The 40,427-nt window shown below is 68.2% G+C and carries 41 protein-coding genes; 23 read left to right on the top strand and 18 right to left on the bottom strand.

Annotated features, from left to right (window positions below; translation table 11 throughout):
• Positions 1–160 precede the first annotated feature (160 nt).
• Genes ACZ7KI_RS36820 through ACZ7KI_RS36795 form a run of 6 tightly spaced genes read right to left on the bottom strand, consistent with a single transcriptional unit; the run spans position 161 to position 4,562 of the window.
• On the bottom strand, positions 161–865 hold the full coding sequence (locus ACZ7KI_RS36820; protein ID WP_470277629.1) for an urease accessory protein UreD: 705 nt from the start codon (positions 863–865) through the stop codon (positions 161–163).
• Positions 862–1,569 (bottom strand): urease accessory protein UreG, encoded by a 708-nt coding sequence (ureG, locus tag ACZ7KI_RS36815; RefSeq protein ID WP_181771962.1) that lies wholly within the window; start codon positions 1,567–1,569, stop codon positions 862–864. Before ureG ends, ACZ7KI_RS36820 begins: the two co-directional genes overlap by 4 nt.
• On the bottom strand, positions 1,559–2,233 hold the full coding sequence (locus ACZ7KI_RS36810; RefSeq protein ID WP_470277628.1) for an urease accessory protein UreF: 675 nt from the start codon (positions 2,231–2,233) through the stop codon (positions 1,559–1,561). The genes ureG and ACZ7KI_RS36810 overlap by 11 nt, the downstream gene beginning before the upstream one ends.
• On the bottom strand, positions 2,233–3,954 hold the full coding sequence (locus ACZ7KI_RS36805; protein ID WP_470277627.1) for an urease subunit alpha: 1,722 nt from the start codon (positions 3,952–3,954) through the stop codon (positions 2,233–2,235). The genes ACZ7KI_RS36810 and ACZ7KI_RS36805 overlap by 1 nt, the downstream gene beginning before the upstream one ends.
• Positions 3,954–4,247, bottom strand: coding sequence for an urease subunit beta (locus ACZ7KI_RS36800; RefSeq protein WP_470277626.1), 294 nt, complete (start codon positions 4,245–4,247; stop codon positions 3,954–3,956). The genes ACZ7KI_RS36805 and ACZ7KI_RS36800 overlap by 1 nt, the downstream gene beginning before the upstream one ends.
• A 12-nt stretch (positions 4,248–4,259) precedes the next feature.
• Positions 4,260–4,562 carry an urease subunit gamma gene (locus ACZ7KI_RS36795; RefSeq protein WP_037317886.1) on the bottom strand — a complete coding sequence of 101 codons (303 nt, stop codon included), beginning with the start codon at positions 4,560–4,562 and terminating at the stop codon, positions 4,260–4,262.
• A 291-nt stretch (positions 4,563–4,853) separates the two neighbouring features.
• Between ACZ7KI_RS36795 and ACZ7KI_RS36790 the strand changes: the two genes are divergently transcribed.
• Complete coding sequence (locus tag ACZ7KI_RS36790) at positions 4,854–6,005, top strand: citrate synthase 2 (RefSeq protein ID WP_470277625.1); 1,152 nt, start codon at positions 4,854–4,856, stop codon at positions 6,003–6,005.
• 51 nt (positions 6,006–6,056) lie between these two features.
• On the opposite strand, the gene ACZ7KI_RS36785 is transcribed toward ACZ7KI_RS36790, so the two are convergent.
• From ACZ7KI_RS36785 to ACZ7KI_RS36775, 3 genes are read right to left on the bottom strand one after another with little or no spacing between them, the layout of a single operon-like run.
• On the bottom strand, positions 6,057–6,647 hold the full coding sequence (locus tag ACZ7KI_RS36785) for a TetR/AcrR family transcriptional regulator (RefSeq protein WP_470277624.1): 591 nt from the start codon (positions 6,645–6,647) through the stop codon (positions 6,057–6,059).
• 23 nt (positions 6,648–6,670) lie between these two features.
• Positions 6,671–8,362: an SDR family oxidoreductase gene (locus ACZ7KI_RS36780; protein WP_470277656.1), complete on the bottom strand. Its 1,692-nt coding sequence runs from the start codon at positions 8,360–8,362 to the stop codon at positions 6,671–6,673.
• A 36-nt stretch (positions 8,363–8,398) separates the two neighbouring features.
• Complete coding sequence (locus ACZ7KI_RS36775) at positions 8,399–9,898, bottom strand: MFS transporter (RefSeq protein ID WP_470277623.1); 1,500 nt, start codon at positions 9,896–9,898, stop codon at positions 8,399–8,401.
• Between the two features lie 78 nt (positions 9,899–9,976).
• Between ACZ7KI_RS36775 and ACZ7KI_RS36770 the strand changes: the two genes are divergently transcribed.
• The 8 genes from ACZ7KI_RS36770 to ACZ7KI_RS36735 all read left to right on the top strand — a co-directional run bounded on the left by ACZ7KI_RS36770 (position 9,977) and on the right by ACZ7KI_RS36735 (position 17,187).
• Positions 9,977–10,564, top strand: a complete 588-nt coding sequence (locus ACZ7KI_RS36770; protein WP_470277622.1) for a TetR/AcrR family transcriptional regulator — start codon at positions 9,977–9,979, stop codon at positions 10,562–10,564.
• Between the two features lie 48 nt (positions 10,565–10,612).
• On the top strand, positions 10,613–11,305 hold the full coding sequence (locus tag ACZ7KI_RS36765) for a type IV toxin-antitoxin system AbiEi family antitoxin domain-containing protein (protein WP_470277621.1): 693 nt from the start codon (positions 10,613–10,615) through the stop codon (positions 11,303–11,305).
• 73 nt (positions 11,306–11,378) lie between these two features.
• Positions 11,379–12,308 (top strand): nucleotidyl transferase AbiEii/AbiGii toxin family protein, encoded by a 930-nt coding sequence (locus ACZ7KI_RS36760; protein WP_470277620.1) that lies wholly within the window; start codon positions 11,379–11,381, stop codon positions 12,306–12,308.
• A gap of 83 nt (positions 12,309–12,391) precedes the next feature.
• Positions 12,392–13,231, top strand: a complete 840-nt coding sequence (locus tag ACZ7KI_RS36755; protein WP_470277619.1) for an ABC transporter ATP-binding protein — start codon at positions 12,392–12,394, stop codon at positions 13,229–13,231.
• A complete protein-coding gene (locus tag ACZ7KI_RS36750) occupies positions 13,228–14,052 on the top strand; it encodes an ABC transporter permease (RefSeq protein ID WP_470277618.1) in 825 nt (274 codons plus the stop codon). The genes ACZ7KI_RS36755 and ACZ7KI_RS36750 overlap by 4 nt, the downstream gene beginning before the upstream one ends.
• On the top strand, positions 14,049–15,209 hold the full coding sequence (locus ACZ7KI_RS36745; RefSeq protein ID WP_470277617.1) for a sensor histidine kinase: 1,161 nt from the start codon (positions 14,049–14,051) through the stop codon (positions 15,207–15,209). Before ACZ7KI_RS36750 ends, ACZ7KI_RS36745 begins: the two co-directional genes overlap by 4 nt.
• On the top strand, positions 15,206–15,826 hold the full coding sequence (locus ACZ7KI_RS36740) for a response regulator (protein ID WP_470277616.1): 621 nt from the start codon (positions 15,206–15,208) through the stop codon (positions 15,824–15,826). Before ACZ7KI_RS36745 ends, ACZ7KI_RS36740 begins: the two co-directional genes overlap by 4 nt.
• A 14-nt stretch (positions 15,827–15,840) precedes the next feature.
• Positions 15,841–17,187 carry a serine hydrolase domain-containing protein gene (locus tag ACZ7KI_RS36735; protein WP_470277615.1) on the top strand — a complete coding sequence of 449 codons (1,347 nt, stop codon included), beginning with the start codon at positions 15,841–15,843 and terminating at the stop codon, positions 17,185–17,187.
• Here the strand turns inward: ACZ7KI_RS36735 and ACZ7KI_RS36730 are convergent.
• The gene (locus ACZ7KI_RS36730) at positions 17,184–17,693 is read right to left on the bottom strand and encodes a hypothetical protein (protein WP_470277614.1); all 510 of its coding nucleotides are present in this window, start codon (positions 17,691–17,693) and stop codon (positions 17,184–17,186) included. The genes ACZ7KI_RS36735 and ACZ7KI_RS36730 overlap by 4 nt on opposite strands.
• Entirely contained in the window at positions 17,693–18,010 is a 318-nt protein-coding gene (locus tag ACZ7KI_RS36725) for a hypothetical protein (protein ID WP_470277613.1), read from the bottom strand. The genes ACZ7KI_RS36730 and ACZ7KI_RS36725 overlap by 1 nt, the downstream gene beginning before the upstream one ends.
• 115 nt (positions 18,011–18,125) lie before the next feature.
• Here ACZ7KI_RS36725 and serC point away from each other — a divergent pair, with 115 nt between their 5' ends.
• Entirely contained in the window at positions 18,126–19,259 is a 1,134-nt protein-coding gene (serC, locus tag ACZ7KI_RS36720) for a phosphoserine transaminase (RefSeq protein WP_470277612.1), read from the top strand.
• Here serC and ACZ7KI_RS36715 read toward each other — a convergent pair.
• The 5 genes from ACZ7KI_RS36715 to ACZ7KI_RS36695 form a co-directional block, all read right to left on the bottom strand.
• Positions 19,256–20,455, bottom strand: a complete 1,200-nt coding sequence (locus ACZ7KI_RS36715) for a glycosyltransferase 87 family protein (RefSeq protein ID WP_470277611.1) — start codon at positions 20,453–20,455, stop codon at positions 19,256–19,258. The genes serC and ACZ7KI_RS36715 overlap by 4 nt on opposite strands.
• Positions 20,456–20,547: 92 nt before the next feature.
• A complete protein-coding gene (locus ACZ7KI_RS36710) occupies positions 20,548–21,762 on the bottom strand; it encodes an ABC transporter permease (RefSeq protein ID WP_470277610.1) in 1,215 nt (404 codons plus the stop codon).
• Positions 21,759–22,445, bottom strand: a complete 687-nt coding sequence (locus ACZ7KI_RS36705; RefSeq protein ID WP_470277609.1) for an ABC transporter ATP-binding protein — start codon at positions 22,443–22,445, stop codon at positions 21,759–21,761. Before ACZ7KI_RS36705 ends, ACZ7KI_RS36710 begins: the two co-directional genes overlap by 4 nt.
• Positions 22,442–23,542: a peptidoglycan-binding protein gene (locus ACZ7KI_RS36700; RefSeq protein ID WP_470277608.1), complete on the bottom strand. Its 1,101-nt coding sequence runs from the start codon at positions 23,540–23,542 to the stop codon at positions 22,442–22,444. Before ACZ7KI_RS36700 ends, ACZ7KI_RS36705 begins: the two co-directional genes overlap by 4 nt.
• The gene (locus tag ACZ7KI_RS36695) at positions 23,539–24,090 is read right to left on the bottom strand and encodes a hypothetical protein (protein ID WP_470277607.1); all 552 of its coding nucleotides are present in this window, start codon (positions 24,088–24,090) and stop codon (positions 23,539–23,541) included. Before ACZ7KI_RS36695 ends, ACZ7KI_RS36700 begins: the two co-directional genes overlap by 4 nt.
• A 230-nt stretch (positions 24,091–24,320) precedes the next feature.
• Here ACZ7KI_RS36695 and ACZ7KI_RS36690 point away from each other — a divergent pair, with 230 nt between their 5' ends.
• The 6 genes from ACZ7KI_RS36690 to ACZ7KI_RS36665 all read left to right on the top strand — a co-directional run bounded on the left by ACZ7KI_RS36690 (position 24,321) and on the right by ACZ7KI_RS36665 (position 31,396).
• Entirely contained in the window at positions 24,321–26,138 is a 1,818-nt protein-coding gene (locus tag ACZ7KI_RS36690) for an alpha-L-fucosidase (protein WP_470277606.1), read from the top strand.
• A gap of 46 nt (positions 26,139–26,184) precedes the next feature.
• Positions 26,185–26,844: a response regulator gene (locus tag ACZ7KI_RS36685; RefSeq protein WP_184896218.1), complete on the top strand. Its 660-nt coding sequence runs from the start codon at positions 26,185–26,187 to the stop codon at positions 26,842–26,844.
• Complete coding sequence (locus tag ACZ7KI_RS36680; protein WP_470277605.1) at positions 26,841–27,998, top strand: ATP-binding protein; 1,158 nt, start codon at positions 26,841–26,843, stop codon at positions 27,996–27,998. The genes ACZ7KI_RS36685 and ACZ7KI_RS36680 overlap by 4 nt, the downstream gene beginning before the upstream one ends.
• A gap of 189 nt (positions 27,999–28,187) precedes the next feature.
• The gene (gene sepH, locus ACZ7KI_RS36675) at positions 28,188–29,033 is read left to right on the top strand and encodes a septation protein SepH (RefSeq protein WP_465463923.1); all 846 of its coding nucleotides are present in this window, start codon (positions 28,188–28,190) and stop codon (positions 29,031–29,033) included.
• Positions 29,034–29,204: 171 nt separating this feature from the next.
• The gene (locus ACZ7KI_RS36670; RefSeq protein ID WP_470277604.1) at positions 29,205–30,026 is read left to right on the top strand and encodes a hypothetical protein; all 822 of its coding nucleotides are present in this window, start codon (positions 29,205–29,207) and stop codon (positions 30,024–30,026) included.
• Positions 30,027–30,139: 113 nt separating this feature from the next.
• Positions 30,140–31,396 (top strand): HNH endonuclease signature motif containing protein, encoded by a 1,257-nt coding sequence (locus ACZ7KI_RS36665; protein ID WP_470277603.1) that lies wholly within the window; start codon positions 30,140–30,142, stop codon positions 31,394–31,396.
• A 300-nt stretch (positions 31,397–31,696) separates the two neighbouring features.
• On the opposite strand, the gene ACZ7KI_RS36660 is transcribed toward ACZ7KI_RS36665, so the two are convergent.
• Both ACZ7KI_RS36660 and ACZ7KI_RS36655 read right to left on the bottom strand, forming a co-directional pair.
• Complete coding sequence (locus ACZ7KI_RS36660) at positions 31,697–32,317, bottom strand: DUF2537 domain-containing protein (RefSeq protein WP_470277602.1); 621 nt, start codon at positions 32,315–32,317, stop codon at positions 31,697–31,699.
• 26 nt (positions 32,318–32,343) lie between these two features.
• Entirely contained in the window at positions 32,344–33,159 is an 816-nt protein-coding gene (locus ACZ7KI_RS36655) for a TrmH family RNA methyltransferase (protein ID WP_470277601.1), read from the bottom strand.
• Between the two features lie 217 nt (positions 33,160–33,376).
• Between ACZ7KI_RS36655 and ACZ7KI_RS36650 the strand changes: the two genes are divergently transcribed.
• The 7 genes from ACZ7KI_RS36650 (at position 33,377) to ACZ7KI_RS36620 (ending at position 40,069) form a co-directional block, all read left to right on the top strand.
• On the top strand, positions 33,377–34,876 hold the full coding sequence (locus ACZ7KI_RS36650) for a glutamate-cysteine ligase family protein (RefSeq protein ID WP_470277600.1): 1,500 nt from the start codon (positions 33,377–33,379) through the stop codon (positions 34,874–34,876).
• 35 nt (positions 34,877–34,911) lie between these two features.
• Positions 34,912–35,514, top strand: a complete 603-nt coding sequence (locus tag ACZ7KI_RS36645) for a TetR/AcrR family transcriptional regulator (protein ID WP_470277599.1) — start codon at positions 34,912–34,914, stop codon at positions 35,512–35,514.
• A 73-nt stretch (positions 35,515–35,587) separates the two neighbouring features.
• Positions 35,588–36,256, top strand: a complete 669-nt coding sequence (locus ACZ7KI_RS36640) for a biliverdin-producing heme oxygenase (RefSeq protein ID WP_470277598.1) — start codon at positions 35,588–35,590, stop codon at positions 36,254–36,256.
• Positions 36,257–36,481: 225 nt separating this feature from the next.
• Positions 36,482–37,105 (top strand): superoxide dismutase, encoded by a 624-nt coding sequence (locus tag ACZ7KI_RS36635; protein WP_061984929.1) that lies wholly within the window; start codon positions 36,482–36,484, stop codon positions 37,103–37,105.
• 103 nt (positions 37,106–37,208) lie between these two features.
• Entirely contained in the window at positions 37,209–37,967 is a 759-nt protein-coding gene (locus ACZ7KI_RS36630) for an arylamine N-acetyltransferase family protein (RefSeq protein WP_470277597.1), read from the top strand.
• A 216-nt stretch (positions 37,968–38,183) separates the two neighbouring features.
• Positions 38,184–39,023 carry an SDR family NAD(P)-dependent oxidoreductase gene (locus tag ACZ7KI_RS36625; protein WP_470277596.1) on the top strand — a complete coding sequence of 280 codons (840 nt, stop codon included), beginning with the start codon at positions 38,184–38,186 and terminating at the stop codon, positions 39,021–39,023.
• A gap of 44 nt (positions 39,024–39,067) precedes the next feature.
• A complete protein-coding gene (locus ACZ7KI_RS36620) occupies positions 39,068–40,069 on the top strand; it encodes a hypothetical protein (RefSeq protein WP_470277595.1) in 1,002 nt (333 codons plus the stop codon).
• Positions 40,070–40,427 lie beyond the last annotated feature (358 nt).

Genomic DNA, 40,427 nt, shown 5'->3' with positions numbered 1-40,427 from the left:
CGAGTGTGGAGGATTTGGGACGTTCAACGTCCCAAATCCTCCACACTCGAGGTGCACCGGCTTCAGGGGCATGCCCCTGAAGCTCTGTTGATCAAGCTTCGCAACCGGGTGCGACCCCGACTTTGCCGGGACCCTGACCTTCAAGGTAGGGAAGGGGCCTTCACGGACTTTCGAACACTTTGAGCGCGGTGACGGCGTCCGGGGCCAGTGACGTCGTGAGGGTGCCGCCCCCGGCGAGCGGGGTCCGCGACCACCAGTCGCCGGAAGCCGCGGGCAGCTCCGGCCCACCGACGACCAGATCGGTCGCCAGCACCCTCCGCCCGGCGAGATGCGCGAGACTGGAGTCCAAAGTGGAATCCCCGATCTCCAGTGTCTGCCGCAACACCGGGACTTCGCCCCGCGTCACGTGTTGCGTGGTCACCAGCGAACCCGGCCGCTCCCCCGCCCTGCCGAGGACGAGCACCTCCCGCGTGTGCAGATGAGCACCGGCGGCCAAGGACGCGGTGAGCACCGCGGAATGCCGGGCCCTGGCGGTGACGACAGTCGGCTCCGCCAGGTACTCCAGCGAACCGCCTTCGTCCACCTCGACGTCCACAAGGGACGAACTCCCCTCGCCGTGCAGCCCAGGGAGCGCGATCGTCGCGGCCACCCCGGAGATCCGCAACGAGGCGCCCGGCCCGACCCGGACGGTCAGCTTCAGTTCGTCGCCGCCCAAGGGAGACGTCGCCGAGTTGACCAGATGCACGATCGCCGTCGCGCCGGTGCCCCGTTTGGGAAGGAGCGTGAGCGGCGCCATCGAGCGCAGCTCACGCAGGACGGTCCGGCCACCCTCACAGCGGGCGACCAGCCGTGCGTGCGCCTTCACCCCGCGCGGACCGGGAGCAGCGAACGGACCCAGGCGGCGACGTCGGGCGCGTTCGGGGTGTCCACAAGGGACTGCGTGATCACCGGCAGCTCGCCGCGCATCCGGTGCGCGTCCGAGGTCATCACGTCCATGTCCGCACCGACCAGATGCGCGATGTCGATCTTGTTGATGACGAGCAGGTCCGCCGTGGTGACCCCCGGCCCACCCTTGCGCGGCACCTTGTCGCCACCCGCGACGTCGACCACGAAGACCTGGCTGTCGGCGAGCCCGCGACTGAACACCGCCGTCAGGTTGTCTCCGCCGCTTTCGATGATCACCAGGTCCAGCCCGGGGAAACGCTCCTCCAGCCGCTCGACGGCGTCGAGGTTCGCGGTGATGTCGTCGCGGATCGCGGTATGCGGGCACGCGCCGGTCTGCACGGCCTCGATCCGCTCCGGGTCGAGCACACCCGCCTTGCGCAGGAAGTCCGCGTCCTCGGTGGTGTAGATGTCATTGGTGACGACGGCGAGGTTCACCTCGTCGCCGAGCGCCCGGCACAGCGCCGCGGTGAGCGCGGTCTTCCCGCTGCCCACCGGCCCGCCGATGCCGATCCGGTACGCGCGGCCCGCGGTCGGCGCCTGCTCGTAGTGATCGGGTTCCGCGGCCGTGGGGTCGAAGTTGACCGGGTGGACGTGACCGTGTCCGTGGCCATGCTCAGCTGGCAAAGAGACGCACCTCTTCCTTGTGATGCCGGGCGTGTGCCTCGGCGAACAGATCGAGCGCCGGGGACCCGGGCGCCGGGAGATCGGCCGGATCGCTCCCCGCGACCTCGGCGGCCTGCCGGGAAACCTCCCGGACTTCAGCGGAAAGCCTTGCCACGACGGCGTTGACGGCGAAGGGATCGAGGCCGAGCAGCCGGACAGCCGCGCTCGCCGGTCCGCTGATCGCGAGATAGGCCACCGCCATCGCCGCGTCGAACGGCACCCCGACCAGCGCACCGACGATCACCGGATGATGCGGCCGCGGAGTTTCCTTCAGCAGCCGAGAAAGCACCGGAGACGGCCACGCCGCTTTACCCGCCCGCGCCGTCCCCCGCCCTTGCGCACGGGACGCCTCCCGCTGCGCGAGCGACGGGGTCCGGGCGTCGAGTTCGAGATCGAGCCGCCGCCAGTGTCCACTGGGGACATTTCGGGCGGCAGCGTGCGCGGAGGCCGCGGCGAACACGGCGGCCAGCGAACCCGCCGTCCGCAACCGGCCGGAGAGGAATCCGGGCAGGTCGCGTTCCTGCGTGATCAGCTTGCGGGCGACGGCTTCTTCGAGGCCGCCGGAATGGACGTGGCCGCCCCCGGGAAACCGGGAGTCGGCGAGGATGAGCGCAGAGAGGTCCATCAGAACAGGAAGTACCTTTGCGCCATCGGCAGTTCCGTCACCGGCTGGGGTTCGATCAGCTCGCCGTCGACGTGCACGGCGAAACTGTCCGGCTCCACCCGGATGTCCGGCGTCGCGTCGTTGAGCACCATGTCGGCCTTGCCGCGGGAGCGGGTGTTCGAGATCGGCACCAGCTTCCGCGTGATGCCGAACCGTTCGGCGACCCCGTTTTCCAGAGCTTCCGGTGCCACGAAATGGAAACTGCTCGCGGCGGCGACCGAAGGCGCCGCGCCGAACATCGGCCGCGCGAGTACCGGCTGCGGTGTCGGGATGGACGCGTTCGCGTCACCCATCGCCGCCCAGGCCGGGAACCCGCCCTTGAGCACGACATGCGGCCGGACGCCGAAAAACTTCGGTTCCCACAGCACGAGATCGGCGAGTTTCCCGATCTCCACCGAGCCGATCTCGCGGTCCATCCCGTGCGCGATCGCGGGGTTGATCGTGTATTTGGCGACATAGCGACGAGCGCGCAGATTGTCGGCCGCGCCGTCGCCCGGCAGTGCTCCGCGCCGTCGCTTCATCACGTGCGCGGTCTGCCAGGTCCGGATGATCACCTCGCCGATGCGGCCCATCGCCTGCGAATCCGAACTCATCATGGAGATCGCGCCGAGGTCGTGCAGGACGTCCTCGGCCGCGATGGTCGTCGGCCGGATCCGGCTTTCGGCGAACGCCAGATCCTCGGGCACGGACGGGTTCAGGTGGTGACAGACGACGAGCATGTCGAGATGCTCGTCGAGGGTGTTGGCGGTGTGCGGACGCGTCGGGTTCGTCGACGACGGCAGGATGTTGGCCAGCCCGGCGACCTGGATGATGTCCGGCGCGTGCCCGCCGCCCGCGCCTTCGGTGTGGTACGCGTTGATCGACCGGCCGCCGATGGCGTCCACAGTGGACTCCAGGAAGCCGGCCTCGTTCAGCGTGTCGGTGTGGATCGCCACCTGGACACCGGATTCGTCGGCGACGGTGAGGCAGGCGTCGATCGCGGCCGGGGTGGTGCCCCAGTCCTCGTGCAGTTTGAACCCGCCCGCACCCGCCGCGAGCTGTTCGCGCAGCGCGTCGTGGCGGACGGTGTTCCCCTTGCCCAGCAGCAGAACGTTGACCGGCTGGCCGTCCATCGCCTGCAGCATCCGGCCGAGGTTCCACGCGCCGGGCGTGACGGTGGTGGCTTTGCTGCCCTCGACCGGGCCGGTGCCGCCGCCGACGAGCGTGGTCAGCCCGGACGCGAGCGCGGTGTCGGTCAGCTGCGGGCAGATGAAGTGGACGTGGCAGTCGATCCCGCCCGCGGTGAGGATCTTCCCGTTGCCGGCCAGCACTTCCGTCGACGGGCCGATGACCAGCGCCGGGTCGACGCCGTCCATCGTGTCCGGGTTGCCCGCCTTGCCGATCCCGACGATCCGGCCGTCGCGGACGCCGACGTCGGCCTTGACGATTCCCCAGTGGTCGAGGATCACCGCGCCGGTGATGATCAGGTCCGGCGCGCCTTCGGCCCGGGTCGCCATGCCCTGGCCCATCGATTCGCGGATGACCTTGCCGCCGCCGAACAGCACCTCGTCGCCGCTGCCCGACGGCCCCATGCTGCGGTCCTCGGTGACCTCGATGAGCAGGTCGGTGTCCGCCAGGCGGATCCGGTCGCCCGCCGTCGGGCCGAAGAGTTCCGCGTAGCGCTCGCGATCGATCGACGGCATCAGGACTCCTTGCGCAATCCGGGCACCTGGCGGTTCCCGGCCAGCGGGACGAGGTCGACTTCGCGTTCGACGCCCGGTTCGAACCGCACCGACGTCCCCGCGGGGACGTCGAGACGATGCCCGCGCGCGGCTTCGCGATCGAATTCGAGTCCCGGGTTCACCGCCGCGAAATGGAAGTGTGAACCGACCTGGACGGGCCGGTCGCCGAGGTTCCGCACGAGCAGCCGGACCCGCGGCCTGCCGGGATTCAGTTCGACCGGTTCGGCACCGGTGATGATCTCTCCTGGACGCACCCGTCCCCCCTTCTAGACGATCGGGTCGTGCACGGTGACGAGCTTCGTGCCGTCCGGGAAAGTGGCTTCGACCTGCACCGAATCGACCATTTCCGGCACGCCGCCGAGTACCTGGGCCCGGCTGAGCACCGACCGCCCGCTGGCGACGAGTTCGCTCACCGTCCGGCCGTCGCGGGCGCCTTCCAGAACGTGGTCGGTGATCAGCGCCACCGCCTCGGGGTAGTTCAGGAGGACCCCGCGTTCCAGTCGTTTGCGAGCTACGTCCGCCGCGACGTGGATGAGCAGTTTGTCCCGCTCCTGGGGGCTCAAGTGCATGACAAAGGTCTATCACCGGAAACCGCGCGGCGCCGGTTCTCGAAACACAGGATTTACCTGCGCGCCGGTACACGCAAAGTGAACGGAGCCGTAACTCTTCGCGTACGAAGGCGGTTTTCACTGAATCGTTCTCGTAATCGTGACCGAAACCACCACATCTTTCGATTGCCCCGGGCCCCGGCGTGGAGCAAGGTTTGTCCATCCGTGCGATGAGGCGCGCCTTCGCTGCGTGTATCCCGTCCACGCGTGAAACACAAAGCCGGGGAATGCGCATCGAAAGGTTTCACCACAGTGAGTGCCTCCACGATCAGCACCAAACAGCCGTCCGACCAGGTCGACGACGGTTTCCGACCGGGTCTCGAAGGCGTGGTCGCCTTCCGGACCGAAATCGCCGAGCCCGACCGTGACGGTGGCGCGCTGCGCTATCGCGGTGTCGACATCGAGGACCTCGCCGGCAAGGTGACCTTCGGTGACGTATGGGGCCTTCTCGTCGACGGTCAGTTCGGCCACGGGCTACCGCCCGCCGAGCCGTTCCCGCTGCCGGTGCACACCGGCGACGTCCGGGTCGACGTCCAGGCCGCGCTCGCCATGCTCGCCCCCATCTGGGGCTACCGGCCGCTGCTCGACATCAGCGACGAAGAGGCGCGCGACCAGCTGGCCCGCGCGTCCGTGATGGCGCTTTCCTACGTCGCCCAGTCCGCCCGCGGCATCGGGCAGCCCGCCGTACCGCAGACCCGGGTCGACGAAGCGAAGTCGATCACCGAGCGGTTCATGGTCCGCTGGCGCGGCGAGCCCGACCCGGCCCACGTCAAGGCCATCGACGCCTACTGGGTCTCGGCCGCCGAGCACGGCCTCAACGCTTCGACCTTCACCGCCCGCGTCATCGCCTCCACCGGCGCCGACGTCGCCGCGGCGCTGTCGGGCGCGATCGGCGCCATGTCGGGCCCCCTGCACGGTGGCGCTCCGGCGCGCGTGCTGCCGATGATCGAAGAGGTCGAGAAGACCGGTGACGCGGTCGGCCTGGTCAAGGGCATCCTGGACCGCAAGGAACGCATGATGGGCTTCGGGCACCGCGTGTACCGCGCCGAGGACCCGCGGGCGCGCGTGCTGCGCCGCACCTGCAAGGAGCTCGGCGCGTCACGCTACGAGGCGGCCGCGGAGCTGGAGCAGGTCGCGCTGAAGGAACTGCGCGAACGCCGCCCGGATCACCCGATCGAGACCAACGTCGAGTTCTGGGCGGCCGTCATCCTGGACTTCGCCCAGGTGCCGCCGCACATGATGCCCGCGATGTTCAGCTCGGCCCGCACCGCCGGCTGGGCCGCACACATCCTGGAGCAGAAGAAGACCGGCCGCCTCGTGCGCCCCTCGGCCAAGTACGTCGGCCCGGAGCCGCGTCAGCCGGAAGACGTCGAAGGCTGGCACCTGGTCACGAAGCACTCCTGAAGCGCGCTATGAAAGGTCCTTTCCTTGCGAAATTTGCAAGGAAAGGACCTTTCATAGCAGCTGCGGGACCGAAGAATCGTGCAGCGCCGTCGTCGCCAGCATCGCCGTGAGCTGATCGACCAGCCAGCCGTCGAGCACTTCCCGGGGCAAGGCGCGTTCCTGCAGCCAGCTCAGCAGCGCCCCCTCGACCACGGCGGTCCAGCAGCGCAAAGTCAGCAGCAGCATAGGCGAGGGCTCCGACACTCCCAGCGCGTCGAGAATCAGCTCGACGGCGCGGTTGCGGACCTCGTCGATCGCCGCGTCCGTCTCCGACGTCGCGATCACCGAACCACTTCGCAGCAGGGCGACGTAGCCGGCGCGGTAGTGGTCGGCGACGTCGATCAGCCCGCGGACCGCGGCACGCAGCCGCGCCTCCGGCGGGCCTTCCTCCAGCCCGGCGAGGCCGTCGATGAGCCCTTCGGTGACCGTCTTCAGCGCCTCGACCTGCAGTTCCCGCAGGCTTGAGAAGTACCGGTAGAACAACGGCCGCGAGACTTCGGCGCGGGCGATGATGTCGTCGACGGTGACGAGTTCGGGCGCGCGCGAGCCGAACAGGTCCAGCGCGGCGCGGATCAGGTCCTCGCGGCGCGCCTCTGCCGTCATCCGGCGAGGTCGTCTGGCCGAGGTCACGGGGTGACGTCCAGTTTCGCCGCGGCCCGCAGCAGCCCGGGGGTGAGCCGGGAAAGGACGAGCGCGGCCTTGGCCTCCGGGGTCGACGGCTGGATCGCCTTGTCCTTTTCGACCGCGCGCAGGATGTCGCGCGCGACCTTCTCCGGGCCGAAACCGCGTTTCGCGTACAGCTTGCTGCTCGACTTCTGGCGCCGCTTCTGTTCGATGTCGTCGACGCCGACGAACCGTGTGGTGTTGGTGATGTTGGTGTTCACGATGCCGGGGCAGATCGCGGTGACGCCGATGTTCTCGGCGGCGAGTTCCGCGCGCAGGCACACGCTCAGCGTCAGCACGGCGGATTTCGTGGTGGCGTAAGCGGAAAGGATCTTCGAGGGCAGGTACGCCGCGGCCGACGCGACGTTGACGATCTGGCCGCCTTCGGCGCGATCCCGCATCTGCTCGGCGAAGACCCGGCAGCCGTGGATGACGCCCCAGAGGTTCACGTCGATGAGGCGTTCCCAGTCCTTGACCGTCGTGTCGAGGAACGGGCCGGACAGGCCGATCCCCGCGTTGTTCACGACGATGTCCGGGACCCCGAACTCTTCTTTCACCCGCTGGGCGAACTTCTCGACCGCCTCCGCGTCGGAAGAGTCCACTGTGTACTCGCCGACGGTGACGCCCTTGTCCCGCAGGAGTTTCGCGGTGTCCGCGGCGGCCGAACCGTTGATGTCGGTGATGACGAGGTCGGCGCCCTTGTCCGCGAACGCGAGCGCCGTCGCACGGCCGATCCCGCTGCCCGCACCCGTGACCACGACGAGCTTGTGCGCGAACCCGGTCGAGCGGGCCCGCTTGAGCGCGCGGCTCTCCTCACCGCCCTCGACATGGTCGATCAGCTCGGCCGTCGCCGAAGCGATCACCTGCGGCTTTTCGCGAGGCACCCAGTGCGTGCCGACGATCCGGCGAACCCGGAGGTCCGGGGCCCAGCGCTCGATCTCGGTCTGCAGCGGAGTGGTGACGAACTTGTCTCCGGTGGGCGCCAGCACCTGCACCGGGATCTCGGCCGGGCGCGGTCGCGGCCGGGAAAGCCGGGTGAACATGTTGGCGCGGTAGAGGTTGAGGCCGGACAAGCCGTCCGAAGTGGAGGATGTGGCGGCGGCAGGGTCCATCCGGCCGATGAGCGCCCCCATGATCCCGGTGCGCCACAACAGCTGCGGTACCAGCGGAAGCTGGAAGCCGAGGATGTAGGTCGAGTGCATCCCTTGCGCGAGCGCGTTCTTGAGCCGCTTCGGATTCGGGCGGACCTGCGCGCGGAACCACGCGCCGGCGTGATCGAGGCTCGGCCCGGAGATCGACGTGAACGACGCGAGCCGTCCGCGCAACCGGTCACCGGTGACGGCGTGCCAGGTCTGGATGGAGCCCCAGTCGTGCGCGAGCAGGTGGACCTTGCCCTCGGGCCGGACCTCGTCGATGACCGAGGCGAGGTCGCTGGACAGCTGGTCCAATTTGTAGGACGCGCGTCCCGAAGGCTTGTCCGACCGACCCGCGCCGCGGACGTCGTAGACGACGACCCGGTACCGGCGTTCGAGAAGGGCGGCGACGCCGTCCCACATGGAGCCGTTGTCCGGGTAGCCGTGGACAAGCACCACCGTGGGCGCGTCGTCGACACCGGTCACCCGGACCGAGAGGCGGACACCGTCGCTGGCCGTCACCCACGTATGAGACATAGTGTCATGTTAGACAACATGTCAATAAGGCCGTTTTTTCAGCGCCGCGCGGCCCAGCGACCACACGGTGTCGATCATGAAGACCAAGGTCCAGATCCGGCCGAGGTTCAACAGCCAGTGACCACTCGAGTTCCAGTACCAGTCGGCGGCATGGGGTCCGCCGAACACCGCCTCGACGGGCCAGCTGTACCCGGCCGTCGCCAGTGCCGCCTGCGCGAGGACGTAGATCACCGCGTGCGCCGCCCAATTCCAGAGCGGGTTCGCGCGCTTGTTCGCATCGGCCTTCACCGATTCGGCCGCTTGCGAGCTCTCCCCACCCATGCTGACGGCCGGTTTTTCCTTTTGTGACGGCGTTTTCGCTGGTTCCACGGGAAACTCCGCGACTCCGACCCGCCGGACGGCGCGACGGACCACCAGCGATCCGAAGAGCAAAAGCGCCGCCGCGCCGAAGCACGCGATGCGCCAACCGGCGTCCGAGCCATAGAGCTGGCCGGCTACGAAAGTCCCGATCGTCGCTCCGAGTAGCGCCGCGCTCTCGTAGATCCCCATCGCGCGACCGAGGCTCAGTCCGGCCGCCTCGGCGACCACCGCCTGCTCCACCGGGATGGCCGCCGCGAACGCCGCCGCGGACAGGATCCACATGACAGCGAGCACCCCTGGGTTCGGCGCGAAGGACAACCCCGCGGCGAAGACCGCGCTCGCCGCCATCGCCAGGGCCAGGACCCGCGTGCGACCGACCTTGCGGACGAAGCCGTGCAGGTAGTCCGGCAGCAGGCTGTACACGATGAACCCGGGTATGAACACGGCGGCGATCTCACCGAGCCCCAGCCGATGCCCGCGTTGCAGGTGCATCAGGAGCAGCAGGGCGACCCCGGCCTCGGCCATCGCGGTCAACGCGACGAGCGCGAGCATCGGCCGCATTCGCCCGCCCAGTTGAAGAAGCCGTGGCGCATCCGCTTCGCGTACCGGCGCGGATCGCGCGCTCAGCAGGACTGCCGCGGCCACCGCGCAGGCCGCCGCGCCGAGCCAGAACACACCCCGGTAGTCGATCCAGGCGATCGCGGTCAGCGCGGCCACGAAGGCGATCCAGGTGCCACCACCCTCGGCCGCGAACAGCTTGCTGAACGCGGCGTCATCCCCCGCGAGCCCCTCCCCCACGCGGGCCCGCAACGCCACCCAGAACAGTGCGCCGCCCGCGCCGCCGAGAACCGCCGCGACGTAGGCGAGGTCTATGCCCGGAGTCACGGCATAGACCACAAAGGACAGTCCATAGAGGACCGCGCCGACCGCCGCGACCCGCCCGCGGTCGAACCGGTCCGCCAGTGCGCCCGCGATCGGCCGGACGACGAACGACACCAGCGTCTCCAGTGCGGTGAGCGCGCCGACCTCGGCGGCCGACGCGCCGAGCTGACTCCCCGCCCACAACGGCAGGAGGAAATCGAGAACCTCCGCCTGCCCCTTGGTCAGCGCGGCGGCGAGCCGATTCTCTTCCGCGCGCCGCTTTCGCAGTACTTCGTCCACCCAAACCCCCTTTTCGGATACGAATGTATTCTAAAGACCTAAGGCGCGCACCGAGTCGCCCGGACATAAGATGCGCCCGTGCCGAAGATCGTGGACCGGACCGAACGCCGCCGGGAGATCGCGGGCGCCCTCCTGCGCATCGTCGCGCGCGAGGGCGTCGAGGCCGTCAGCGTGCGCTCGGTCGCGGTCGAAGCCGGGCTGTCCGCGGGCGCGGTGCAGAAGTACTTCTCCACCAAGGAGGATCTGTTCCGGTTCGCCCTCGACCTGACCAGCGAGTTCCTGGAGCAGCGCTGGGAAACCCTCGATCGGTCCGGCGACCTGCTGGACCTGCTGCTACGCCTGGTGACCGAGGCCATGCCGCTCGACGAGCAGCGCCGCGCGGAGGTGATCGTCATCAACGCTTTCACCGCCCGCGCCGCCGTCCGGCCCTCGTGGGCCGAGTTCATCCGCACCGGCTACGACGAACTCGCGGAGATCACGACCCAGTACATCTCGGAAGCGCAGTCGGCCGGCCATGTCCGCGATGATCTCGCGGCGAGTGACCTGGCCGATGCCATCCTCGCCCTGTCAGACGGCTTCGCGAACCGGATGCTCACCTCCGCCAACCCAGCCGCTCTGCTTTCCTCACTCGAAACCGCCATCCGTACCCTGCTCATCCAGCGCTAATTACGTCTGAATGTAACTAAAGCTGCTTAGTGACGTAAACTTCGCTGTATGAAGACGAGTGACGCACTACGACTGCTCAGTGCGTTCACCAGCGCCCAATGGGGCATGGTCACGTCCCGGCAAGCCAAGGGGACAGGCGTCGACGGCGTCACGTTGCATCGCTTGGAGAAAGCCGGGCACCTCGACCGTGTCCGTCACGGCGTCTACGCGGCGACGATCGCCGTCGTGACCGAAGCACGGGAGGAACGGGCGGCTTGGCTGATGCTCAACGCCGCCGAACCCGCGTGGAAGCGGGCTCCTCTCGATCCGGACGGCGGAGTGCTTTCCCACGAATCGGCCGCCCGGCTGCACGGACTCGGTGAACTCGTCAACGACCGGATAGTTCTGACCACTCCACGCCGTCGCACCAGCCGAGATCCGGACGTGCGCTTCAGGATCGCCGGACTACTCGAAGACGACGTGACAACGATCGACGGACTTCCCGTCACCACGGTCCTACGCACCATCCGCGACCTGATGGAGCAGCGTATCGACGGCAGTCATATCGCCACGATGATCCAAGAAGCAGTAGAGGCTCACCGCCTTCGCCTGGATGTCGTGGCAGAGCACATCGGTCCCTATGCCTTGGTTTATGGCGTCCGCCGCCCCGGAGACGGCGAAGCCTTGCTCGAACACCTGCTCGCCGGGATCGGCACCTCGGTCGCACGTCTCGCCCACCGTCCGATTCCGACGCGGCGATAGAGCTTGCGGAAAGGCAAATCAAGGCCGGTCCGCCTTCTCCATTGAGTTCGTCCCGGCGCACGACGATGGCGGGATGCCCTCTCAGCCCCCGAGAACGCCGCGCGGCTATCTCGCCTCTCAGAAGAACAGAGCGAAGAACCGTGCCGAAAGGATCGGCGTCTCCACCGGCGAGCTACTGCAGTTGCACTTTCATCGACGTTTGATCGCCCGGGTCTTCCACGGCGATGACGCATCGAGCTGGGTATTGAAAGGCGGGCAAGCCCTGCTCGTCCGGTGGCCTTCCGCGCGCTACTCCACCGACATCGACCTGCTCTCCGCGGAGGACACGACCGACGCCGCGGTCGACGCGCTCAAGGCGGCTGCCACGTTGCGCCTCGCCGATCAAATCTGGTTCTCCCATCTCAGAACCGCCGATCAAGCCCATGTCGAACGTCCAACCCGCAAGGTGTCGTTCATGGTGATGTTCGAAAACACACCTCTCAATCACCGCGTGCAGGTGGACGTCGTCACGTCCGGGCATCCGCCGCGCGGATCCATCGCCACCGAGCCACTGAGGCCTCCGTTCGTGAGCGAGTGCGCCCCTTGGCCGGAAGCGCGGATGTTCCCGATCGAAGACCATGTCGCGGAAAAGATCTGCGCGATGTACGAGCGCCACCAGGCCGCCGGTCATCCGTCCACTCGCTACAAGGATCTGGTCGATCTCGCCCTGTTCGCGTTGAAGTCGCCCATACCGGGCAAGGAGACGCACGAGATCCTGCACGACGAAATCGCTCGACGCCGGAGACGCGGGATGGTGGTGAATCCACCTGCCAGGTTCGAGACCCCCGATCCTCGTTCCTGGAAGGGCGGCTATCGCAAGGTCGCCCAGGGTGTCCACGGCCTGCCTTCCGAATTCCGGACGTTGGAAGGTGTGCACCCTCTCGCGGACGCCTTCGTCACTCCGCTCCTGCAGGCGACGCCGCCGAGAGGGCGATGGAACCCCGAGGAACGAGCCTGGGGGTGACACCGGTGTCCATCGAACGGTTGACAGCCGGGTTCAGTCCTGCGGACGTCCCGGGGGAGGGTCCGCCGAAGCACGATGAACGTATGAAAACCGCAGTGAAGGTGCGCGGGTTGCGCAAGGAGTACCCGGGCCACCTGGCCGTCGAAGGCCTCGATCTCGACATCGAGCAGGGCGAGGTGTTCGCGCTGCTCGGCCCCAACGGCGCCGGGAAGACGACGACGGTCGAAATCCTCGAGGGACACCGTAAGCGGACCTCCGGCGAGGTCGACGTCCTCGGCGAGGACCCCGGCAAGGCTGGCCGGGCCTGGCGAGCGAAGCTGGGGATCGTGCTGCAGACGGCCAACGACGCCGCCGAGCTCACCGTCGCCGAGACCATCCGGCACTACGCCCACTACTACCCGAATCCCCGCGACGTCGGCGAAGTCATCGAGAAGGTCGGCCTCGCCGAGAAGACGGGCGCCCGCGTCAAAAGCCTTTCCGGCGGACAGCGGCGCCGCGTGGACGTCGCGCTGGGGATCATCGGGCGTCCCGAGCTGGTGTTCCTCGACGAGCCGACGACCGGGTTCGATCCCGAGGCCCGGCGCCAGTTCTGGGGACTGATCCAGAGCCTCGCCCACGAAGGCACCACGATCCTGCTCACCACCCACTATCTCGACGAGGCCGAGGCGCTCGCCGACCGCGTCGCGGTGATCGCGCGCGGCCGGATCGTCGCCGAGGGGACACCGCAGACGTTGGGCGGCCGCGCGACCGCGGAAGCCACCGTCCGCTGGGCCGACGAACACGGCAGCCACCAGGAACGGACCCACTTCCCGGCGAAGCTCATCCGCGAACTGTCCGCCGACGGCCGCGAGCCGTCGGAGCTGACCGTCCACCGGCCCACCCTCGAAGAGACCTACCTCGACCTGATCGGAGAAGCCCGATGACCGCGCCGACCCTCCCGGGCACCCTCCCCGGCACCTTCTCGCTCGGCCTCATCCGGGGCGCCGCGGAACTCCGGCAGTTCTTCCGCATCCGGGAACAGGTGATCTTCACCTTCGCCTTCCCGTCACTGCTGATGATCCTGCTCGGCTCGATGCTCAACTCCTCGATGCCGGGTATGGCGATCACCACCGGCCAGGTGCTGGCCGCGGGCATGATCGGCTCGGGCATCGTCTCGACGTCGTTCACCAGCATCGGCATCGGGCTCGCCTCCGACCGCGAAGCCGGGGCGCTCAAGCGGTTGCGCGGTACGCCGATGCCCGCCGCGTCCTACTTCATCGGCAAGATCATCCTCGTCGGTGTTTCGAGCGTCGCGCAGGTCGTGCTGATGTCGATCGTCGGCAGCCTGCTGTTCGATCTGGAACTGCCGACCGATCCGGCGAAACTGCTGACCGCGCTGTGGGTCTTCCTGCTCGGCATCACCAGCTGCACGCTGCTGGGCATCGCGCTCGGCTCGGTGACGAAATCGGTCAGCGGCGCGGTGGCGGTGACCAACCTGATCTACATCGCGCTGCAGTTCATCTCCGGGGTGTTCGTCACGCCGATCACCGCGCTGCCGAAGACTATGGTCACCATCGCCTCCTTCTTCCCGGTGAAGTGGATCTGCCAGGGCTTCCGCTCGGTGTTCCTGCCGGCCGAGGCGGCGACACAGGAGATGGCGGGGACATGGGAACTTCCGATGGTGGCTCTGGTGCTCGGGGCGTGGTGCGTGGCGGGTCTGCTGCTGGCGAAACTGACGTTCCGCTGGTCGAACGAAAGCAAGTGAACGCCTGGGAGCGGTTCTTCTGGCTCTGGGAGGTCCTTTTCGGGATCACCTTCGCCGCGACGACGGCCTTGGTGCTCCTGGAAGACGGGACGGCCACGGACAAAACGATCGCGATCCTGTGCCTGACCGGGATCGGCGTGACCTACCTGGTGCGGGGACGCCGGCTCATCAAAGGCCCGGCCTACGAGTACACGCCGTGGCTGTTCACCGCGGTGATGATGCTCTTCCTGGCGGGTGCCAACCTCGCCAGCACCACGTCGAGTTTCATCCTGTTCTTCGTGTGTCCGGTGCTCTACATGACGCTGTCGACGAAGACGGCGTCGGTCCTCGCCACGATCGGCGTGCTGCTGGGCCCGGCGTCGTCGATCGCGCGGGGTGGCTTCGATCAGCCGTCCTTGCGCATCCTGCTGCCGATGACCACGATCCTGATCGTCTTCAGCATCCTCGCCGGCCGCTACACGAGCCAGATCATCGAACAGAGCAAGAGCAGGGCCACGCTGATCGAACAGCTGGAAGCCAGCCAGGCGGAGGTTTCCCGGCTCTCGCGGGAGGCGGGTATGGCCGCCGAGCGCGAGCGGATGGCCCGCGAGATCCACGACACGCTCGCGCAGGGCTTCACCAGTATCGTCACGCTCACCCAGGCCATCGAGTCCGAAATGGATACCGATCCGAAGGCGGCCCGGCGCCATCTGGAGCTGGCCGCGCGGACGGCGCGGGAGAACCTCGCGGAGGCGAGGGCGATGGTCGCGGCACAGGTGCCGTCGGCACTCGCCGCCGCTTCGCTGGAGGAAGCCTTGCGACGTCAGGTCGAGCGGCTGACCGAGGAGGCCGGGATCGAAGCGTCGATGGCGATCGATGGCCCGCTGCCGTCGCTGCCGATGGCCACCGAGGTCGTCCTGCTGCGAGGTGCGCAGGAGGCGTTGAGCAACATCCGCAAGCATTCTCGCGCCACCAAGGTTTCGCTTCGTCTGTCCGTTGTGGACGGACGAGTCCGGCTCGGAGTGACCGACGACGGCACGGGATTCGACCCCGCCGAGCTCACCGGCGGCTTCGGCCTGACGGGGATGCGGACGCGGGCGGATCAGGTCGGTGGCATGGTGAAGGTCGAGAGCGGACCCGGTGCGGGGACGACGCTGGAACTGGAGGTGCCCGCGTGATCACGATCATGCTGGTCGACGATCACCCGGTGGTGCGAGAAGGCCTGCGCGGCATGCTGGAAGCCGAACCGGACCTGAGCGTCATCGGCGAAGCGGGCTCCGGCGACGAGGCCGTGGCGCTGAGCCGGATCAAGCAGCCGGACGTGATCCTGATGGACCTGCGCATGCCCGGTCTCGACGGCGTCGGCGCGACCCGGAAGATCCTCGCCGATCGGCCGGGCCAGCGGGTCGTCGTGCTCACCACGTACGAGACGGACGCGGACATCCTGCGCGCGGTCGAAGCGGGGGCCTCCGGCTACCTGCTGAAAGACGCCTCGCGCACGGAGCTCGCCGGAGCGATCCGGGCGGCATCACGCGGCGAGACGGTCTTGGCGCCTTCGGTCGCCGGGAAGCTGGTGAACCGGGTGCGGAACCCGACACCGTCGCCGTTGTCCGCACGCGAGATCGAGGTCCTGCGGCTGGTCGCGCAGGGCGACACGAACGCCGACATCGGGCGGGCGCTCCACATCAGCGAGGCGACGGTCAAGACCCACCTGCTGCGGGTGTTCGGGAAACTGGACGTTTCGGACCGGACGGCCGCCGTGACCACCGCCATGCGGCTGGGCCTGCTGGGGTAGGCAGAATGCAGCCCATGCTTGCCACGACCGAACTGGCGCTGCTTCGCCGCCTCGCGCACGAACAATCCTCGTGCCGCGCCCCTTCCCTCGTCGCCGCCGTCGTCCGCGACGGGGAAATCGCCTGGTCCGGGGCGCGTGGCCGCGTCGACGGCGAGACACCGGGCAACGACACGCAGTACCGGCTCGGGTCGATCACGAAGACACTCGTCGCGACGGCCGTCATGCGCCTTCGCGACGAAGGCGAACTCGACCTCAACGACCCGCTCGAACAGCACCTGCCCGGCACCGCGTTCGGCGCGGCGACCATCGCGCAGCTGCTTTCGCACACCTCAGGCCTGACGGCGGAATCGCCCGGTTCCTGGTGGGAACGCACGGTGGGCGCCGACTGGAACGCGCTCGTCGCGAGCCTCGAAGACGGCGCGACGCGGCACCGTCCCGGCAGCCGGTTCCACTACAGCAACGTCGGATACGGCGTGCTCGGCGAGCTGGTCGCCCGGCACCGCGGGAAGTCCTGGCTCGACGTCGTCCGCGCCGAAATCCTCGGCCCGCTCGGCATGGACCGGACCACGCCGCATCCCGAAGGCGCGCACGCGAGCGGGTTCGCCGTGCACCCCTTCGCCGACTTGCTCATGCCGGAACCGTCGCCGGACGCGGGCGCGATGGCACCCGCCGGCCAGCTGTGGTCGACGGTCACCGATCTCGCGCGCTGGACGGCGTTCCTCGGTGGCCACACCGGCGGCGTGCTGAGCGAACAGACCGTCGCGGAGATGCGCGAAATGGTCACCGTGGACGACGCCGACACCTGGACGACCGGATTCGGCCTCGGCATCATGCTGGTCCGCACGCAGGGCAGGCGGCTGGCCGGGCACACCGGGTCGATGCCGGGCTTCCTCGCCTGCTCGCTGACCGACGCCGACGCCGGTATCGGCGCGCTGGTGCTGACGAACTCGACGGCCGGTGTCGGCATCACGCAGCTGTGCCTCGACCTGATGACGTTGACCGAAGAGCACGAACCGGCGATGCCCACGGAATGGCAACCGTCCACTGTGGACCCGAAGCTGCTGGAGCTGACCGGGCTGTGGCACTGGGGACCGACGCCGTACCACCTGCGGCTGCTCCCGGACGGCCTGTTCTCGCTCGCGCCGACCGACGGCCCCGGCCGCGCGTCGCGGTTCACCCCGCTCGGTGACGACGTCTGGATCGGCCTCGACGGGTACTACGCCGGCGAAACGCTGAAGGTCGGGCGGGACTCGGCGGGCAAGCCGAACCACCTCGACCTCGTGACGTTCATCTTCTCGCGCACGCCGTTCGACCCGGCCGCGCCCATCCCGGGCGGTGTCGACCCGGAAGGCTGGCGTTAACGAAACCGGAAGGCGGCGGTCGTGAACTCACGGCCGCCGTCGCCGCACACCAGGACGTCGCCGTAGTGGGCGTCGCCGACGACCCACATCCGGCGCCGTTCGCGCAGCGACTCGGCGAGTTCGTCAGGGCAGTTCTCGATGACGAACTTCGCCGGGTGGCCGCCGAGGACTGCCCAGCCGCGCACGCCGTCCGCGTCCGGCGCCATCGCGGCCGTGACGCGTGCCCAAGGTCCCAGCACGACGTCCAGGACGCCGTTACGACGCCGGATCGTGAGCCGCAGCGCCGTCCACCACTGGCCGAACCTCGGCGCGGAGACCTCCCCCGGCAGGTCGCCGTGCACCCAGCGCGGCAGACCGGGGACGAATACCAGCACCAGCATCGCCACGAAACCGACGATCGCGCCGATGGTGGCCGTGTCGTCCCAGTCGCGGAAGAACCAGTGGACGACGAACCCCACGAAGTACAAGAACAGGAAGCCCCACCGCGGGCCCCACGGATCGGGCATCAGACGGCCGGAGTGTGCCCAACGGCGGCTCCGACGGCGGCGATGAACTTGCGGGCGATGCGCTTCCCCTCACCCCAGTCGACGAGACCGAACTTCAAGCTCGTCTGGATCGCCAGCCCGGAGCCCTCGGCCGTCCGCTCGACTTTCACGGTGACCGTCTGCCCGTAGCTGAGGAGGCTCAGCTTGGTCGAGAAGGTGACGTAGCCCGCGGCCGCGTCGTAGAAGGGGTTCTTCCCCTTGACCGCCGTGACACCGTTCGGAAGGGCCTGCCACAACGCTTCGGGGGGCAGGGAGAATCGCTCATGCACTGTCGCCATGAGGCGAGAAGCTACCCGGCGACGGGGCGGGGTGGGAACGAGTTCGCCAATCCCACATGCCGGACACGCGGCACCAACTGTCAGCAGGCCCGTCCCGACCTGAGAGACTGGACCCATGACCGACGCACCTGAGTTGACCCTCCCCGCGGACCTCAAGCCGGCCGATGGCCGCTTCGGCTGCGGACCGTCCAAGGTCCGTGACGAGCAGCTCGCCAACCTGGCGAAATCCGGTGCCACCTACCTCGGCACCTCGCACCGTCAGAAGCCGGTGAAGTCCCTCGTCGGCCGCGTGCGTGCGGGTCTGTCCGAATTGTTCTCCCTGCCCGAAGGCTACGAAGTGGTCCTCGGCAACGGCGGGACGACCGCATTCTGGGACGCCGCCGCGTTCGGGCTCGTGCGTGAGCGTGCGCAGCACTTCACCTACGGCGAGTTCTCCTCGAAGTTCGCCACGGTGACCAAGGGCGCCCCGTTCCTCGCCGACCCGATCGTCGTCAAGGCCGACCCGGGCAGCGCGCCCGAGATCGCCTACGAAGCCGGTGCCGACCTGGTCGGCTGGGCCCACAACGAGACCTCCACGGGGGTCGCGGTGCCGGTCCGCCGCCCTGAGGGCAGCGAAGGCGCGCTCGTCGCGATCGACGCCACCTCCGGCGCGGGCGGCCTGCCGGTCAAGGCCGAGGACTTCGACGTCTACTACTTCGCGCCCCAGAAGTCCTTCGCCTCCGACGGTGGTCTCTGGATCGCGCTGGCTTCGCCCGCCGCTGTCGAGCGCATCGGCGAGATCGGCGCGAGCGACCGCTGGATCCCGGAGTTCCTGTCGCTGACCACCGCGCTGGACAACTCCCGCAAGGACCAGACGTACAACACCCCGGCGGTGTCGACGCTGTTCCTGCTGGCCGACCAGATCGAGTGGATGAACTCGAACGGCGGTCTCGAGTGGACGACCGCGCGCACACGCGACTCGTCGACCCGGCTGTACGAATGGGCCGAGAAGACCAGCTACACGACGCCGTTCGTCAGCGACCCGTCGCTGCGTTCGCAGGTCGTCGGCACCATCGACTTCACCGACGAGGTGGACGCCGCCGCGGTGGCGAAGGTGCTGCGCGCCAACGGGATCGTCGACACCGAGCCGTACCGGAAGCTGGGCCGCAACCAGCTGCGCGTCGGCCTCTTCCCGGCCATCGACCCCGACGACATCACGAAGCTGACCCAGAGCATCGAGTACGTCGTCGAGCGCCTGGGCTTGAGCTAGCTGTCCGTGAAGGCCTCCTTGAGGGACCCAGAGTCCCTCAAGGAGGCCTTCACGGACTTGGGGCAGACGGCGGCCAGCACCAGCAGCAGAAGTCCGTACAGCACAAAGGATTCCGTCGCCAGCCACCAGCCGAAGCTCCCGGCGGGCCGCGGCGCGAGCCACATCGGCGCGACGACGAACAGTGCCACCGTCACGACCGCGAGCGCGTACGAAACGATCGATCGGGCCCAGATCAGCAGCACGAGGATCGGCACGCACCAGACCCAGTGGTGCGTCCAGGTCACCGGCGACACCAGCAGTCCGCCGAGCGCGCAAGCGGTCAGCGCGAAAACCGGCTCCGCGGCCCGCGCGATCACGAACGCGGTCAGCGCCATCACCACGAACGCCGCCAGTACCCAGACGACGTCCTCCGCCGACCCGAGTCCGAACCGCGCGAGCATTCCGCGCAGTGACTGGTTCCCGACGTAGCCGCGATCGCCGATGCGGCTGGTGTCGAAGAGGATGTTCGTCCAGAACTTCGCCGACGCGCTCGGCGCGATCAGCCACATCAGCAGTCCGGCGCCGACGAATCCGGCGACGACCCGCGCGGCCGAGCGGAAGTCCTTGCGGAACAAGAAGAACAGGATGAACACGGCCGGGGTCAGCTTGATCGCGGCGGCGACGCCGATGAGCAAGCCCTTGCTACGCGCGCGCCCCGGCAGCAGAGCGTCGAGCACCACCATCAGCATCAGCAAGGTGTTGATCTGGCCGAAACCGAGCGTCGAGCGGACCGGCTCCATGAACCCGCCCGCAGCCTGCGCCCCGATCGCCGCCAGCACGGCGATGGCGCGGCCGCGGACGTCGGCGCGGTCGGTGAGCGAGCCGTTGAGCGTCGCGACGAAGAGGTACACGACGATCCCGCCCGCGATGATCGACGCGAGCCCGACCAGCCTCGTCGCCAGCGCGGCGGACAGCAGGGTGCCGGGCAGGAACACCGCTGCCGCGAACGGCGTGTACGTGAAGGGCAGCCAGCCCCCGTGGGTCTGCACCCAGGTGCCGTACGGGTCGCCCGAGTCGAGGAGCGACCGGGCGCCGCCGACGTAGACCTCGAGGTCCTGTCCGTCGAACACCTTCAGTGTGAACAGGACGGCGACCACGACGACTTCGAGCGCGATCAGCGCCCCCACGAGTCTTCGCCCCGACAATCCCACCAGCACCTGGCGAGATTACCCACCGCTTCCTCGCAAGCAGTCCTCTGGATGCGGTAGTTGGCAGTGCGAACTACCGCATCCAGAGGACGAAACGCGTTCTAGGCGAGGGCCTGGGTGGGCGGGAGCCGGGCCGCGCGCATCGCCGGATAGGCACCGGCGACCGCACCGACCAGTGCCGAGACCCCGACCCCGCCGAACAGTGCGCCGACGGGCAGCACCGCAGGCCAGCCTTGGCTCAACGCGTACGCGGAGGTCACCAGCACGCCGACCAGCACACCGGCGATCCCGCCGAAGCCGGACAACAGCACCGACTCGGCCAGGAACTGGCCTCTGACCTGACGTTTCGTCGCCCCGAGCGCGCGACGCAGCCCGATCTCCCGGCGCCGTTCCAGCACCGAGATCACCATCGTGTTGGCGACCCCGACGCCGCCGACCAGCAGCGCCACCCCGCCGAGGCCGAGGAACAGCGCGCTGTAGGTGTTCTCCGTCAGCTTCTGCGCCTCCAGCGCCTCCGACGGACGACGCACCTCGACCTCGTTGGGCGCCTGCGGGTTCATCGTCTGCGCGAGCACCGAGCGGACGTTCTCGACTTGCGAGTCCTTCGCGCGGACATACACCGTGCTCGGATGCCCCTCGAAGCCGAGGAGCCGCTTCGCCGCGTCCCAGCCGACCAGTGCCGAACGCTCGATTTCCGGCGCGAGCGGCATCGGGCCCAGGATCCCGCCGACGGTGAACCAGTGCCCGTTGATGAACACCTGCGGCGGCTTCGCCTGGTCGATGTGGTCGATCCCGAGCCGCGCGGCGGCGACCGAACCGAGGACGACGACCGGATAGTCGCGGGTGGCGTCCCGGAGGAACTGCCCGGAACGGACCGATCCGCCGACGACGTCGAGAAGATCGGGCGTCGCCGCATAGACGCCGAGTCCGGACGTCTCGTCCTTGGGGATCTTGTCCGTACGCCGTACCGTCCCGTCGGTGGTCCCGGTCGCCGACGCCGCCGTCACCGGAGCGATCCGCTTCGCCATCGGCACCGCGCTGTCCGGCAAGGTCGCGTCGCCGCCGAACATCGTCTTGCCCGGCCCGGCCGAAAGCAGGTTGGTGCCGAGCGCGGCCAGCTGGTCTTGCAACGCCTTCGCCCCCGACGCCGGGATCGCGAGCACCGCCACCATCGCGGCGATCCCGATCCCGATGCCGAGTGCGGACAGCACCGCCCGCATCGGCCGCGTCCGCATCCCGTGCGCGCCGAGGGTCAGCACGTCACGCGGGCCGAGCCGGGCCGGATCCGGCGTCTTGTCAAGGACGGGTGCGCTCACACCAGCACCCCCGTCCCGGTGTCGAGCCGGATCCGGCCGTCCCGCAACTCGATCCGGCGCGGGATCCCCGCCGCGATCTCCCGGTCGTGCGTGATGATCACGACCGTCGTCCCCTGCGAACTCAACGTGGCGAGCAGGTTGAGGATCGCCGCGCCGTTGCCCGTGTCGAGGTTTCCGGTCGGCTCGTCGGCCAGCAGGATCGAGGGCGAGTTGACGACCGCCCGCGCGATCGCCACCCGCTGCCGCTCACCGCCCGAAAGCTCGTTCGGGAAATGGCCTGCCCGGTGCGCGAGGCCGACCCGGTCGAGCGCCGCCAGCGCCCGCTCGTGCCGTTTCCGCCGCGGCACCCCCGCGTACAGCAGTCCCGTCGCGACGTTGTCGACAGCGCTCACTCCCTCGCTGAGGAAGAACTGCTGGAACACGAACCCGATCCACCGCGACCGCAACGCCGAAAGCTTGCGGTCCGGCAGTTTCGCGACGTCGTGTCCGCGTAGCTCGATGACACCGCTGGTCGGCCGGTCGAGGGTGCCCATCAGCTGCAGCAACGTCGACTTGCCCGAACCGGACGGTCCGACGATCGCGACCATTTCCCGGTCCTCAATGGACAGTGTCACTTCGTGCAGTGCGCGGATCTCGCCGGGATAGGTGCGCGAGGCGTTGCGCACGGCCAGCACCGGGGTCATGACGTCGTCACCACCCGCGTCCCGGCGGCGAGACCGGTTCCGGTGATCTCGACGCGGCCGCCGGAGAACAGCCCGGTCTTCACCGCGACGAGGCGCCGTTTGCCGTCTTCGTCGACCTCGACGGCGTATCCGCCCTCGGCGAGCGCGAGCAGCGCTCCGACCGGGACCGCCAGCACTCCACTGTGGACTTCCTTGGTGAACCGCACCGAGACCGGCGTCGAATCGAGCGACCCCGCCGCGGCCGGGTCGTCCAGTTCGACCTTCACCTTGACCTTCGGCTTGCCGTCGTCCTGCCCGGCGGCGTCCTTGCCGGTCTCCGCGACCTTGCCGACCTCGGTGACCACGCCGGTCGTGGTCTTGCCGCCGGTGATGTCGATCCCGACCTTGTCCCCTTCCTTGGCGATCGCCTGCTTGGCGGCGTCGAGCTTGACCTCGATGACACGTTCGGTGCCGGTGTACTTCAGCAGTTCGCCGCCGCTCGGGCCGCCGAGCTGCGCGGCGACCTGCGAAACCCGGATCTCGCCCGGCGCGAGGACGGCGTCGCCCTGGCCGAAGGTGCCGGTCTGCTCGGCACCCAGCGACTTCTGCCATTTCTTGAGCGCGGCGGCGGTGGCCGAGGTGAACTTCTTGTCGGGCGTGCCGAAGCCGCCGAATCCGAGCGCCTTCAGGTTCTCTTCCAGCTGCTTGACGTCCGGACCGTCCGTCGCGCCGTCCGCGAGATCGCGGAAGAACGGCAGGGTGCCGTAGAACAGCGGCACCGGTTTCGCGTCGACGCCGTACACCGCCTTGCCTCTGGAGAGCACCGTGCCCGCGGCCGGAAGAGACGTGATGGTGCCCTGTTTCCGGCCGGAGAGGGACTCTTCCGCGCCGTAGCCGAGGGTTCCGTTCGCCTCTTCCTCCTCCCGCAGGTCGGTCTTCTCGACCTTCGCGGTCTCCACCGGGGGCGGCGCCTGGCCGACCTGCCCGGCTTCCGACGTCACCCTGGTCATCACGACCACCGAGACCGTCCCGACCACGACGACGAGAGCCGCCGCGACGACGTACCAGCGCGCCCGCCGCGAGCGCCGCACGCCGCCGGGTCCTTCGTGTTCGCTCATTTCGCTGGGGCCGCCCTCATGGTCATGCCGAGACCGCAGGCCTTCGCCGCTTCTTCGAACTTCTTGGGATCGCCGCCCGCGTCACCCAGCGCGATGGCCGCGCCGCCCTTACCCGCCGGTTCGGGGTCCGGGAAGTCGATGCCGTGGTCGCGCATGCACTTCGCTTCCTTGCGCATCTTGTCGAGCTCTTCCGGCGTCGGCGGCTTGATCTCGCCACCGTTCGGCAGCAGCTTGCGGCACGCCTCGTCCGCGGCCTTCATCTTCTTCTCGTCGGGCGGCGCGTCCCCCGCTTCGAAGGTGATCGTGTCCTGGCCGTTGGCGTCCCGCTTGGGCTCCGGCATGTTGATCCCGTGCTCGCGCATGCATTTCGCGAAGTCGCGCCTCTTGTCGTCGTCGGAGGCGTTGTCCGCCTTCCCCTTGTCCTCGCCGGCGGCGGGCGGGGAAGAGATCGAGGCGACCTTGTCGCCACCGTCCCCGCCGCCACCGCAGCCGGCCACCAGCGCCAAGACCGCTCCGGCGATCAGTACCGCCATCGGTCGTTTCCGCATCGCTGCTCCTTCGGTCGTCTTGACGACCCGATTTCTACGGAGAGCGCGATTCCGGGGCGGTAAGCGAAGTCGCTTATGCGGCGCTTATCGTCCCACTCATCGGTACAGAGATCGGATCTTTCTGCCGTCTTTACGGGTGAACTCGCGTACCGGCAGGCCTTTCGGGGGTTCACATCGGATCTCTGACTTCCTAGAGTCCCCGGCATCCACACCTCAGCGAGGAGGAGTGCATGTCCCGCCGTACGCCGCTCCGGGCCCTGGTGGCCCTCGTCATCGCGACCACCGCGCTGGGCGTCGCGCCCGCCGCCGCGGAAGCCGCGCCCCTACCCACCGGCCCTGGCACCGATCACGCCTACGACGACCCGTTCACCGCCGACCGGACGCGCTGGTGGCGCGAGGACCGGTTCGGCCAGTTCATCCATTTCGGCGCGTACTCCCAGCTACAGGGGAAGTACCAGCGTCCGGACGGAACCGTGTGCCAGGACGCGGAATGGATCCAGCGGAACTGCCGGATCCCGCGCGCCGAATACGAGCAGATCGCCGCGAAGTTCAACCCCGCCGGATTCGACGCGAACGCCATCGCGCAGACCGCGAAGGACGCGGGCCAGAAGTACGTGGTGATCACGTCGAAGCACCACGAGGGTTACGCGATGTGGCCGACCAAGGTCAACAAGTTCAATCTGCGCGACCATTCGTCGTTCGACAAGAACCGCGACATCCTCGCCGAACTGAAACGCGCGACGGCCGCACGGGATGTCAAGCTCGGCTTCTACTACTCGATCTGGGACTGGCACGACCCGGACTTCCCGGATCCGGCGACGTTCCCGAAGTACAAGGAACGGATGTACGCCCAGCTCAAGGAACTCGTCGACAACTACCACCCGGCGGTGCTGTGGTTCGACGGCGAATGGAGCACCGACCGGCCCAACAACCCTTGGACCGAAAAGGACGGCGAGGAACTGGAAGCCTACGTTCGCGGCCTCGATCCGTCCATTGTGGTCAACAACCGCGTCGGCAAACGCCGGGTGGTCGACGGCGACACCGGAACCCCCGAACAGGAGATCCCGGACAAGCCGGTCGACGGCCAGCTCTGGGAATCGTGCATGACCCTCAACGGCAGCTGGGGCTACACGGAATGGGACCACGACTGGAAATCCTCGGCGGAGCTGACCAGGAAACTGCTTTCGATCGCCGGTCGCAGCGGCAATTTCCTGCTCAATGTCGGACCTGATCGCAACGGGCGCGTCCCTCGGGAATCCGTCGACAGGTTGAAGCAGATGGGTCAGTGGCTGCGGTCGAATAAGCAATCCTCGGCCGTCTACGGCGCGGGCGCACCGGGTCTCGTCGCGGAACCGGGCTGGGGCGTGGTCAGCCGCCGCGGCGACAAGCTGTACGCGTCGGTCTTCGACTGGCCCGCTTCGGGCGGTTCGCTGACGCTCGACGCGTTGGCGCCGTTCCGGGTCCGCGACGCGCGAGTACTCGGCAGCGGACAGCGCGTGAAGGTCGAGCAGTCGTCCGGAAGTGTGAAGCTGACGCCGTCGGGTGGCCGCACGAACGACATCGCGACCGTCATCGAGCTGAGTGTCGATCCGCTCCCGCAGGCACCCGTCGGCCGCGGGACCGGCCTGACCGCCGAGTACTGGCCGAACGCGGACTTCACCGGAACGCCGACGGTGCGCCGGACCGAGCCGGGCGTGAACCACAACTGGAAGTTCTCGGGGTCACCCGACGCGAAGATCCCGGCGGAGACCTTCTCGTCGCGGTGGACCGGCGAGGTGACCGCTCGGGACACCGGGAAGTACACGTTCACCACGGTTTCGGACGACACCGTGCGGCTCTGGGTCGACGGGAAACTCCTGATCGACAACACGACCCCGCACGGCCCGAGTGTCGACAAAGCGACCATCGACCTGGTCGCCGGGAGGTCGTACGCGATCCGGCTCGAACAGACCGAACGGGGTGGCGAGGCGTCGATGAAACTGCTGTGGTCCAGCCCGAACACACCCCAGCAGGTGATACCGGCCCGGCAGCTGAACCCGGTCGGCTGAGCCACGCTTATCCCGCGCTTACCCCCACCCGGGGCAGACTGACCTGGTGAGAGTGCTGGTGGTGGAAGACGAGCGGCTGCTGGCGGACACGATCGCCGAGGGCCTGCGACGGTTCTCCATGGCCGTCGACGTCTGCTACGACGGCGAACAGGCCCTGGACCGGGTGGGGGTGCACGGTTACGACGTCGTCGTGCTCGACAGGGATCTCCCCGTCGTGCACGGCGACGAGGTCTGCGCCGCGGTGCTCAAAACGGGCGGCGAGGCGCGGGTCCTGATGTTGACCGCGGCCGCCGACGTCAACGACCGGGTCGCGGGACTCGGCCTCGGCGCCGACGACTACCTGACGAAACCGTTCGCGTTCGCCGAACTCGTCGCGCGGGTGCAGGCGCTGTCGCGGCGCGCGCGGCCGGCCCTGCCGCCGGTACTCGAACGCGGCGGCGTCGTCCTCGACCTGCCCCGGCACCAGGCGTCTCGCGACGGCCGGTTCCTTCCCTTGTCCCCCAAGGAATTCGCGGTACTGGAGGTGCTCATGCGCGCCGAAGGGGCCGTGGTCAGCGCGGAGGACCTGCTGGAGAAGGCATGGGACGAGCACGCGGATCCGTTCACGAACGCCGTCCGGGTGGCGATGATGACCTTGCGGCGCAAACTCGGTGAGCCGCCGCTGATCGAGACCGTGCCCGGCGCGGGCTACCGGTTCGGGTCGTGAAACCGCTCAGGTTGTCGATCCGCACCAAGCTGACGGCGCTCTACGGTGGCGCCTTCCTGCTCGTCGGACTCGCGCTGCTGATCGTCAACTACCTGCTGGTGAGCTCGTCGCTGCCGGAGGCGGCGGCGTTCGCGACCGACGCCGCGGGGATCGCCGTCCAGCGCGCGTATCCCCTGGACACGACGACCATCCTGCCCGTCGAGCGGGCACAGGCCACGCAACTGGTCGCGACCTCGATCACCGAGTACCGCTCGGACGTCCTTTCGACCCTGCTGTGGCAGTCACTGGTGGCACTGGCGATCGCCGGCGCGCTCGCGGTGCTGCTCGGCTGGCTGATGGCGAGCCGCGTGCTGCGGCCGCTGCACGCGATCACCTCGACCGCGCGGAAACTCGAGGTGGAGAACCTCGACCGCCGGATCGACCTCGATGGTCCCGACGACGAACTCAAGGAACTCGCCGACACCTTCGACGGCATGCTCGATCGGCTCGCCGTGTCGTTCGACAGCCAGAAACGCTTCGTCGCCAACGCCTCCCACGAACTGCGCACCCCGCTCGCGGTGCAGCGCACGCTGGTCGAGGTGGCGATGGCCGATCCCGACGTCAGCCCGGAACTCCGGAGACTCGGCGAACACCTGATCTACACCAACGAACGCAGCGAACGGATGATCGAGGGCCTGCTCGTCCTCGCGCGCAGTGACCGCGGCCTGGCCACGCGCGGCCCCGTCCGGCTGGACGAGGTCGCGGCGACGGTGATCCGCTCGGCTTCGAACATGGCCGAAGACGCCGGCGTCACGGTGGAGTCGCGGCTGCGGCCGCGGACGGTGTCCGGCGACCCCGTGTTGCTGGAGCGGCTGGTCACGAACCTCGTGCACAACGCCATCACCTACAACCGCGAGGGCGGCTGGGTCCATGTCGACATCGGCGGCGATCCGGCGCTGGTGGTGCGCAACACCGGGCCGCAGGTCCCGCTGGACGCCGTGCCCGCGCTGTTCGAGCCGTTCCGGCGGCTTTCGAGCGACCGCACCGGCGACTCGCGCAACGCCGGGCTGGGGCTGTCGATCGTCCGGTCCATCGCCCAGGCGCACGGCGGGACCGCGGGCGCGGAACCCGGCGGCCGGGGCGGCGGGCTGGTCGTCCGGGTGCGCCTCCCGTAGATTCCCCCGATCGTGACTGTGCGTGTCCAGCGCGTCACACGGCGGACCGCGGCTTGCTCCAGCAGAATGCACTTGCTGCCATGAACAAAATAGTGAGCAGGACACATGACATCGGCGCGCCTCACACGTCAAGCCGACGCGCCGGATTACCGTGGACACCCACAAAGGTGAAGAGCAGGGGAGGCGAGAATGCGAGCGCTACGGGTGGTCGGGCTGCACGAGGACGGTAAGTCCATCGTGTGCGAGGACCCGGCGAGCCGCACGCGTTTCCTCCTCCCCGCGGATGAGAGGCTGCGAGCGGCGGCGAGGGGTGACATCACCCGCCTCGGCCAGATCGAGATCGAGTTGGAGAGCCAAATGCGGCCACGCGAGATCCAGGCACGAATCCGGGCCGGTGAGTCCGTGGAGCAGGTCGCGAGCAGCGCCGGCGTCTCCGTGCAGCGCGTCGAGCGGTTCGCGTACCCGGTCCTGCTCGAGCGCTCCCGGACGGCGGAGCTGGCCCAGCGCGCGCACCCGATCCGCGAAGACGGCCCCGACGTGCAGACGCTCGGCGAGGTCATGGCGCACTCGTTCGGTCTCCGCGGCCACGACTACAGCCAGGCGACCTGGGACTCCTGGCGCGGCGACGACGGCAAGTGGGTCGTCGTGCTGAGCTGGAAGGCCGGCCGCTCGGACAACCGCGCGCACTGGTCGTTCTCCCCCGGCGCGCACGGCGGCACCGTGCAGGCGCTCGACGAGAACGCCGAAGTCCTGCTGAACCCCAACGCCTACCGTGCCCCGCGCACGGTGCGGGCGCTGGACCCCGGCAGGGACGCGGTCATCCAGCCAACCTTGGATTCGGTACCCGACGAGCCGGTCGCGAAAGTGATCGACGCGCCCATCGCGGAACCCGAAGAAGACGTCGAGTCACCACTTCCGGCTGACGAGCCGGAGGAAGTGGCCGAACCCGCCCCGCGGGCGAAGGGGAAGAAGAACCATCCCATCGTCCCATCCTGGGAGGACGTCTTACTAGGCGTCCGATCCCAGCGCGGTTGACTTCGCACGTAATGGCCCCTTCCGGTGGAGGGGCCATTACGTGCGTCCGGGGACCTGTGCGATCAGGGATTTCGGGGCTCGGAGGTCTCCGGGAGCGCGAGACACGGCCGCCTGAGTGAAACGAGCGGATCACCGGCCATGGAATCAGTATCCTCGGTCAGGGGGATTCCGATGCAGGATTGGCTGTACCGCACTAACCGGTTACGTTCCGAAGTGTTCGTCGGGACTCCGTACGTCCACGTGTCGCCGACGGAATGGCAAGTCGCCCCCGACAGCCTCCGGATGATCGCCAGAAGCCGCGGCTACCTGGAGATCCCGACGATGTTCCAGGGTTGCCTGAGCTTCCGGTTCTCCCCGCAGGACTGCCCGCCGGCCCCCGTGTTCGACTGGCCCGACCGGCCTGACGTGGACCGGGAACGTTGGCTGCTGAACCATCTCAGCGACTCGGACCACGTCTGGATCAGCCTCAAGCACGCCAAGCTCTCCGCCCGGCGCGCCACCGAAGTCGCCGCGACGGAAGGTCAGCGCGTCGCGGCATATTTCGGCGATTCGACCGATCAGATCCTCCTGTTCAGCCGGAATCCCGTGCCGCCGCGGCTCCCGTTGCCGCCACCCACCGGCCTCCAGGGCTTCCGCTACCACTGGCTGAACTACATCGCGCCCGCCGTGGTCATCGTCCTGCTCGTCATCGCGGGCGTGGTCGTCGGCGCGCCCGTGGAATTCGAAAGCCCAATGGCCACTCTGCTGTTCCTGGCCGGCTTCGTCGGCGCCATCCCGACGGCCTTCATCACCAATCTGTTCCCGCGCACCACCAAGGCAGGCTGGCTCGCCCACGAATTCAACGGCAGCCCCCAGGTGCAATTCCCGATGCGCGCGTATCAGATGTCCTTGGAGCTGATCACGCAGATCGCCGAGTTTCACGGGTATGTGCTTTACGGACAGACTGCGACACAGGCGAACGGGCCGATTCTCAAGTTCTACAAACGCGCCTGACGCAGAGCGACTCTCGTAGATTTCTCAATCACCCTTAAGTGGTCAATTCGACTGGTTCATTGTCGCTTAAAATTACGAACACACGTTCGATCATTGTTTGGTATTATCGAAGGGTGTCTGAGACTTTCCTTCCCGAGTTGCCGCAGGAGTTGTGGCGTGCTGGCAAGCTGGAGCTTGGCCATGGCGTGCAGCAGTCCCTGCAGGTGATCCGGATTGCCTCCGCCGCGCTGGGGCGGTTTCTGGCGGAGATCGAGTCTCGCGGCCCGAAAGACTTGTACGGCTACGGTTCCACGGCGTCATGGTTCGCCGATATCGCGGGATTGACCCGTGGCGAGGCGGGTCCGATCGTGCGCCGCGCGATCGCACTGAACCCGACCCGCGCACTCGATGGCACCGAGATCCCGGCGTTCGCGCCCGCCACTGCCGCGGCTGCGGCTGATGGTGCGATCGGAGAACACCGCATCGATCAGATTCTGGAGTTTCTGAAGAAGATCCCGGCGGAGGTGTCGTCCGAAGATCGGAAGTGTGCGGAGAAGATCTTGGCTGATCTTGCTTGCGAGGCAGGGCCGAGACAACTCAGACAGGCCGAAGAAAACCTGCTTGCCTGGCTAGATCCGGACGGCAAGGAGCCGAAGGATCCGGAACCGACCCAGCCGGCGCGGGAAGTCACGCTGGAACGCCGCAAAGACGGCTTCTGGAAACTGACCGGGCTTCTGGATGACGAATTGGGTGCCCGGACTGCGGCGGTGCTTGATGCCTACGCGAAACCGCGACCGGTGGACGAGTTCGGCCAAGCCGATCCTCGCACCAAATCGGAACGCCAGGGCGACGCCTTCGCCGAGATCCTCGACCTGGCGATCGCCTGCCCGGATCAGCCCGGCACCTCTGGCTACCGAACGATGCTCCACGTCACCATCGGTCTTGACGAGCTGAAGTCCGGGATCGGCACAGCGTGCCTGGACTTCGTCGGGGAAATGACCGCCCGCGAAGCACGACTCGCCGCCTGCGACTGCTTGATGCTGCCGGTAGTGCTGAGCGCCGCCGGTAAACCCCTCGACATGGGACGGCTACGACGATTCGTCACCCCAGGCCAACGACGAGCACTCAACATCCGCGACCGAGGCTGCGCCTTCCCCGGCTGCCATCGACAGCCCAAGCACTGCCACGCCCACCATATTGATCATTGGGCCGACGGCGGACCGACCGACCTGCGGAATCTCACCTTGTTGTGCGGTTTTCATCACCGGCTGATCCACCACGGCGACTGGCAAGTCCGGATGGCCCCCGACGGCCTCCCGGAGTTCACACCACCGCAGTATCTGGATCCGCTACGAAGACCCCGGCGCAACACCCTCCACCGCGCCGCTTAACCCCGCGACACCCGAGGAGCCCGCCAGCCACGTAGGCGACGGGCCCCTCGGCATGCCCACAGAGCAGCGACGGCCGAACCACGGTTGGCGACCATGCGGATTTCGGCACCATCGATCCTCGCGGAGCGAAGCACCGGAATTCATCCCACCGTAACGCGCGGATCCATTGCCAAGACTCAGGCGCAACACCCTCGACTGCTTATTGAGAAGTAGGCCAAAGTTGTCGTTTGCGTGAGCGGGGTTGTGGGGGCTGAGGCGTCCTTCACCGTGATCGGTCGCCCCCAGCACCCGTCGCCACCCCTAGAAAACGACGATCAACACGCCGATCCACGCGATCACGATCCCCGCGGCGGCACCGAAGGACGCCCACCGCACGATCGGCACTCGCCGCGCGAGCCACAGCGAAGGCGTGATCCCGCCGGTCACGACGGCGGAAGCGATCAGCGCGAGCCAGCTGTTGGTCTCCCGCGCGAGGGTGTTCGCCAGCGCCAGCATCGCCACCACGACCACGGCCGCGACGAACGCGGAAACGGTCAGGCCGGTCAGCCACGGTGTCGGTTCCCCGGCGGGGTCCGGCGTGCCGAAAAGCCGTCGCGTGAGTTCGCTGCGAGGGGCGGGGGCGGGCGGGTCGACGAGGACGCCGTCGCCGGAGACCGGGTCGACGAAGTGGACCGAGGTGCCCATCGCGGCGGCGAGCCGCTGGGCGAGCTGGCGGCCTCGTTGGGAGACCACGGCGGCGGCTTCGGCGCCGGGATCGCCGGGGCGGGTGACGGTGCTGACGGCGGACGCGACGCGCGCCCATTCGTGCAGTGCTTGAGCGAGGTCTGAACCAATCGCGAGGGAGTGCGGGTCCACCTCGCGCGCGCTTTCGCCGCCCGGCCCGGCCAGCACCGCGCGTCCCTCACGGATCCGCAATTCCATGGGTTCTCCAATGCTCGCTCGGGTGCTCACGATAGCGGTGGACGCGTCTCGTAGAACGCGATCGCGCCCGCCGTGGCGACATTCAGCGAATCGACGCCCTCCGGCATCGGGATCCGCACCGCGACGTCGGCGGCGGCGATGGCCGCGTCGGTCAGACCGGCGCCTTCCGCACCCAGCATCAACGCGACCTTCCCCGGCGTTTGGTCCCGCAACTGGCGCAGCGAAACGGAATCCGCACGAGGAGTGAGGGCAGCGATACGGAAACCGCGTTCTCGCAGCAGATCCAGGTCACCTGGCCAGGACCCGAAGGTGGCGAACGGGACGCGCAGGACGTGCCCCATCGAAACGCGGACGCTTCGCCGGTAAAGCGGGTCCGAGCAGCCGGCACCGAGCAGGACCCCGTCGACACCCAGCGCGGCCGCGTTGCGGAACAGCGAGCCCAGATTCTCGTGGTCACCAACGCCTTCCAGTACCGCGAGCACCCGTGCGCCGTCGATGACGTCCTCGACGGCCGGTGGCGGAACGGGCCGGTCCGCGACGGCCAGGATCCCGCGGTTCAGGTGGAATCCGACGACGTCGGCCATCGTCTCCGTCGAGGTCACGTAGCCGGGGGCGTCGACACCGTCGAGTTCGGTGCCCAATTCCCGGAACCGCCGCTCCACGCCGAGCAAGGCCCGTACCGGATAGCGGGAGTTGAGCAGCCGTTCCACCACGACGGTGCCTTCGGCGATTACGAAGCCACGCCCACCTGGCCTATCGGGCCGCCGATCGGCTGTGGACAAGTCGCGGAAATCGTCGACCCGGGGATCGTTCCGGTCGTCGATGGTGATCAGTTCAGCCACCGGGAGAGTGTGTCATCGCACTCTCCGCGAGCCGAACTGGTCCGATCGTCCAGCGTTCGCTGGTACGAACGGCTTCTTTTTGCTGTAAGTTAACCCCTAGTGACAGAGAGCACCAGTTTGGCCGCTAGCCGGGCGACTACGAGCCGTGAAACCGTTGGCCCGCCTGGCAGTCCCGCCTGGAACCCCGCGGATCTTGGCCAAGAGGAGCTCGACGAACATGGGTAAGGACCTTTCGGCGGACCCGTTCAAACCGCAGGACCGCGGACGGTACCGCCGGAAAGTCCAGCGCTGCCTCGACACGCTCGCCCGTATGCTCACGGACGGGAGCTTTTCGTTCCCGCGCAAGAACATCGGGCTCGAAGTCGAGCTCAATCTCGTCGATGCCGAACTGCGCCCGTCGATGACGAACACGACGGTGCTCGAAGCGCTGAACGACCCCAGCTTCACCACCGAACTCGGCCAGCACAACCTGGAGCTCAACGTGCCGCCCCGGCCGCTGGCAGGCGAGTCCGCGCTGCAGCTGGAGGACGACCTCCGCGCGTATCTGGGCGCCGCCTCGCGCAAGGCCGAGGAGTCCGGCGCCTCACTGGCGATGGTCGGCATCCTCCCGACACTGCGGCATGAGCACTTCGACCAGAAGTGGCTCACCAACAACGCCAGGTATTCGCTGCTCAACGACCGGATCTTCGCCGCGCGCGGCGAGCGCACCGTGCTCTCGATGGAGGGGGCGCCGCTGCCGGGCAGGCAGCCGGAGCGGTTGCGCAGTTACTCCGAATCGATCCTTCCCGAGGCGGCCTGCACCTCGGTCCAGCTGCATCTGCAGGTCGCGCCGGAGGAGTTCGCGGCGCATTGGAACGCGGCGCAGGCACTGGCGGGCGTGCAGATCGCGGTCGGCGCGAATTCGCCGTTCCTGCTCGGGAAGGCACTCTGGCACGAGACGCGGATCCCGCTGTTCCTGCAGGCGACGGACACCCGGCCGGAGGAGCTGAAGAACCAGGGCGTGCGGCCGAGGGTGTGGTTCGGCGAGCGGTGGATCACGTCGATCTTCGACCTGTTCGAGGAGAACGTCCGGTACTTCCCCGGCCTGCTGCCCGAGACCGACAGCGAGGACCCGGTCGAAGCACTCGACTCCGGCCAGGCCCCGAAACTCACCGAGCTGCGGATGCACAACGGCACCGTCTGGCGCTGGAACCGGCCGGTCTACGACGTCGTCGACGGTCTGCCGCATCTGCGGGTGGAGAACCGGGTGCTGCCCGCCGGCCCGACGGTCATCGACATGGTCGCGAACGCCGCCTTCTTCTACGGCGCGCAGCGGGCGCTGGCCGAAGCCGACCGTCCAGTGTGGACACAGATGTCGTTCCAGGCGGCGGAGGAGAACATGTACGCCGGGGCGCGTCGAGGGTTCGACGCGCAGCTGTACTGGCCGGGTATCGGCTGGATCCCGCCGGACGAGCTGGTGCTGCGGGTCCTGCTTCCGCTGGCGCACGAAGGCCTACGCCGATCGGATGTTTCCGACGCGGCGAGGGAGCGCTATCTGGGTGTCATCGAGCAGCGATGCCTGACCAGGCGGACCGGCGCGGCTTGGCAGCGCGAGTACGTCCTGCGCGCGGAGGAGCGCGGCGCCGAGCGGGAGACCGCGCTGCACCGGATGCTGGGCCGGTACCTGGAGCTGTCGGCGACCGAGACGCCGGTGCACACCTGGTCGCTCGAGGCCTGACCGGCGCATAAGGTGGTCACCCAGGGAGGTGGCTCTTGCCCAAGATCATCGGCCGGTCGCTGGAGGAACACCGGCGCGAGGTCCGCAGCAGGGTGTTCGACGTCCTGCGCGGGCAGCTGTACGAGCGCGGCTTCGACGCGATCACACTCGCGGGTGTCGCCGCCGAAGCCGGCCTCGGCCGCACGGCGATGTACAACCATTTCCCCGACAAGGAAAGCCTGCTGGTCGCCTTCGTCGAGGACGAAGCGACACGGTACGTCGAAAGGCTGAAGGCGGCCGTCGCGACCGCCGACACCCCGGTCGAGAAGCTCTCGACGTTCGTCCGGCTGCAGCTGCGGGTGCTGGCCGAGTACCACCTGCCGCCGGGGACGGCACTCGCTTCGGCGCTGGCGCCCGCCGCGTACCGGCGGATCAGCGCGCACGCCGACCCCATCACCGGCCAGTTGCGCGAGATCCTGGCCGAGGGGGTGCCGGAGGAGGACCCCGACCTCTTGATCCCGATGATCACCGCCGCGCTCGGCAGCCGTCAGGTCGTCGACGTACCACCCGAACGGCTGGATGACGCCATCGAAGGAGCCGTCCGGTTCGTGCTCAGAGCGGTCGGAATGCGGGATGACCGGGAAAAACCCGAAAATTAGGGTAGCCTAACCCGCACTTGTGCCTTACGCTCTTTCTGACAGCATGTCAGATCGATGCTTGGAGGCTCTGTCCATGCCGGTGACCACCGACGTCGAATCCGGGCCGTTCTCCGCAGCCCTGCGCGCCTCCACCCTGCCCGCCCACGAGCGGGCCAACCACTCCGTGTACATGAACGCGCTGCTCGGCGGTGAACTGTCGCTCGAGGGGTACACCCGGCTGGCCATCCAGTACTACTTCATCTACCAGGCCATCGAGCAGGCCGCCGACAAGCTGGCGAAGGACCCGGTGGCAGGCAAGTTCGTCTTCGAGGAGCTGCGGCGGCTGCCGAGTCTCGAGCGCGACCTCGAACACCTCGTCGGCCCGGACTGGCGCGAGACCGTCCGCCCGCTGGCCTCGACCGAGCGATACGCGCGGCGCGTTGCCGAGGCGTCGAACTGGTCGGGCGGGTTCGTCGCCCACCACTACACCCGCTACCTGGGCGACATCGCCGGCGGCCAGGTCATCCGCCGGCTGCTGGAGCGCAAGTACGGGGTGAGCGAGGCGGGTTCGCTGTTCTACCACTTCGACCAGCTGGGCAGCGCGCCCAAGTTCCGGGACAACTACCGCGAACAGCTGAACTCGGCGCCGTGGAGCGAGGACGAGCGCGCGCGGCTGATCGACGAGGCGATCACCGCCTTCGAATGCAATATCGCGGTGTTCGACGAACTAGCGGACGAGCTGGACGCTTATCGGGCCGCCTGAGCGAGTGAAAACTCCGACTTTCCTTCGATGATCGCCGTCACACCTCATTGACCTCCACCAAACTGGAGCTAGCAGAGTGGGTTTCAAGCGGCCTCCTTAACGGGTACAGCCGCTGAGGACGAGTCGTTTCACCTGGGGAGAAACGCGGCGCCCCGGTCGCCGCGAACGGGTGAAGACGACTAAGTTCGTCAAGGGAAACTTATGTCGAAGACAGAAGGAGGGCCAATGGCCCGCTACGAGCTGCCCGAACTCGACTACGACTACGCGGCCCTCGCGCCGCACATCTCGGGTGAGATCAACGAGCTGCACCACAGCAAGCACCACGCGACCTACGTCAAGGGCGCGAACGACACGCTCGACAAGATCGCCGAAGCCCGTGACGCCGGTAACTTCGGCGACATCGTCGGCCTCCAGACCACGCTGGCGTTCCACCTCGCGGGACACGCCAACCACGTCGTGTGGTGGAAGATCCTGTCCCCGGAAGGCGGCGACAAGCCGACCGGCGAGCTGGCCGCCGCGATCGACGAGGCGTTCGGTTCCTTCGACAAGTTCAAGGCGCAGTTCACCGCGGTCGCCACCACGATCCAGGGCAACGGCTGGGCCGCGCTCTCCTGGGACCCGATCGGCAAGACGCTGATCACCCAGCAGCTGCGCGACCACCACAACAACCTGGTCCTGCCGACCACGCCGATCCTGCTGGTCGACGTCTGGGAGCACGCGTTCTACCTGGACTACAAGAACGTGAAGCCGAAGTACGTCGAGGCCCTGTGGAACATCTTCAACTGGGCCGAGATCTCCAAGCGGTTCGACAACGCCGTCGCCGGCGGCAACGGGCTGCTGCTCGGCTGAGCACGCACCACGAAAACGGGGCTCTCCCTTCCGGGAGGGCCCCGTTTTTCGTCGTCGGGCGGAAACTTGACCTCCAGTGAAGTCGAGGTGCGAAGGTGAGCACATGGACGTCGCCGCATATCTCGATCGCCTCGGTCTCGACCGTCCCGCCACCGCGGACGTCGCCGCGCTGCGGATGCTGCAGGAACGCCACCTCGCGGTGGTCCCGTTCGAGAACCTGAGCATCCATCTCGGCGAGCCGATCGTCCTGGACACCGACGCGCTGTTCGACAAGATCGTCCGGCGGCGTCGCGGCGGTTTCTGTTACGAGCTGAACGGCCTCTTCGCCGAGCTGCTGCGGGAGCTGGGTTTCGACGTCACTCTGAAGTCAGCGAAGGTGTTCCGCCCGGACGGTGCACTGGGGCCGCCGTTCGACCACGCGGCGATCAGCGTCGAGCTGGACGAGCCGTGGCTGGCCGACGTCGGCTTCGGCCGGTTCAGCCGGTTCCCGCTGCGGCTGACCGCCACCGAGGCGCAAGCCGACCCTGAGGGCGAGTTCCTGATCCTCGACGCGCCGTACGGCGACATCGACGTCCTCCGGGACGGCCAGCCCCAGTACCGGATCGAACAACGGCCGCGCGCGCTGGACGAGTTCGGCCCGACGGCGTTTTGGCAGGCCACGTCGCCGGAATCGCATTTCACCCAGGGGCCGACCTGTTCCCTGCCGGGCAAACACGGCCGGGTCACGCTGGCGGGCGACAAGCTCATCGTCACGACGCACGGCGTCCGCGAAGAGGCCAGGCTTTCGAGTGATCCGGAGATCCTGGACGTCTACCGGAAGGAGTTCGGGATCGAACTCTCCCGGGTGCCGGTACGGCCTTGACCAAATCGGTGAGGCCCTCGACCATGGACCTCCGGCATGAACGAAGCCCCGCCTCCGGGGGTGACCCGGCTGCGGGGCTTCGTCCGTTCCCGAACTGACTGCCGCTCCCACCACGAAGCGGACATGCATGAGGTTAGCCTAACCTCATCTGCCCCGGCAAGGGGTTCGGCGGAGAGACGCCGATCTCACCCTTCCGAGTGACGGCAGACTGTTCCCATGAGTCTTCTGAGCGGCAAGGCCGTCGTGATCACCGGCGCCGGCCAGGGTCTGGGCAGGGCTTTCGCGCACCACGCCGCCGCACAGGGTGCCGCGGTCGTGGTGAACGACGTGGACGCCGGCCTCGCGCACGAAGTCGCGAGCGAGATCCGAGCCCTGGGCGGCCGTGCCGTGCCGCATGGCGGCTCGGTCGCCGATGCCGGACAAGCCGCCGGCCTGATCGACCAGTGCGTCGCCGAGTTCGGCGCGCTCGACGGCCTGGTCAACAACGCCGGCGTCAACTACCGCGCGGACCCATGGGACGACGACCCCGGCCGGATGCGGGAGGTGGTCGAGGTCAACGTGCTTGGCCCGCTGTACTGCGGGACCGCGGCGGCGAAGGTGATGCGCGACCAGGGCGGTGGCGTGATCGTGAACGTGGGCTCCGGCTCGATGATCGGCCAGCGGCGCGCGGCCGCGTACTCGGCTTCGAAGGGTGCCGTCGCCTCGATGACAGCCTCGTGGGCGGCCGACCTGATGGCGCACGGCATCCGGGTCAACGCCATCGCGCCGGTGGCCTGGACGCGGATGGCCCAGAATGACCCGACCGTCGTCCAGACCCCGCAACATTCCCCGGATCGGGTGGCGCCGCTCGTGACCTACCTGCTCAGTGACCTTTCCGCGGGTGTCACCGGGCAGATCCTCCGGTTCCGCGGCGACATCCTGTGCGTCCTGCGCCAGACCGCGATCAAGGATCCCGTCCTGGAACGCGACGCCTGGACGGCCGAAGACATCGCGGAGGCCATCGACGGCGATCTGCGGGAGGCGTTGGAGCCGCCTCCCTCGGACAGGTGGAAGTGACCGTTTCGCGCCGCTGACCGGCGCCGATCCGCTAGCGTGCGCGCGTGACCACATGGGGTGTCAAGAGTTTCCTGGCGATCGTGCTCGCCGGACTCTGCGCTGGGTGCGTGGCGAAGGTCGACACCTACGAAGAAGGACTCGGGCCGCGGGAGCTGCCCAAGTCCTGGCCGTCGGAGAACGGCCGCCCGCTGCGGCCGGTTCCGATGCCGTCCGGCGAGATGCTGATGGCGCTGCCGAAGGAGACCACGGCGCAGGTGCTGTGCCAGTCGATCCCATCGGACCGCTGGGCTCAGCTGATGGGCGGCGAAGTCCTGCGCGAGGTGGAACACGGCGAGTCCTGCCACGCGGTCGGACTGGACGACTGGGTGCGGATCTCCCTGAACCGGACGTCCGTCGCCGACCGCACCACCTTGGGCACGCACAAGAAGGTGACCGTCGCCGCGCGGCCCGCGACCCTGGTCATCGGCGGCTCACCGTCCTTTGTGGAGGTTCAGCTCGCCGACGACGGCGCACACCCGCCCGTCGGCGGGATACTCCGGATCGAAACCAGCTGGACGCGCGTTCCGCGACAGGACGACCAGACCGAAAACCGGCTACTCGGGCTGGCCGAATCGGTTCTCGCCGGGGCCTTCGCCCCGGGTCCGAAGCTGCCCGCCACCGACGCGCGGGACATCATCGAACGGAAGACCGTCGAGCCCGGCCGCGGGATCGTCGACGCTCCCCTGCCCGAGATCGCGTGGAAGCTGTGCACGCAACTCGGTCGCGCGCTGAACCTGCCCGCCGAAGCGACCGAGCCGCGCGGGGACGGCAAGTGCATGGTGTCCCTTGTGGACGGATCCATCCGGGTCGAGGACGTCGCGCTTCTCTCGGAGCTTCGAGACGCTCCGGTCGCGGGGCGTCCGGCGGAGGAGAGTCCGGGTCAGTTGAGCGTTCTGCTCACGGACGATGGTTCGCGGCAGGGGCTGCGGTTCTTCTGGAGCGCCGCGTCGAAGACGAAGCTGCGGGAGCTGGCGGAGAAGGTGGTGGCGCCGCTTCTGGCCTCGTAAGTGGTACTAACGGTTAGAGCCCCTTCGCGTGTCGTCACCCTATTTGCCCTACGGGCCAATAGAACCGTCATTACCACTCACGAGAAGCTTTGCCGGCTCGCAACTGCGTGCGGCGGTACGGCTGCGAAGACGTTCTTGAGTACCGGCATCTCCGAGCTTTCGAAGAACCGCGTACGAGAGATGGTGGACGCGATCCGAATGGTCTGAGATGCGCGAAACCCGGCCCACCCACCGTCCGGAAGGCTGCCGGGTCCACTTCGCCGATTTATTGAGGGGTAAGGCAAAGGTGGCGTGGTGGGTGGTAAGTCCGTGAAGGCCTCCTTGAGGGACTCTGGGTCCCTCAAGGAGGCCTTCACGG

It is taken from the genome of Amycolatopsis sp. NPDC039088 (assembly GCF_055598845.1).
This window is presented reverse-complemented; position numbering and strand designations above follow the sequence as displayed.

Coding starts and splice junctions, on each gene's coding strand:
- ACZ7KI_RS36810 (WP_470277628.1), bottom strand. CDS start 2,233: ATGGACCTCTCTGCGCTCATCCTCGCCGACTCCCGGTTTCCCGGGGGC.
- ACZ7KI_RS36805 (WP_470277627.1), bottom strand. CDS start 3,954: ATGCCGTCGATCGATCGCGAGCGCTACGCGGAACTCTTCGGCCCGACG.
- ACZ7KI_RS36795 (WP_037317886.1), bottom strand. CDS start 4,562: ATGCACTTGAGCCCCCAGGAGCGGGACAAACTGCTCATCCACGTCGCG.
- ACZ7KI_RS36785 (WP_470277624.1), bottom strand. CDS start 6,647: ATGACGGCAGAGGCGCGCCGCGAGGACCTGATCCGCGCCGCGCTGGAC.
- ACZ7KI_RS36765 (WP_470277621.1), top strand. CDS start 10,613: ATGAAGACGAGTGACGCACTACGACTGCTCAGTGCGTTCACCAGCGCC.
- ACZ7KI_RS36760 (WP_470277620.1), top strand. CDS start 11,379: ATGCCCTCTCAGCCCCCGAGAACGCCGCGCGGCTATCTCGCCTCTCAG.
- ACZ7KI_RS36755 (WP_470277619.1), top strand. CDS start 12,392: ATGAAAACCGCAGTGAAGGTGCGCGGGTTGCGCAAGGAGTACCCGGGC.
- ACZ7KI_RS36750 (WP_470277618.1), top strand. CDS start 13,228: ATGACCGCGCCGACCCTCCCGGGCACCCTCCCCGGCACCTTCTCGCTC.
- ACZ7KI_RS36735 (WP_470277615.1), top strand. CDS start 15,841: ATGCTTGCCACGACCGAACTGGCGCTGCTTCGCCGCCTCGCGCACGAA.
- ACZ7KI_RS36730 (WP_470277614.1), bottom strand. CDS start 17,693: ATGCCCGATCCGTGGGGCCCGCGGTGGGGCTTCCTGTTCTTGTACTTC.
- ACZ7KI_RS36725 (WP_470277613.1), bottom strand. CDS start 18,010: ATGGCGACAGTGCATGAGCGATTCTCCCTGCCCCCCGAAGCGTTGTGG.
- serC (WP_470277612.1), top strand. CDS start 18,126: ATGACCGACGCACCTGAGTTGACCCTCCCCGCGGACCTCAAGCCGGCC.
- ACZ7KI_RS36705 (WP_470277609.1), bottom strand. CDS start 22,445: ATGACCCCGGTGCTGGCCGTGCGCAACGCCTCGCGCACCTATCCCGGC.
- ACZ7KI_RS36700 (WP_470277608.1), bottom strand. CDS start 23,542: ATGAGCGAACACGAAGGACCCGGCGGCGTGCGGCGCTCGCGGCGGGCG.
- ACZ7KI_RS36695 (WP_470277607.1), bottom strand. CDS start 24,090: ATGCGGAAACGACCGATGGCGGTACTGATCGCCGGAGCGGTCTTGGCG.
- ACZ7KI_RS36690 (WP_470277606.1), top strand. CDS start 24,321: ATGTCCCGCCGTACGCCGCTCCGGGCCCTGGTGGCCCTCGTCATCGCG.
- sepH (WP_465463923.1), top strand. CDS start 28,188: ATGCGAGCGCTACGGGTGGTCGGGCTGCACGAGGACGGTAAGTCCATC.
- ACZ7KI_RS36670 (WP_470277604.1), top strand. CDS start 29,205: ATGCAGGATTGGCTGTACCGCACTAACCGGTTACGTTCCGAAGTGTTC.
- ACZ7KI_RS36660 (WP_470277602.1), bottom strand. CDS start 32,317: ATGGAATTGCGGATCCGTGAGGGACGCGCGGTGCTGGCCGGGCCGGGC.
- ACZ7KI_RS36650 (WP_470277600.1), top strand. CDS start 33,377: ATGGGTAAGGACCTTTCGGCGGACCCGTTCAAACCGCAGGACCGCGGA.
- ACZ7KI_RS36640 (WP_470277598.1), top strand. CDS start 35,588: ATGCCGGTGACCACCGACGTCGAATCCGGGCCGTTCTCCGCAGCCCTG.
- ACZ7KI_RS36635 (WP_061984929.1), top strand. CDS start 36,482: ATGGCCCGCTACGAGCTGCCCGAACTCGACTACGACTACGCGGCCCTC.
- ACZ7KI_RS36630 (WP_470277597.1), top strand. CDS start 37,209: ATGGACGTCGCCGCATATCTCGATCGCCTCGGTCTCGACCGTCCCGCC.
- ACZ7KI_RS36625 (WP_470277596.1), top strand. CDS start 38,184: ATGAGTCTTCTGAGCGGCAAGGCCGTCGTGATCACCGGCGCCGGCCAG.